General features: G+C 50.5%; 54 protein-coding genes, 1 tRNA gene and 1 other RNA gene (2 of these 56 cut by a window edge). 27 read left to right on the forward strand and 29 right to left on the reverse strand.

Annotated features, from left to right (window positions below):
* The 3 genes from TY09_RS03855 to TY09_RS03865 form a co-directional block, all read right to left on the reverse strand.
* Positions 1-1,567 carry the 5' portion of a type I restriction-modification system subunit M gene (locus TY09_RS03855; protein WP_042431373.1) on the reverse strand. Its footprint begins 2 nt before the window's first position, so 1,567 of the gene's 1,569 nt are visible here — the first part of the coding sequence; the start codon lies at positions 1,565-1,567; its stop codon straddles the left edge of the window (only 1 of its three bases is visible, at position 1).
* Positions 1,568-1,587: 20 nt separating this feature from the next.
* Complete coding sequence (locus TY09_RS03860) at positions 1,588-1,800, reverse strand: helix-turn-helix domain-containing protein (protein ID WP_042431375.1); 213 nt, start codon at positions 1,798-1,800, stop codon at positions 1,588-1,590.
* Positions 1,801-1,889: 89 nt separating this feature from the next.
* Positions 1,890-2,978: a DUF6076 domain-containing protein gene (locus tag TY09_RS03865; RefSeq protein WP_042431377.1), complete on the reverse strand. Its 1,089-nt coding sequence runs from the start codon at positions 2,976-2,978 to the stop codon at positions 1,890-1,892.
* Positions 2,979-3,243: 265 nt separating this feature from the next.
* Between TY09_RS03865 and TY09_RS03870 the strand changes: the two genes are divergently transcribed.
* From TY09_RS03870 to TY09_RS03885, 4 genes are all read left to right on the forward strand, one after another.
* Positions 3,244-3,555 (forward strand): plasmid mobilization protein, encoded by a 312-nt coding sequence (locus tag TY09_RS03870; RefSeq protein ID WP_042431378.1) that lies wholly within the window; start codon positions 3,244-3,246, stop codon positions 3,553-3,555.
* Positions 3,555-4,571 (forward strand): relaxase/mobilization nuclease domain-containing protein, encoded by a 1,017-nt coding sequence (locus tag TY09_RS03875; RefSeq protein WP_052335550.1) that lies wholly within the window; start codon positions 3,555-3,557, stop codon positions 4,569-4,571. Before TY09_RS03870 ends, TY09_RS03875 begins: the two co-directional genes overlap by 1 nt.
* 26 nt (positions 4,572-4,597) lie before the next feature.
* On the forward strand, positions 4,598-4,888 hold the full coding sequence (locus TY09_RS03880; RefSeq protein ID WP_042431379.1) for a hypothetical protein: 291 nt from the start codon (positions 4,598-4,600) through the stop codon (positions 4,886-4,888).
* Positions 4,889-4,972: 84 nt separating this feature from the next.
* Positions 4,973-6,700, forward strand: coding sequence for a recombinase family protein (locus tag TY09_RS03885; RefSeq protein WP_081759593.1), 1,728 nt, complete (start codon positions 4,973-4,975; stop codon positions 6,698-6,700).
* A gap of 159 nt (positions 6,701-6,859) precedes the next feature.
* On the opposite strand, the gene TY09_RS03890 is transcribed toward TY09_RS03885, so the two are convergent.
* Positions 6,860-7,849: an aldo/keto reductase gene (locus tag TY09_RS03890; RefSeq protein ID WP_042431380.1), complete on the reverse strand. Its 990-nt coding sequence runs from the start codon at positions 7,847-7,849 to the stop codon at positions 6,860-6,862.
* 402 nt (positions 7,850-8,251) lie between these two features.
* Here TY09_RS03890 and TY09_RS03895 point away from each other — a divergent pair, with 402 nt between their 5' ends.
* Positions 8,252-8,461 carry a DUF378 domain-containing protein gene (locus tag TY09_RS03895; protein ID WP_009065887.1) on the forward strand — a complete coding sequence of 70 codons (210 nt, stop codon included), beginning with the start codon at positions 8,252-8,254 and terminating at the stop codon, positions 8,459-8,461.
* A 45-nt stretch (positions 8,462-8,506) separates the two neighbouring features.
* Here the strand turns inward: TY09_RS03895 and TY09_RS03900 are convergent, their stop codons facing one another.
* Entirely contained in the window at positions 8,507-9,715 is a 1,209-nt protein-coding gene (locus tag TY09_RS03900) for an acetate/propionate family kinase (protein ID WP_009065869.1), read from the reverse strand.
* 126 nt (positions 9,716-9,841) lie between these two features.
* Between TY09_RS03900 and TY09_RS03905 the strand changes: the two genes are divergently transcribed.
* Entirely contained in the window at positions 9,842-11,071 is a 1,230-nt protein-coding gene (locus TY09_RS03905) for a tRNA(Met) cytidine acetate ligase (RefSeq protein ID WP_042431382.1), read from the forward strand.
* A complete protein-coding gene (locus tag TY09_RS03910) occupies positions 11,055-11,987 on the forward strand; it encodes a hypothetical protein (protein ID WP_042431384.1) in 933 nt (310 codons plus the stop codon). The genes TY09_RS03905 and TY09_RS03910 overlap by 17 nt, the downstream gene beginning before the upstream one ends.
* 82 nt (positions 11,988-12,069) lie before the next feature.
* Here the strand turns inward: TY09_RS03910 and uraA are convergent, their stop codons facing one another.
* The 4 genes from uraA to TY09_RS03930 all read right to left on the reverse strand — a co-directional run bounded on the left by uraA (position 12,070) and on the right by TY09_RS03930 (position 16,962).
* Positions 12,070-13,422: a uracil permease gene (gene uraA / locus TY09_RS03915; RefSeq protein ID WP_009065867.1), complete on the reverse strand. Its 1,353-nt coding sequence runs from the start codon at positions 13,420-13,422 to the stop codon at positions 12,070-12,072.
* Between the two features lie 190 nt (positions 13,423-13,612).
* Positions 13,613-14,272: a flavin reductase gene (locus tag TY09_RS03920; protein ID WP_042431386.1), complete on the reverse strand. Its 660-nt coding sequence runs from the start codon at positions 14,270-14,272 to the stop codon at positions 13,613-13,615.
* Between the two features lie 85 nt (positions 14,273-14,357).
* Positions 14,358-15,626, reverse strand: a complete 1,269-nt coding sequence (locus tag TY09_RS03925) for a replication-associated recombination protein A (RefSeq protein WP_187119576.1) — start codon at positions 15,624-15,626, stop codon at positions 14,358-14,360.
* 82 nt (positions 15,627-15,708) lie between these two features.
* Positions 15,709-16,962, reverse strand: a complete 1,254-nt coding sequence (locus tag TY09_RS03930) for a serine hydroxymethyltransferase (RefSeq protein WP_042431388.1) — start codon at positions 16,960-16,962, stop codon at positions 15,709-15,711.
* Positions 16,963-17,108: 146 nt separating this feature from the next.
* Between TY09_RS03930 and nth the strand changes: the two genes are divergently transcribed.
* From nth to TY09_RS03950, 4 genes are all read left to right on the forward strand, one after another.
* Complete coding sequence (gene nth / locus TY09_RS03935) at positions 17,109-17,765, forward strand: endonuclease III (RefSeq protein WP_042431390.1); 657 nt, start codon at positions 17,109-17,111, stop codon at positions 17,763-17,765.
* 103 nt (positions 17,766-17,868) lie between these two features.
* A tRNA-Ala gene (locus TY09_RS03940) sits at positions 17,869-17,944 on the forward strand.
* A 287-nt stretch (positions 17,945-18,231) separates the two neighbouring features.
* On the forward strand, positions 18,232-18,567 hold the full coding sequence (locus tag TY09_RS03945) for a hypothetical protein (RefSeq protein ID WP_042431391.1): 336 nt from the start codon (positions 18,232-18,234) through the stop codon (positions 18,565-18,567).
* Between the two features lie 579 nt (positions 18,568-19,146).
* Positions 19,147-21,753 carry a cation-translocating P-type ATPase gene (locus TY09_RS03950; RefSeq protein WP_042431392.1) on the forward strand — a complete coding sequence of 869 codons (2,607 nt, stop codon included), beginning with the start codon at positions 19,147-19,149 and terminating at the stop codon, positions 21,751-21,753.
* Between the two features lie 224 nt (positions 21,754-21,977).
* On the opposite strand, the gene TY09_RS03955 is transcribed toward TY09_RS03950, so the two are convergent.
* The 3 genes from TY09_RS03955 to pdxR all read right to left on the reverse strand — a co-directional run bounded on the left by TY09_RS03955 (position 21,978) and on the right by pdxR (position 25,463).
* Positions 21,978-22,943, reverse strand: coding sequence for a DMT family transporter (locus TY09_RS03955; RefSeq protein WP_042431393.1), 966 nt, complete (start codon positions 22,941-22,943; stop codon positions 21,978-21,980).
* Positions 22,944-22,979: 36 nt separating this feature from the next.
* A complete protein-coding gene (locus TY09_RS03960) occupies positions 22,980-23,789 on the reverse strand; it encodes a helix-turn-helix domain-containing protein (protein WP_035317230.1) in 810 nt (269 codons plus the stop codon).
* Positions 23,790-24,044: 255 nt separating this feature from the next.
* Entirely contained in the window at positions 24,045-25,463 is a 1,419-nt protein-coding gene (pdxR, locus tag TY09_RS03965) for a MocR-like pyridoxine biosynthesis transcription factor PdxR (RefSeq protein WP_042431395.1), read from the reverse strand.
* A gap of 176 nt (positions 25,464-25,639) precedes the next feature.
* Between pdxR and pdxS the strand changes: the two genes are divergently transcribed.
* From pdxS to TY09_RS03980, 3 genes are all read left to right on the forward strand, one after another.
* Positions 25,640-26,512 carry a pyridoxal 5'-phosphate synthase lyase subunit PdxS gene (gene pdxS, locus TY09_RS03970; RefSeq protein WP_042431396.1) on the forward strand — a complete coding sequence of 291 codons (873 nt, stop codon included), beginning with the start codon at positions 25,640-25,642 and terminating at the stop codon, positions 26,510-26,512.
* Positions 26,509-27,096: a pyridoxal 5'-phosphate synthase glutaminase subunit PdxT gene (gene pdxT / locus TY09_RS03975; RefSeq protein ID WP_042431397.1), complete on the forward strand. Its 588-nt coding sequence runs from the start codon at positions 26,509-26,511 to the stop codon at positions 27,094-27,096. The genes pdxS and pdxT overlap by 4 nt, the downstream gene beginning before the upstream one ends.
* Before the next feature lie 114 nt (positions 27,097-27,210).
* Positions 27,211-27,507: a hypothetical protein gene (locus tag TY09_RS03980; protein ID WP_042431398.1), complete on the forward strand. Its 297-nt coding sequence runs from the start codon at positions 27,211-27,213 to the stop codon at positions 27,505-27,507.
* A gap of 108 nt (positions 27,508-27,615) precedes the next feature.
* Here the strand turns inward: TY09_RS03980 and rbsD are convergent, their stop codons facing one another.
* The 12 genes from rbsD to ilvD form a co-directional block, all read right to left on the reverse strand.
* On the reverse strand, positions 27,616-28,059 hold the full coding sequence (gene rbsD, locus TY09_RS03985) for a D-ribose pyranase (protein ID WP_042431399.1): 444 nt from the start codon (positions 28,057-28,059) through the stop codon (positions 27,616-27,618).
* Positions 28,060-28,091: 32 nt separating this feature from the next.
* Positions 28,092-28,928 carry a DegV family protein gene (locus TY09_RS03990; protein ID WP_009065810.1) on the reverse strand — a complete coding sequence of 279 codons (837 nt, stop codon included), beginning with the start codon at positions 28,926-28,928 and terminating at the stop codon, positions 28,092-28,094.
* 178 nt (positions 28,929-29,106) lie between these two features.
* Entirely contained in the window at positions 29,107-29,556 is a 450-nt protein-coding gene (locus TY09_RS03995) for a pyridoxamine 5'-phosphate oxidase family protein (RefSeq protein ID WP_306568743.1), read from the reverse strand.
* A gap of 135 nt (positions 29,557-29,691) precedes the next feature.
* The gene (locus tag TY09_RS04000; protein ID WP_042431400.1) at positions 29,692-29,997 is read right to left on the reverse strand and encodes an MGMT family protein; all 306 of its coding nucleotides are present in this window, start codon (positions 29,995-29,997) and stop codon (positions 29,692-29,694) included.
* Between the two features lie 196 nt (positions 29,998-30,193).
* Positions 30,194-31,438: a mechanosensitive ion channel family protein gene (locus tag TY09_RS04005; protein WP_042431402.1), complete on the reverse strand. Its 1,245-nt coding sequence runs from the start codon at positions 31,436-31,438 to the stop codon at positions 30,194-30,196.
* 668 nt (positions 31,439-32,106) lie between these two features.
* Positions 32,107-33,138: a uroporphyrinogen decarboxylase family protein gene (locus TY09_RS04015; protein ID WP_042431407.1), complete on the reverse strand. Its 1,032-nt coding sequence runs from the start codon at positions 33,136-33,138 to the stop codon at positions 32,107-32,109.
* A gap of 7 nt (positions 33,139-33,145) precedes the next feature.
* Positions 33,146-33,832 carry an amino acid ABC transporter permease gene (locus TY09_RS04020; RefSeq protein WP_042431408.1) on the reverse strand — a complete coding sequence of 229 codons (687 nt, stop codon included), beginning with the start codon at positions 33,830-33,832 and terminating at the stop codon, positions 33,146-33,148.
* The gene (locus TY09_RS04025) at positions 33,832-34,536 is read right to left on the reverse strand and encodes an amino acid ABC transporter permease (protein ID WP_042431410.1); all 705 of its coding nucleotides are present in this window, start codon (positions 34,534-34,536) and stop codon (positions 33,832-33,834) included. The genes TY09_RS04020 and TY09_RS04025 overlap by 1 nt, the downstream gene beginning before the upstream one ends.
* Before the next feature lie 36 nt (positions 34,537-34,572).
* On the reverse strand, positions 34,573-35,433 hold the full coding sequence (locus tag TY09_RS04030) for a transporter substrate-binding domain-containing protein (RefSeq protein WP_052335551.1): 861 nt from the start codon (positions 35,431-35,433) through the stop codon (positions 34,573-34,575).
* A gap of 60 nt (positions 35,434-35,493) precedes the next feature.
* Positions 35,494-36,246, reverse strand: coding sequence for an amino acid ABC transporter ATP-binding protein (locus tag TY09_RS04035; protein ID WP_042431412.1), 753 nt, complete (start codon positions 36,244-36,246; stop codon positions 35,494-35,496).
* Positions 36,247-36,826: 580 nt separating this feature from the next.
* Positions 36,827-37,711 (reverse strand): alpha/beta hydrolase, encoded by an 885-nt coding sequence (locus tag TY09_RS04040; protein WP_042431414.1) that lies wholly within the window; start codon positions 37,709-37,711, stop codon positions 36,827-36,829.
* A complete protein-coding gene (gene ilvD, locus TY09_RS04045) occupies positions 37,708-39,411 on the reverse strand; it encodes a dihydroxy-acid dehydratase (RefSeq protein WP_042431416.1) in 1,704 nt (567 codons plus the stop codon). The genes TY09_RS04040 and ilvD overlap by 4 nt, the downstream gene beginning before the upstream one ends.
* A 273-nt stretch (positions 39,412-39,684) precedes the next feature.
* On the opposite strand from ilvD, the gene TY09_RS04050 reads away from it, so the two are divergent.
* From TY09_RS04050 to TY09_RS04070, 5 genes are all read left to right on the forward strand, one after another.
* Positions 39,685-40,572, forward strand: a complete 888-nt coding sequence (locus tag TY09_RS04050; RefSeq protein ID WP_009065851.1) for a MurR/RpiR family transcriptional regulator — start codon at positions 39,685-39,687, stop codon at positions 40,570-40,572.
* A gap of 486 nt (positions 40,573-41,058) precedes the next feature.
* A complete protein-coding gene (locus TY09_RS04055) occupies positions 41,059-41,997 on the forward strand; it encodes an alpha/beta hydrolase (RefSeq protein WP_042431419.1) in 939 nt (312 codons plus the stop codon).
* A 401-nt stretch (positions 41,998-42,398) separates the two neighbouring features.
* On the forward strand, positions 42,399-43,808 hold the full coding sequence (locus TY09_RS04060) for a sodium/glutamate symporter (protein ID WP_042431420.1): 1,410 nt from the start codon (positions 42,399-42,401) through the stop codon (positions 43,806-43,808).
* Positions 43,809-44,119: 311 nt separating this feature from the next.
* Positions 44,120-46,201: a nitrilase-related carbon-nitrogen hydrolase gene (locus tag TY09_RS04065; protein WP_242841428.1), complete on the forward strand. Its 2,082-nt coding sequence runs from the start codon at positions 44,120-44,122 to the stop codon at positions 46,199-46,201.
* Positions 46,202-46,379: 178 nt separating this feature from the next.
* Positions 46,380-47,243 (forward strand): DUF6282 family protein, encoded by an 864-nt coding sequence (locus TY09_RS04070; RefSeq protein WP_042431424.1) that lies wholly within the window; start codon positions 46,380-46,382, stop codon positions 47,241-47,243.
* Between the two features lie 203 nt (positions 47,244-47,446).
* On the opposite strand, the gene TY09_RS04075 is transcribed toward TY09_RS04070, so the two are convergent.
* From TY09_RS04075 to TY09_RS04085, 3 genes are all read right to left on the reverse strand, one after another.
* Positions 47,447-47,938, reverse strand: a complete 492-nt coding sequence (locus tag TY09_RS04075; protein WP_009062120.1) for a DUF6773 family protein — start codon at positions 47,936-47,938, stop codon at positions 47,447-47,449.
* The gene (locus TY09_RS04080) at positions 47,935-48,135 is read right to left on the reverse strand and encodes a helix-turn-helix transcriptional regulator (RefSeq protein WP_009062118.1); all 201 of its coding nucleotides are present in this window, start codon (positions 48,133-48,135) and stop codon (positions 47,935-47,937) included. Before TY09_RS04080 ends, TY09_RS04075 begins: the two co-directional genes overlap by 4 nt.
* 608 nt (positions 48,136-48,743) lie before the next feature.
* Positions 48,744-48,992, reverse strand: coding sequence for a helix-turn-helix domain-containing protein (locus tag TY09_RS04085; protein WP_020073148.1), 249 nt, complete (start codon positions 48,990-48,992; stop codon positions 48,744-48,746).
* A gap of 463 nt (positions 48,993-49,455) precedes the next feature.
* Between TY09_RS04085 and TY09_RS04090 the strand changes: the two genes are divergently transcribed.
* The 6 genes from TY09_RS04090 to larE all read left to right on the forward strand — a co-directional run bounded on the left by TY09_RS04090 (position 49,456) and on the right by larE (position 54,535).
* Positions 49,456-50,946 (forward strand): nicotinate phosphoribosyltransferase, encoded by a 1,491-nt coding sequence (locus tag TY09_RS04090; protein ID WP_042431426.1) that lies wholly within the window; start codon positions 49,456-49,458, stop codon positions 50,944-50,946.
* A 96-nt stretch (positions 50,947-51,042) separates the two neighbouring features.
* A complete protein-coding gene (locus TY09_RS04095) occupies positions 51,043-51,495 on the forward strand; it encodes a GNAT family N-acetyltransferase (RefSeq protein ID WP_042431427.1) in 453 nt (150 codons plus the stop codon).
* Between the two features lie 33 nt (positions 51,496-51,528).
* Positions 51,529-51,879: RNase P RNA component class A (gene rnpB, locus TY09_RS17555), an RNA gene on the forward strand.
* A 140-nt stretch (positions 51,880-52,019) separates the two neighbouring features.
* Positions 52,020-52,148, forward strand: a complete 129-nt coding sequence (locus tag TY09_RS18915) for a hypothetical protein (RefSeq protein WP_275051682.1) — start codon at positions 52,020-52,022, stop codon at positions 52,146-52,148.
* 15 nt (positions 52,149-52,163) lie between these two features.
* A complete protein-coding gene (larC, locus tag TY09_RS04100; protein WP_042431428.1) occupies positions 52,164-53,696 on the forward strand; it encodes a nickel pincer cofactor biosynthesis protein LarC in 1,533 nt (510 codons plus the stop codon).
* A 14-nt stretch (positions 53,697-53,710) separates the two neighbouring features.
* Complete coding sequence (gene larE / locus TY09_RS04105) at positions 53,711-54,535, forward strand: ATP-dependent sacrificial sulfur transferase LarE (RefSeq protein ID WP_042431430.1); 825 nt, start codon at positions 53,711-53,713, stop codon at positions 54,533-54,535.
* 204 nt (positions 54,536-54,739) lie between these two features.
* On the opposite strand, the gene TY09_RS04110 is transcribed toward larE, so the two are convergent.
* Entirely contained in the window at positions 54,740-55,030 is a 291-nt protein-coding gene (locus tag TY09_RS04110) for a zinc-ribbon domain containing protein (RefSeq protein ID WP_035316641.1), read from the reverse strand.
* A 60-nt stretch (positions 55,031-55,090) separates the two neighbouring features.
* A complete protein-coding gene (locus TY09_RS04115) occupies positions 55,091-56,035 on the reverse strand; it encodes a metal ABC transporter substrate-binding protein (RefSeq protein WP_042431432.1) in 945 nt (314 codons plus the stop codon).
* A gap of 177 nt (positions 56,036-56,212) precedes the next feature.
* Here TY09_RS04115 and TY09_RS04120 point away from each other — a divergent pair, with 177 nt between their 5' ends.
* Entirely contained in the window at positions 56,213-56,896 is a 684-nt protein-coding gene (locus TY09_RS04120; protein ID WP_042431460.1) for a metal ABC transporter ATP-binding protein, read from the forward strand.
* Positions 56,883-57,671, forward strand: partial view of a metal ABC transporter permease gene (locus tag TY09_RS04125; protein ID WP_042431434.1) — the 5' portion only. The gene runs 36 nt beyond the window's last position; 789 of the gene's 825 nt are visible here — the first part of the coding sequence; the start codon lies at positions 56,883-56,885; the stop codon falls past the right edge of the window. The genes TY09_RS04120 and TY09_RS04125 overlap by 14 nt, the downstream gene beginning before the upstream one ends.

The following is a 57,671-nucleotide window of genomic DNA, read 5'->3' on the forward strand; positions in this document are numbered from 1 at the left end:
ACCGGGCACCCTCAATCTCTGCGATAATGGCATCAATTTCACGTCGAAGCACATTTTCACGAGCTACGATGTGCTCGATTTCAGCATTCAGAGTGGCTATATCGATAACCTCCCGCTTCTCCTCCTTCTGAACGTAGGTAGAAACCGAAAGGTTATAGTCCTGCTCAGCAATTTGGCTATTCGGTACCAAGCAGCTAAAGTGGTCTTTCTCTTGGCGGGCTTTAAAAACTTCAACTATGTTATCAATGTTTTCCTGTGTAAGCTTGTTATTGTTTGTAATCTTTACGTATTCCTCCGAAGCATCTATAAAGAGCGTCGAGTTTTCGGCTTTGGACTTTTTTAATACCATGACGCAAGTAGCTATGCTGGTTCCGAAAAACAGATTACTTGGTAACTGAATAATGCAATCTATAAAGTTGTTATCAATCAAATACTGACGAATCTTTTTTTCTGCTCCGCCGCGGTACAGAACGCCCGGAAAGCAAACAATTGCCGCAGTGCCATCAGTGGCAAGCCACGAAAGACTATGCATGATAAACGCAAGGTCTGCTTTTGATTTTGGGGCCAGCACTCCCGCAGGAGCAAAACGAGGATCATTGATAAGTAGAGGATTTTCGTCGCCAGCCCATTTGATTGAATAGGGTGGATTTGAAACAATTACCTCAAACGGTTCGTCATCCCAATGAAGCGGATCTGCTAATGTATCGCCATGACCAATACTAAATTTATCATAATCAATATCATGCAAAAACATATTGATTCGGCATAGGTTGTATGTAGTAATATTAATTTCCTGACCAAAAAATCCAAGACGCACATTATCTTTACCAATAATCTGCGTGGATTTTAAAAGTAACGATCCTGAACCGCAAGCTGGGTCGTAGACCTTGTTTACTTGTTTTCTATCTCCCAACGCCAGACGAGTCAGAAGTTCCGAAACTTCTTGAGGCGTAAAATATTCGCCGCCGCTTTTTCCGGCATTAGAGGCATACATTCCCATCAAATATTCATATGCCTCGCCGAATGCATCAATGGTATTGTCCTTATAACTGCCAAGTTTCATATCGGCAATGCCGTTCATAAGCTTCACAAGCCTTGCGTTGCGTTGTGCAACCGTCCCCCCAAGCTTATTGCTGTTTACGTCAATGTCATCAAAAAGCCCTTTGAAGTTCTTTTCGCTGGGTGTGCCCTGCGCAGAGGCTTCTATATTTTTGAATACTTTTTCGAGCGTTTCATTAAGGTTTTCATCCTTATTGGCCTTTTTTCGCACATTTTCAAAAAGCTCACTTGGCAAGATAAAAAAGCCTTTGGTTTTTACCATATCCTCACGAGCTTGCTCGGCCTCTTCGTCAGAAATTTTTGCGTATTCAAAATCAGCATTCCCTGCTTCAATTTCATCTTTATTGATGTAATGTGCCAAATTTTCTGAAATGTAACGATAGAACAGCATCCCTAAGACATACTGCTTAAAGTCCCAGCCATCTACGCTTCCGCGCAGGTCATTGGCAATATTCCATATGGTACGATGCAGTTCTGCTCTCTCTTGTTCTTTCCTATTGTCAGTCATTGTTTTTATTCCTCCCATTTTTACAAGCGATCCAGCTCTGCAATCATGTCTTTTGACAAATCTTTTTGGATGCAATAATCTTTAACCCGCATATATGCCAACCGGCTCGGTTTGGAGCGGTTATTCTCCCAGCGGTTCAGCGTTGTATAACTTACGTTCAAATCACGAGCCAGCTGTTCCTGGGATATATTCAGTTCTTTTCGTATGGATTTCAGGATTACATCGATGGTCATTGAATTCCACCTCCACTTCCTATATTATAGCGTATGCTATAGCGGATGACAACGGTTGTGGTAAATTTTACTTCCGTTTTTCTCTGACTTTAATCCAACCGGATCCTCGCCAGCATTTCCTCGCCGGAGATTTTGCCCTCCACATACTCCCGCCGGGCCTGGCTGGCGGCAGAAGACCAAGCCTTAAACTGTTCTTCCGACAAATCCCTACCGCTGTGTTCTCCAGCATATTTTTCCGCCGCCCGGTACCAGCGGGAATAGACCTTGTTGTACTCGGTGAGGTATTGCTGTAAAAACGCATCGGCTTCAATCCCTTTTTCAAAAAACAGCTTGGCTCCAACCTGTTTGCAGGTTCGCTTGCCCTTGTAGGTCCGGTCGCAGAAATCCCTCTTGCGCTTATCCGTCAGCACGAAATACCGCCCGCAAAGCTTGCACCGCTTCACATACTGACCGTTTTTCAGCATCTCGGTAAACTCAAAGAACAGCATCTCGTCCAGATACTCAATCAGGTAATAGGGCATCAAGCTCACGCCTTTAACATCCTGATGCATAATCTCCAGCAGGTCGTCCAGCTCAGTCAGCTTCCAGTCGTGGATATCCCGCAAGGTATCGATATCTACCTTGCCTTTCTTTTTTGGCAGCAGTGCATACTGCATCTTCACCGCGGCACTCCCGAACTCGGGATGCCCAGTCATAAACTCACATAACCGCTCAGACATGATTTTGTCCGGGCGGTTTTCTTTGTCCAGGCACATATCGACCGCTTCACGGAAAATCTCCTGCAGTTCGATGACGCGCCCCAACTCATCTAAACAAACGGCAAGCTGCTTGAGCTGCTCGGCTTCAATGTCGTCTTTGTAATAGATGGGCGTATTCAGAATGTTGTTGAGCAGCCCCACAAGAAAGAAAAACGCATAGCTGTGTTTATGCTTGAGCGTTTCCGCGACATCGAAAACAGCGTCCCGGACTTCCTGATAGTGCTCCATCGTAAGCGGGATGTTTTTTGCCGCCGCCAGCCACAGCCGGTACTTGCTCAAATCCAGCTCGACAAAATCAATGAGTCCCTGCCCGATGTGTTTCTCCGCGTACTGTCCGTTATGCTCCGCGTTGGTAAACGTCATGAAATGGACCAGTCCGTCGCTGCCGTAAAAGACCCGGATATGTGGATACTGCGCCATATTTGCCTTCCTTTCGCAAAGAATCGATTACTCGTAAAACATATCATCTGCGCTTCCCTGTGTACTTCAGAGTTAGTCTATACGATAATAATATCACAAAGAATTGAATTAATCCACTTTAGATTCTTTAGTGAATAGGAGGTGCGTATTATGCACAATACGGAAGCCCTCCCGTTGGGAGGGGCAAGCAAAGCGTACGGCTATACGCCGGCCGCTGTTCGGCGGGGCATTGCCCCACACCCCGAGTCATGGAAAGGAGCATTGCATGAAAAAACAAAAGGATAAAACCTATGCATTTAGGGTTCGTTCGGCTGACCTGAAAAAGATAAAGACCAAGGCGAAACGAGCGAATTTGACCGTTACTGATTATCTCACTGCGTGTGCCTTAAATAAGGAAATCACCGTTATTGACGGTCTGGATGGTGTGCTATCTGAATTAAAGGCACAAGGCAGAAATCTCAATCAACTCACCATTCTCTCCCATCAAGGCAGGAGCTATCCCAGCCAGATTGAAAAGCTTACCGATGCCTACGGGGATATCTGTGCCTTATTGAAAAAGATTTTGGAGGCGGTGTAATGGCAACCTTTACAAGGATCAAAGTCAAGAAGCAGTCCTGCGGACGTATGCTGGGCGCTCTTGCGTATGTGCTGCAGGGGCATAAGGTTGGCTTTGAGGGCGGCAGAGTGGAAAGCGGCGTCAACTGTCTTCCCTACACCAGCTATCTGGAAATGATGGCAACCAAGGAGAAATTCAAGAAAACCGGCGATGTTTGCTTTTATCATTTCGTCCAGTCCTTTTCCGACAAAGAAGAAATCACTCCTTGGCAGGCCAATGAAGCAGCACGGGAACTGGCCGAAAGGCTGTTCCCCGATTACGAATGTGTGGTAGCGACTCACTGCGATACCGACAATCTGCATTCCCACATTATCGTCAATTCCGTCAACTTCAGGGATGGTAAGAAACTGCATCTATCGCCCACATCCATTCAGGAGATGCGGCAGGTCAACGACCAGATTTGTATGGCACACGGATTTTCCGTGCTGGAACCTTATGATGGCAGAAAGAAAAAGCACAGGCTTACCCCCGGCGAATACCGCGCTGCCGAGCGAGGCGAGAGCTGGAAATTTCAACTTATCAAAGCCATAGAAGAAGCCTTGCTCTACTCACCGGATAAGGAGAGCTTCATTCAGAACATGGAATATGAAGGGTATACCGTTCGCTGGGATCACCACAAATACATCCTGTTTACCACCCCAGAGGGCAAAAGCTGCCGTGACCGCAGCCTGCATGATGAAACCTATCTCAAGGAGAACCTTGAAAGACTGTTCGTTTACCGTGCCCAGAATGGATTTACCCCGTTAACTCCGGAGCCGCCAGAGGGTTGGCTGGGGCAGTTGGAGCAGGCCGGACACCTCTCTGAGAATTTGATTTTTCTCGGCAAAAACTTGGAGAGCACGGCGAATGTTCCGCCGCCTATTCCGCTACAAACTTGGACAGACAGCAAGCAGCGCCAGCGAGAAGCACTGAAAAAGCTAGCCCAGGGGCACAAGCTCCAAAGCGAGCAGGAGCAGGAAATCAATTTTACCATGTAGCCCCCCACGGGGAGAAAGGAATTTGTATGGACAGAAAAGAAAGCTTTGCAAGGCACTATTTGGAAACCGGTGTTCTCGGCGCTTATGAAACCGCCGAGGTGGCATGGGACGAAGTTGTGAACGGGAAATGTGCCCCCTGTTTTGAAGATGCGATGGTTGTCTTTGGCACAGAGCAAACCCATATCGACCGCAGGATGGATATCGGCGGCAGAAGCTTCCGCATCCGTTCGGTGTTTCCCGCAGCAGGGCATACCCCCACGGACAAGCTCCTCGCCCTGATTGACGCGGAGCTTGAAAAAAGCACACATTCCGCCTGAAATCAGTAGACTTGCGGCAGCCGGTACGGTATGATATGTGGTACCGTATTCGGTTTGCCGCAGGAAAAGGAGGATTTTTTAAAAATGGCAAACCAGGAACAATATACGATTTTATACGGCAGGCTCAGCCAGGAGGACGAGCGCGAGGGCGAGTCCAACAGCATCCAGAACCAGCGGCTGATGCTGGAAAAATACGCGGAGGACAACGGCTTTCCCAACACCAAATTCCTGTACGATGACGGCTATTCGGGTACCAATTTCAACCGTCCGGCGTGGAACGAGGTCATGCGGCTGGCGGAAAACGGCGAGGTTGCGACCATCATTGTTAAGGATATGTCCCGGTTGGGACGAGATTATCTGCAGGTGGGGCAATATACCGAGCTGATTTTTCCCAGCATGGGCATCCGCTTCATTGCGGTCAACGACGGTGTGGACAGTCTCTACGGCGACAACGATTTTGCTCCGTTCAAAAATTTGTTCAATGATTTCTACGCCAAGGACACCAGCCGGAAAATCCGAGCGGTGAAAAAGGCACAGGCGGAGCGCGGGGAAAGGCTCGGCACAAGGCCGCCCTATGGCTACAGGAAAAGCGAGGACAACCCCAAGCAGATTGTCCCCGATGAGCAAACAGCGGACGTTGTGCGTCATATTTTCCGGCTTTGTGCCGAGGGTAGGGGCCCCAGTCAGATTGCCAAGCAGTTGAAAGCGGAGCAGATTTTGACCCCCACCAATTACTACTACCAGCAGACTGGTGTGGCTCTGGTGAATCTTGACACCACGAGACCCTACGCATGGAAAGACACAACCATAGCCAATATTCTCAGCGATGTTTCCTACCTTGGACACACCATCAGCATGCGCTATACCACCGTATCCTACAAAAACAAAAAGCAAATTGAGCGTCCCGAATCCGAATGGCTGAAGTTTGAGAACACCCATGAACCGCTCATATCGCAGGAATTATGGGACATTGTGCAGGACATCCGCAAACACAAAAAGCGCCCGCCCAAAAAGATGGATACCCCCAACCTGTTTTCCGGTCTGGTGTTCTGCGCCGACTGCGGCGGCACGCTGGTGCTCCACCGGGCGCATACCATGAAGGAAACACAGAACAACTTTATGTGCTCCACTTACAAGAAACGCGGCAAAGAGGAATGCAGCGCCCACTACATCCGGGAAACGCAGCTCAAAACCATTGTGCTGGATGATCTGAAACGGGTGACCCATTATGCCCGGCAGAAGGAAATGCTGTTTGTCGAGCATATCACCCGCAAGAACACCGCCGAAACCCGGCAGGAAATTACCCGCATCCAGCGGGAAATCGACGCCGCCAAACGGCGGGATGGCGAGCTCACGGCCCTGTTCAAGCGGCTCTATGAGGACAATGTACTGGGACGCATTCCCAACGAACACTTCCGGCTGCTCTCCTCCGAGTATACCACGGAACAGGCGGAGCTACGGGGAAAACTCCCAAAGCTGGAGGAACGGCTGGAACAGCTTCGGAACTCGCTGACCAACGTGGCGCAGTTTATTGACAAGGCCAAGCGGTACAGCGATATTACGGAGCTCACGCCGGAAATTCTGCGGCTGTTCATTGAGAAGATCGTGGTGGGAGAAAAGTCTCAGAAATATTCCCGCACCGCCGAGCAGGACATCTGGATTTACTACCGGGACATCGGCCTGATGGACACGCCTGTGGAGCCAGAAACAGTGCGGGAGGCCGGGTCGGGCGATGGGGAGGCATACTTAACGGACGAGGCCCCTGCCGCCGCCAGTGCCGCTCCATCGGCCAGTACCGGCCCCGCCGCGTGAGAAAAAAGCAGGGCGGACAGCCGAAACTGTCCGCCCCATCACAGGGATTTATACCCGATTCACTTTTTGTCCCTATGATACCCCGCCTAATAGTCGGCGGCTGTTTCGTAAATTGGCTGATATAAAAGCTTTTTTCCTGTTGATATCAAATTGCTGTGTTTATTTCGCGTTTGCGATCGCCGCGTTTGCGTCGCGCGTCATTCTTTCAAAATCCGCCTGTTCCAGAACGAGCTCACCCGCCTTGGCATTTTCCTCCACCTGCTCAATCTTTCTCGCGCCGCCCAGCACATTTAGGTATTTGCTGCGGGCCGCCATCCAGGCAATCACAAGATTCCCCAGCGTGCAGCCGTATTTTTCCGTAAGGTCGGACCAGCCGTTCAGCATTTGCAGTGCGAACTGGCGATGCTCCGGCATCCACCAGAATTTATTTTCATGCACAGAGCCTTCTGGAATCACGTAATCCATTGTGATTTTGCCGGTCAGCAGGCCCTGCTCCAGCGGCGAATACGCCTGGAGGGTAATTCTATGCTCCTCGCAGTAAGGCAGCAGCGAAGCCTCTACACGGCGGTCTAACAGGCTGAATTTCTCCTGAACAACATCTACCTTGCCGTATTTCAGGTATTCGTCCAGATGCGCCGTCGTCACGTTGGAAGCACCGATCACACGGATTTTGCCCTCCTGCTTCATTTTCAGCAGCTCTGTCATCGTTTCGGCAATCGTCGTGCCGCCTTCCGGGGCCTGCCAATGGGTATAATAAATATCGATGTAATCCGTCTGCAGGCGGCGCAGGCTGTCCTCTAAATCCTGCCGGATGGAACGCGCGGAAAGATTGCGGTACACCTCATGGCCGTCCCGTTCAAAACGGTCGGTACCGTTGGCATCGCGCCACTGCAAGCCACATTTGGTCGAAAGAACCGCACTTTCTCTGCGCCCTTTCAGTGCGCGGCCCACCACCTCTTCACTGTGCCCAAAGCCGTAGACCGGCGCGGTGTCGATCCAGTTCAGTCCCTGATCCAGCGCGCAGTGGATGGCGCGCACGGAAAGAGAATCATCGTTCTCGCCCCACCAGCTTCCGCCGCCGATGGCCCACGCCCCCAAAGACAATACTCCGGTGATCAGGCCGGATTCCCCTATTTCTCTTGTCCTCATATTTTTTCCTCCGCCTTATCTTTTCATTTTATTTTTCTATTGTACAATAAACGGCAGCGGTTATTCAACCTTATGCGGCACACTTCCACATATCGCATATTTTTCTCTTTGGGAATTGCATCAATTTACTAAAATCATTGTCCTTTTCTTCCTGTGATGAGAGAGAACAACACGAATGATATATGCTTGTACAATGGACCACAGCGGTTATTCGGGCATCTGCGTCAACCTTGGCACACCGCATCGTTTCCGCTTTGAGAATCGTTTAAATTCACTGAAAACTGGGTCATGAAACAGCAGCAGTTATTCAGTCCTCTGCGGCGCAGCCCGGCATATCGCATATTTTTCCCTTTTTGGATTACACTAAAACAGACAAAATTTTTAATGAAAGGTGGAAACACAATGTTGGACATGATTGCTCTCATTCTTCTGATTATCGGAGGAATCAACTGGGGCTCGATCGGTGTGTTCCAATTTGACATTGTTGCCTGGGCGTTTCAGGGACAGACTGAGATCATCAGCCGAATCATCTATACGCTTGTGGGCCTTGCCGGAGTATGGTGCATCTCTCTGCTGTTCCGTGACAATGAAATTACAGGCAGAAGAAAATAAAAGCGGCGGAGAAAGCATTCTCCGCCGCAGGCATTTGATGGAATATTACAGCTTGCTGATGATCTCTTTGGTATCGCGCGCAATGACCAGCTCTTCGTTGGTGGGGATGACAAATACCTGCACCTTCGAATCGGGAGCCGAGATTTTGCCGCCCTTGCCGCGGATCATCTGCTCGTTGAGCTCTTTCGATACCTTCACGCCCAGATAGGTCAGGCCGTCGCAGACATTCTGGCGGTGATCGGTCTGGTTCTCGCCGAGGCCGGCGGTGAACACAATGGCATCGCAGCCGTTCATGGCCGCAGCATAGCTGCCGATGAACTTCTTGATCTGATATACCAGCATCTTGTGGGCCAGAACCGCTCTCGGCACGCCCTCTTCCGCAGCTTTGGTAACGTCGCGGTCGTCGCTGGAAATACCGGAAATGCCCAGCAGGCCGGATTTCTTGTTCAGGATGTCGCTCATCTGCTCGGCAGAGAGGTTTTCTTTCTCCTGAATAAAGGTAACAACGGAGGGATCCAGGCTGCCGCAGCGGGTACCCATCATGAAGCCGTCCAGAGGAGTCAGGCCCATGCTGGTATCAATGACCTTGCCCTGATCCACAGCGGTAATGGAGGAACCATTGCCCAGGTGGCAGGTGATGATCTTCAGCTCAGACATCGGCTTGCCCATCAGTTCTGCGCAGCGCTCGCTGACGAAACGATGAGAGGTGCCGTGGAAGCCATAGCGGCGAATCTGATATTTTTCAAAATACTCGTAAGGAATCGGGTAAATATAAGCCTCAGGCGGCATGGTGGAATGGAAGGCTGTATCGAATACCGCAATCTGCGGAACCTTCTCGCCAAAAACCTCCTGGCAGGCGCGGATACCCTGCAGGTTTACGCTGTTGTGCAGCGGAGCCAGCGGGATCAGTTCCTCGATGGTATCGATAACCTCCTGGTTGATCAGAACGGAGTTCATGAACTTCATGCCGCCCTGCACCACACGGTGGCCTACCGCGGTGACCTCGGACAGATCTTTGATCACACCAACCTCGGCGTCTACCAAAGCGTTCTTGACCTGCATGAATGCCGCAATGTGATCGGGCATGTCCACCGTCAGCTTCTTCTCGCGGCCGTCGGCGGTCTTATGACCGAAAATACCATCTCCAAGGCCAATTCTCTCGCAGTTTCCTTTTGCGAGTACTTCCTCATTGGTCATATCAATCAACTGATATTTCAGGGATGAGCTCCCCGCATTAATGACCAGAATCTTCATCGGATTCCCTCCTAAACTTTCTAAATATTGTAAAAACAGCTTGAAAGTGCCTTTACAATACTGTACTATAGAACCGTACACTATCATAGTACATTTTCACAAATATTTCAAGGAGTTTTTTACCCAATGACAGAGAAACCCTTGATTTCCGGCATAGTTGCCGAATTTAATCCTCTGCACCTGGGGCATCGTTATCTGATCGAGCAGGCGAAACAGTCCTCCCCCGGTGGACTGGCCATTGTAATGAGCGGAAATTTCGTGCAGCGGGGCGAGCCCGCCGCCTTTTACAAATGGCCCCGTGCCCTGGCAGCCCTGCGCTGCGGCGCCGATTTGGTGCTGGAGCTGCCGGTCAGCTTTTCTGTGGCCGGCGCCGAACGGTTCGCCTTTGGAGCCGTTTCTGTGCTGAACGCTCTGGGCTGTGTCGATCGCCTCGTCTTCGGCAGCGAAAGCGGCGATGTAAAAACACTGTTTTTAATTGCCGAAACCCTGTTGAGCCCAGAATTCAAAACCGCCGTTAAAAACCGCCTGGCCTTTGGCGTACCGTTCGCCGCAGCGCGGCAGGCAGCGGCACAAGAGCTTCTCGGCGCCCCGGCCGCTCTTCTGGAAGAGCCCAACAATATTTTAGGGATTGAATACTGCAAGGCGCTGCTTCGCACCCATTCCTCCATGCGCCCGCAAACGGTAAGGCGCATCGGCTCCCCGCACGACGCACAGTCTTTGGCTCCGCAGACCCGCATCGCCTCCGCTTCGCAGATTCGGCAGCGTATGCTGCAAAACGAATCCTTTGCTTCTTATGTTCCGGAAGAGGCCCTCCCCATTTTTCAGCGGGAGCTTTTGGCCGGGCGTGCGCCAGCGTCCCTCTCCTCCCTGGAAACCGCCATCTTGGCGCGGCTTCGTTCCATGAGCCGGGAAGAGCTCTCTCAATTGCCGGACATCAGCGAGGGGCTGGAGAACCGCATTTACAGCAGCATCCGCACTTCTGCTTCCCTGGGGCAACTCTTTTTTTCGATCAAATCAAAGCGATATTCCCATGCACGAATCCGCAGAATCTTGTTATCCGCTTTTTTAGGCCTGAATCAGCGGGAGCTTCCAGAGACCCCTGCGTACCTTAGGATATTGGCTTTTAATGAAACCGGGCGGGAAATGCTGCGTGTGATGAGACACACTGCCTGCCTGCCGATTGTGACAAACGCGGGCGATTTTGCCCAGCTTGGCAGCGACGCCAGGGCGATGTTTGAAACAGAATGCAGGACAACGGACCTTTATTCCCTCTGCACCCCGGAAAAGGGCCCCTGCGGGCTGGAAATGACCTGCGCATATTGGGAAAGGAAGGATTTTTTTGGCAATTCAAATTAAAGAAACAGAATACCTGAACTATGGCCGGTGCGTACATATCAGCAACGGCATCATCGAAGTCATGGTCACAATTGATGTGGGCCCCCGGATCATTCACTTTTCTCTGGTGAACGGAGAAAACATGCTCTTCACCGATCAGGACCGCAAATACCGTGCGTTCGGGGAGGAATTCGACCAGCTGTACGGAGAGGGCTCCGTTTTTTACAATTACGGCGGCCACCGGCTTTGGCTCAGCCCCGAAAGCACCCCCGATACCTACTACCCGGACAATGAGCCGGTGGTGTACGGCATTCTCTCGGAAGGCGTAAGCTTTTTGCCGGCCCGGCAGAAGCACAACGACATACAGCTTGGTTTTGAGGTGATGATGAACGAGAATACCTCGGACATCATGGTGGTGCACAGCGCCAAAAACTGCTCTAAAGAACCGAAAACCCTTGCGCTGTGGTCCATTACGATGATGGCTCCTGGCGGGTTCGAGATCATCCCGCAAAATCAGGGCGAAGACCCGCTGCAGCCGGACCGCTCACTGATTCTATGGCCTTATGCCGATCTGCGCGATCCCCGCGCATTCTTAGGAAACCGTTTCATTACCCTGCGCCAGGATTCCTCCGCTACCTCCGCCTTCAAGCTCGGTGTGATCAACCGGGCCGGCTGGGCCGCGTATGTGCGGAAGAATGTGGCCTTGATGAAACGGTATGTCCACAATATTCATGCCGCGTATCCCGATCTGGGCGCGTCCTTTGAAACGTATACCAACGGCGATTTTCTGGAGATGGAATCGCTGAGCCCGCTCTACCATATTGAACCGGGCAACACGGTGCGCCACGTGGAAAATCTGACCCTGCAGCGGATCGACCAGCCGCCGAAGCTGGACGATGAAGCGGCGCTGGACGCATTTGTCGCCGAGCTGGGATAAACCATAAATGAAAAACAGCCCCCTTTCTGATCCGGTACAGTCCGGTCAGAAAAGGGGGCTTTTCCGTTGAAAAAAGATTTCTTTATTCTGCCGCGGCCTCTGCCCCGTCGTCCTCGCTGTCGTTGGTCAGGTGCAGGCGATCGAGAATATAGAAGATCAGCCCCATGGCCATACCGACCACGCAGGCCAGCACCATGCCCTTGAGCTCAACGCTGCCCAGATGCACCGATACGCCCGACAGGCCCGTGACAAAAATGACGGAGGTCATGATGATGTTGCGGTTCTTGCCGAAATCCACGCGGGAATCCACGAGGATGCGCAGGCCGGAAGCGCCGATCATGCCGTACAGCAAAAACGAAATGCCGCCGATAACCGGGCCGGGGATCGTTGCGATCAGCTCAGAAAATTTACCAATAAAGGAGCTGATGATCGAAAGCACCGCCGCGCCACCGATCACCCATACGCTGTACACGCGGGTCATCGCCATAACGCCGATGTTTTCGCCGTAAGTAGTGGTGGGAACCGCACCCACCATGCCGGAAGCCATTGTGGAGAAGCCGTCGCCCATCAGCGAGCGATGCAGGCCGGGGTCTTTGAGCAGATCTTTGCCAATCACCTTACCGGTAACGATCTGGTGGCCGATATGCTCCGAGATCAACACCAGCGCAACCGGCAGCATGGTAACGATCGCGTCCAGACGGAACTGTACGAGCTGAAAATGCGGCAGAGAGAACAGGCTGGCCTGTTCCACCGGCGCAAAATCCACCACACCCAGAATAGCCGCCGTGATATAGCCGCCGATGATGGCGATCAGAATGGGAATAACGGAAAGGAAGTTGCGGAACAAAATGGAGCCAAATACCGCAATCCCCAGTGTAACGAGAAAAACGATGGCATTTTTGGGGTCCACCGCTGTAACCACCTGCTGAAACATGCCTTCGGAGCCTTTCACTGCCACATAATTCGTCTGCGTCAGAATTCCGGCGGTGGAAGCCGCCGTACCGGAAAGCTCCAGACCAATCAGCGCGACAACCGGGCCCATTGCGGCCGGCGGAAGAAGCTTGTCGATCCAGTCGGAACCGAACCGTTTGATGACCAGTGCCAAAATCACCACCAGGCAGCCAACCGCGACAAAGCCGCCCTGTGCATAGGCAAACCCGCCGCCAGGCGCATCCTTATACCGTTTGATGATGATGAGGGCCGGGCCGATAAACGCGAAGCTGGAACCGAGGTACGCCGGGCACTTTCCCTGCGTAATCCAAAAGAAAAACAGTGTGCCGACACCGTTCATCAGAAGCACGACTGCGGGGTTGATTCCAAACAGTGTGGGAACCAGAACAGACGCACCGAACATTGCAAACATGTGCTGTATGCTCAGCGGGATCGCCTGCCCCAGCGGCGGCTTTTCATGGGTTTGAATGATGTGTTTTGACATAGCTTGAATCATCCTTTTCTTTCATCTGAAATCTTTTTTTGAAAAACGGCTCCAAAAAAGTAGGCCTTTGATGAAACGGGATGTCAAAAGCCTACCAAAGCAGCCGTAAACAGCAATGAGTGTTGAAAACGGGCCAAAAGAAAAGCCCACCCGGTATGCAAAGCATATCAGATTGAGCTTATCTGGTCTTCTATTTTCTGATAAATGCGGATTTTGGGGCCGCACAAATGGGGCAAAGCCAATCCTCCGGCAAATCTTCGAACGGAACATCGGGATCGTTGTAAATATAACCGCAAATCTTGCAAATGAACTTTCCGCCGTCCGAACCGGTGTTGCTTTCTGCAACGGAACGGTAGGTCGGCGCGTTTTTGGGAGCGGAGCCCTTGAGTGCCTGATGGTAATACGTGTAGGTCATCGGCGTACCGACCACCTTTTCACTGCCGGCAATCACTTCAGCCAGAAACACCGTATGTGTCGAGGTTTCTACCCGGCTGACTACCTTACACAAAAACCAGCAGCAGGCATTTTCTTTGATCACGGGGACACCTTCCGCCAAAACACGGTGACGGATGTTTTTCAGCTTGTTGGAATTTCTTCCGGAATTGAAGCCCAGCGCACCGATTACAGTACCGGGGGTATCCTCCGACAAAACGGAAACAGAAAAAATTCCGGTCTCCCGGATACATTCGTGACTGTAATTATCGTGATGCATACTGACAGCGATAACGGGAGGATTCGTATTCGTAACCTGAATCACCGTATTCACAATACATGCCGACGGTTCGTTCTCACCCTTTACACCAATGGCATACATCCCGTATGACAAGGTGGTCAAAATAGTACTATCCAATCAGTATCCCTCCCCACGGATCATACCTGAGTCCAAAATTATATATATCATAGCACTGAGCGGACAAAGATACAAGAGCTTATTTCTATTTTTTCTCCATGATTTTTTTCCAGTACTGCAGAAACGCCTGCTCGTTTTTATTCAGGCCCGGGGTGTAGTACTCCGCCCCGCTCAAAAGATCGGGCAAATATTGCTGCGCTACCCAGTGATCCGGGTAATCGTGGGGGTACAGATAAAACTGCCCTTTCTTCGCCTGATCGGCTCCATCGAAGTGTTTATTTTGCAGACGGCGTGGAATCGACCCGGATTTGCCCGCGCGAATATCGGTGAGCGCCGCATCGACCGCCAAATAAGCGGAGTTGGATTTCGGCGCCATACAAACCAGAATCACCGCGTTCGCAAGCGGAATCCGCGCTTCCGGCAGGCCCACCTGCAGAGCGGTATCCACCGCGGCCTTTGTAATGGGAATGATCTGCGGCCAGGCAAGACCGACGTCCTCATTAGCGCAGACAAGCAGCCTGCGGCACACGGACGGCAGGTCGCCGGCCTCGAGCAGCCTTGCCAGGTAATGCACCGCGGCGTTGGGGTCGGAACCGCGCATGGACTTTTGGAATGCCGAAAGCAGATCGTAATGCTCGTCGCCGTCTTTATCATAGCGCACGGCGCTTTTCTGCGTCAGCTCGCGCGCAGCTTCCAGCTCCACCAGGAGGCCGTCTGCCTCGCGTCTGGCCGAAAGCGTGCACAGCTCCACCGCGTTCATCGCCTTGCGCACATCGCCCCCGCACGATTGGGCAATATGCAGGTCTACCCCCTCGACGCGCGTGATCGTTTCCCCGCGCTCCTGCTCCAGCAGGGCAAACGCTCTTTCCACCGCGTGCAGAATGTCTTCGGTATCCACCGCTTTGAACTCAAACACGGTGCTGCGGCTTAAAATCGCGTTATACACATAAAAATACGGATTTTCCGTCGTGGAGGCAATCAGCGTGATCTGCCCGTTCTCGATGAATTCCAGCAGCGTCTGCTGCTGCTTTTTATTAAAGTACTGAATTTCATCCAGATACAGCAGCACTCCGTTAAGTGTTTCCAGTGTGCCGAGCGACTCCACCACGGCGCGGATATCCGCCGTGGACGCGGTTGTGCCGTTCATCTTCACCAGCTTCCGCTGCGTCCTGCGGGCGATGATCGAAGCGACGGTGGTCTTCCCTACACCGGACGGCCCATAGAAGATCATATTCGGGATCTCGCCGGAATCGATGATGCGGCGCAGGGCTCTGTCCGGGTCCAGCAAATGGCGCTGCCCCACCACCTCATCGAGCGTCTGCGGACGCAGGCGCTCCGCCAAAGGCACTGACAATTGGAATCCATCCTTTCAAAAAAGCGGCGCAGCATTCGGGCTGCGCCGCACATTCATGCAAATATAACAGTTAAAAGCAGGATCAGCGGTACAGCGGATAACGGCTGCAAATGCTCTCTACCTTCGCGCGGATCGCATCCTGATTGCCTTCAAAGCTCTGCGCAGCCATTGCGATGCACTCGGCAACCTCATCCATATCCTGCGTGTTCAGGCCGCGGGTGGTAACCGCAGGCGTGCCAAGACGCAGGCCGCTCGTCACAAAGGGGCTTCTCTGCTCGTTCGGAACCGTATTCTTATTCGCGGTGATATACACCTCGTCCAAACGGTGCTCGAGCTCCTTGCCGGTCAGCTCTTCGCCGCTCAGGTCCACGAGCATCAGGTGATTGTCCGTTCCGCCGGAAACCAGCTTGATGCCGCGCTTTGTCAGGCCGTTGGCCAGCGCCTGCGCGTTGTCGATGATCTGCTGCTGGTATCCTTTGAACTCGGGCTGGAGCGCTTCCCCAAAGCAAACCGCCTTTGCCGCGATGATATGCATCAGCGGGCCGCCCTGTGTTCCCGGGAAGATCGCCTTATCGATCGCCTTGGCATATTTCTCTTTGCACAGGATCATGCCGCCGCGCGGGCCGCGCAGGGTTTTATGCGTGGTGGTAGTGACAACGTCGGCCCACTCGACCGGGCTTGCGTGCAGCCCAGCCGCGACCAGACCGGCAATATGAGCCATATCGACCATCAGGTAAGCGCCGCACGCGTCGCAGATTTCGCGGAAGCGTTTAAAATCGAGCGCGCGGGGATATGCCGAAGCGCCCGCCACGATCATTTTCGGCTTGACTTCCATCGCCTGCTCATACAGCTTGTCATAATCAATGCGATGGGTCTCGGCATCTACGCCGTAGGCAACAAAATGGTAGTAGCTGCCGGACATATTCACGGGAGAGCCATGCGTCAGGTGCCCGCCCTCAGCCAGATTCATGCCCATTACGGTATCGCCGGGCTGAAGCAGCGCAAAATACACTGCCAGGTTCGCCTGCGCGCCGGAGTGGGGCTGCACATTCGCGTGCTCTGCGCCGAACAGACGGCACGCACGCTCCCGCGCGATCTCTTCCACTACGTCCACATACTGGCATCCGCCGTAGTAACGCTTGCCCGGGTAACCCTCGGCATATTTATTGGTCAGGATGCTCCCCATTGCGGCCAGAACCGCAGGGGAAACCATGTTTTCAGAAGCAATCAGTTCCAGATTCCTTTGCTGGCGTCCCAGCTCCTGCTCCATAGCAGCCCCAACCTCACTGTCGAAGCGGGAAACAAATCCGATGGTATCCATCATTTCACTGAACATTGGCAACCCTCTCTCGTGTTTTCTTACTGTTTATTATACACGCGATTTCAGCAAAAGGCAATCCGGTCATTTCCATAAAATGACCTTTCCTTTTGTCGGGTTTTGTATTAGAATGAAGAAAACTGCCGCAAAAAGGATGAGCCAAAATGACAAAAAAACAGCTGGCCAAACTGGCCGTAGAAGCGCTGAAAAAAGAATATCCGGAAGCCATCTGTTCGCTGGAATACCGCGATCCGCTCCAGCTTCTGATCTCGACCCGCCTTTCGGCCCAGTGTACCGACGCGCGGGTGAACCTGGTAACGCCGGCCCTGTTTGCCCGTTTCCCCACACTGGAGGCTTTTACACAGGCCAAGGTGGAGGAAATCGAAGAGCTGATTCGTTCCTGCGGATTGTATAAAACAAAGGCGCGCGACATTCTTGCCATGTGCAAAAAGCTTGCGGAGGAGTACGACGGCGTGATTCCCGACACGGTCGAGGAGCTGACAAAGCTGCCGGGCGTAGGGAGAAAAACCGCAAACCTGGTGGTTGGGGATATTTATCACAAGCCCGCCGTTGTAACCGACACGCACTGCATCCGCATCGCGGGGCGGCTGGGCCTGACAAAAAGCAAGGTTCCCCTGCAGGTGGAAAAAGATCTGCGCGCGGTGCTGCCGCCGGAGGAATCCAACGACTTCTGCCACCGGCTGGTGCTGCACGGCCGGGCTGTATGCCAGGCGAGAACGGCCCACTGCGAGATTTGCTGTATGAATGGTTTTTGCAAAACAGGGGTATCGGAGCTGGCGGAACCCAAGGTAAAAAAATAATTAACACTTTTTGAAAAATCTTCTTGAAAAAACGGAAACCCCATGATATAATAAACAGCGTTGAAATTCACCGGCGTTTTTCGCCGTGATTTTACAACGTTATGGGCTCGTAGCTCAGCTGGGAGAGCGCCGCGTTCGCAACGCGGAGGTCGAGAGTTCGATCCTCTTCGGGTCCACCAAATTTAAGCAGCCCCCTTTCGAGGGGGCTGCTTAAATTTGGTGGGTCACAAGGGGCGAACTTCAGCGCAAGTCGGGAGAGACGTGAGTCTGTCTGAGTTGCAGGTAAAACGGAGGGCCTCGCGGCACGCGGGTAAAAATTGCACCACCCGATCCTCTTCGGGTCCACCAGTGGAACAGATCAGTTTCGACAGGAAATTTATCTGTTCTTTTTTATTTTGTGATAAGCTATAAGTATTATATTTTTATAGAATAAGCAAATGAATAGGAGTTTGGAGGTACAACGATAATGGCAAAGCACGAGTTTGGGATTATGCAAAAGGAACCGTCGCCTGAAGAACGGTTCGATACTTATGAACCTCAAAAATACAATTGCATCACGGTTCATGATGATTTTATTCAACCCAATATGACTGATTTACAAGATTTAGATTGCTACTGGCATACTCTGCAAAGACCGGAGAAAGGCCTTGCCTATTACGGAATTACGCTTATTCCGCCTCAATCAATGGATGTATTGATAAGGATTTTAACGTCCCAGAATAGAAAGGAACTCATCCCTCTCATTACTTTGATAAACAAGGCAAAAGAAAATAGAAAGTATATCATTCATTTTGGCATCTAATTTCCAATTTATCTTATAAAATGATGAGTGGTTTGATGTATCTCTTTGATTCTCTAACTTCTCATGCAGTTCAAAATCCGAACCCTTTCACCGGGTTCGGATTTTGTTTTATGAACTCCATCCGCTTTTTGTTTTTAGGCAATATCGTCTGCTGGACAGAAGCAGGAAATGAATTAACATAAAACGACTATTGACAATTTCCCAATTGGAATGATATGATATTTCTAATATCATAATTTAGAGGGAGTAGCTTCCCGTATTTTACGGGGCTCAAAGTCGTCATTTCGGAGAAATCCCGGCTTTGACAGCGTTTCGTTTAGTGAGACTCTATTGTTAGATTTGTGTCTAACAGTAGGGTCTTTTTTATTTCTATTTTTGAGGAAAGAAGGCAGAGATACGATGTGATATAACAGCGTTCGATTCAGAAATATTGTGATGTTCTCACCACTTCCCCGGAAAAGAACACCTCCTGTACGCTCTCGCTGTACGATTCCATTCCTTCCATACAGCCTGTAAACAACGAGATTGGATTCGGTGCCTTCTCGGTTACCGAAAATGATGATACGAGGAGAATGATGAATGAACGATTTTCATAGAAAAAGCCCGCAGCAGATCATGGATCTGCTAAAAGTGGATGACAGAGGCCTGCATGATGTAAAAATAAAAATTCAAAGAGAAAAATTCGGCTATAATGAACTGGAAGAAGCAGTCTCCAAGAGCGCTGTGCTGGTTTTTTTTGAACAATTTAAGGATTTTCTCGTTCTCATATTACTGGCGGCCGCGACAATATCCGCTTTCCTGGGGAAACTGGAAAGCACACTGGTCATCCTGGTGGTAGTAATCATCAACGCGATACTGGGTACCGTGCAGCATATTAAGGCGGAGCAGTCCTTAAAAAGTCTGAAGGCTCTTTCCTCCCCTACCGCCAAAGTGTTAAGAAGCGAAAAAAAGATGGAGATTCCATCCCGAGAGCTTCTGGTGGGAGATATCTGCTACCTTGATGCGGGTGATTACGTGAGTGCGGACGGCAGAATTCTGGAATCTTACAACCTGCAGGTCAATGAAAGCTCCCTTACCGGCGAATCGGAAAGCGTCGTTAAAACAACGGAAGTGATAGACAAAGCGGATGTTGCCATTGGCGACAGAAAGAATATGGTCTTTTCCGGCAGCTTTGTTACCTATGGCCGCGCTGTTGTACTTGTTACCAACATCGGAATGAAAACCGAAATAGGAAAGATCGCTCATTTGCTGGAAAGCGCCAAAGAAAAGAAAACGCCGCTTCAGGAAAGCCTGGATCATTTCGGGAAAAAGCTCGCTTTCCTGATCCTTGTCGTATCAGCTTTTGTGTTTTTGCTGGATCTATTCAGAGGCCGCGAGTTCATAGATTCCTTTATGTTTGCGGTTTCCCTTGCGGTTGCGGCGATCCCGGAGGCACTGAGTTCCATCGTGACGATCGTGCTTGCGCTCGGAACGCAGAAGATGGCAAAGGCCAACGCGATCATCCGAAAGCTGCAGGCAGTGGAAAGCCTTGGGAGCATCTCGGTGATCTGCTCGGATAAAACCGGAACCCTGACACAGAACAAAATGACCGTGCAAAAGGTGTTCGTGGATGATAAGGTGGTGGAGCATGATAAGCTGGACCCCGATCAGGACCTGGAAAAGAAGCTGGTATTGATGGCCCTGCTGTGCAATGACGCGGTGACGGTTGAGAAAAAAGAAATTGGTGACCCGACTGAAATCGCTCTTGTGAATTTAGGCGAACTCTATCATCTGGATGAATTGCTGATCCGAAAAGCATACCCCAGATTCGCCGAGCTGCCCTTTGATTCTGAGCGGAAACTGATGAGCACCGTAAACACACTGGAAGGCAAAACCCTCATGATCACAAAAGGGGCTTTGGATGTACTGCTTTCAAGGTCGGCAAGGCTGGAAACCTCTGACGGGATACAGGAGCTTACAGCGGAACATAAGCAGGAGATCGAGAAAATCAACAGGGATTTTTCGGGAAACGGCCTGAGGGTGCTTGCCTTTGCCTACAAGGAGCTTCCGGAAGAGCGGGAACTCTGGATGGAAGATGAAAAAGACTTGACATTTGTTGGGCTCATCGCAATGATGGACCCGCCAAGAGCAGAATCCGCACAGGCCGTGGCAGACTGCATCAGTGCGGGAATCAAGCCCGTAATGATCACCGGGGACCACAAGATAACGGCCTCGGCCATCGCGAAACAGATTGGAATATTAAACGACGAATCGGAAGCGATCGAAGGATTTGAACTGGAAAGCATGACGGACGAAGTGCTGAAAAAGAGAGTGGAAGACATCTCCGTTTACGCGAGAGTATCGCCTGAGCATAAAATCCGGATCGTGAGAGCATGGCAGGAGAAGGGAAAAGTCGTTGCGATGACCGGCGACGGAGTGAACGACGCACCGGCTTTAAAGCAGGCGGATATCGGAATTGCGATGGGAATTACAGGCACCGAGGTTGCAAAAGACGCAGCCGCGATGGTGCTGACGGACGATAATTTCTCCACCATCGTCAGAGCGATTTCCAACGGAAGAAGCATCTACGGAAATATCAAGAATTCCATCAAATTTCTGTTATCTGGAAACACGGCGGGTATTCTTTCGGTGCTTTATGCTTCGCTGTGCGCGCTGCCGAATCCATTTGCGCCGGTACACCTGCTTTTTATTAACTTGGTCACAGACAGTCTTCCCGCTATCGCCATCGGGCTTGAACCGCATAATGAAACCATCATTAAGGAAACGCCGAGAGACCGAAACACGCCGATACTGGACAAAAGCTTTGCGGTTGAAGTCGTGCTTGAGGGACTCCTCATAGCGATCGGAACCATGCTTGCATACTACGTTGGCCTCTCTGCCGGCGGCGCGGAAACAGCGCGCACCATGGCGTTTGCCACCCTATGTCTTTCAAGGCTTCTCCACGGGTTCAACTCCAGGGGAAAAGAATCTCTGTTTCGGCTGGGAATTCTGACAAACAAATTCATCTGGATTGCCGTGGCCATCGGTTCCCTGATGCTGCTTGCTGTTTTGACGTTCCAGCCGCTCATGGTTCTTTTTGAAATTGCGCCGTTGACTGGAAATCAATACGGAATCATCTTCGGACTATCGCTTATGCCTTTGATTTTGATTCAAATTTATAAGACATTTTTTATCCGAAGAAAATAACGGCAGATTTTTTCCGCTCCGTTCGGCTTTACCAAAAGCAAGGGATACCCATGACGGGTATCCCTTGCCCTGTTTTTGATCACTCATTTTATTTATAGAAAACTGGACTCACGCTTTGCAGCTTGTTGCCTATTCCATTCCCGCACAAGAAGAATGGAGCACCATGTTTTGGGATTTGATATTCTGTGCCTGCCGCCGCACCTGATACCGGGACTTATTCCCCATCATTTAGCAATGCGTTGCTCTTTTTTCGTTTCGAGCGGGATCAAATCGATCGATTCTTCTTTGCCCGTCGATTTATTTTTAGGGGAAAACTTGTTTTCCGAAAGGAACAGCCCAATCAAGGTAAGTACAATTCCCAGCCCGGCAATCCCTGTTATTTTTTCCTTCAGTACAATCATAGAGGCAACAACGGTAATAACCGGAACCATATAAATATAAACACTTGTTTTGACCGCACCCAATTTTTTCACAGCCGAGTTCCATGTTACAAAGCACATAGCCGATGCGCCAACACTTAAAAAGAGAATGTTACACAAATAGACCGGTTCAAGGAGCCGATTTATTTCAGGCTGAAAACCAAACAGAAAGAGTGCGGGCAGCATAAATACCAGCCCATACAAAAAGATTCTGCGCGTTGTTGGAATCATGGGATAGCCAAATTTGCTGATTTGTTTGGTTAGGACAGAATACGCAGACCACACAATGGCGGCTAAAACAGCCAGCAGATCCCCCAATGGGTTCAACTGTAAAACAGAGTTGCCATTCAAGCTGATCAAAACAATTCCGACCAGCGCAATGAGAAAACCGATGAAAAACTGCAATTTACATCTTTTGCCGCGCAAAAATAAATGCGAAAAAATAGCTGTGAAGAAGGGAGAGATGGAAATGACTACTCCCACATTGGAGGCAAGCGTATAAGTAAGGGCAATATTCTCCAAAAGATAATATAATGTAACGCCACACAACCCCGCAGCCGCAAAGTACAGCTCCTGCCTGCGCTCTCTGACTCTCAGTCGATGCGGAAAAACAGCAAAAAGAAGGATCGTTGCTATGGTAAACCTCAAAAAGAGGATTTCGACCGGCGTAATTACGTTGAGCAAAATCTTGGTTGATATGAAGGTCATTCCCCATATGAAAATGGTGATAACGGCCAGAATATGTCCGTTGATATTTTTTTCCTGATCCATGAAAAATCCTTTCCGTACAACATTTCGATACGAAAGCTAAAAAATACTGCGATACTGCTTCGGTGTAAGACCAATATACTTTTTAAAGAAATTAGAAAAGTGGCTCTGGTCTGCAAATCCAGTTTGCAAGGCGACCTCAATGAGCGGCAAGCCCTGCTCCAAAAGCTGTTTTGCCTTATGAATACGAATGGTTTCCAAATAGCTGTACGGGGTAATCCCTTTCTGCTTGGTAAAGGAACGCAGCAGATAATATTTACTCAAGCCCGTCAAATCGCTCAAATCATTCAGCGTAATGTTATTCATATAGTTCTTCTCCAGAAACTCACAAATGGCTTTTGTTTCTGCACTTTGCTCGATTTTGGGGAAGGGTACGTCCTGCTCTGTATACTCTGTAAGAAGCTGTTCTAAAAGGAAAAAGAAGATTTCTTCCTTTCTGAAATCCTGTTCTTCCTGCATGATCATCAAATGAAGCTCTTTGAGCAAAGAAACCAGCTCACTTTGAAAAATCACCTGCGAGGTAAAATATGGCTGCTCCTCTTTCCCTGTGATCTCTAATACGGCCCTGCCCATCGTTTCCGTCTGAATATTCAGGCAACGATAGTCCAGAGCTTTTCCATCTATTTGCGCGCAGGTATGATTGTCCCGCGGATTAAACAACAGCAAATCGCCCGGCTCTATGGTATACTCCCTGTTTTTACAGGACAGATATCGCTGGCCGCTTTCGATTAATCCAAGCACATAATACTCATGAAAATGGTTGGGGAATTTCTGCATAATCCCCTGAAAGCAGTAAGCCTCTATCTTTAAATCCGGATCAAATTTTACCGTCCTGATTTCTTTTTTCAAAAAATCACCACCCAGAATGTGATCGCATCCTTCCACTGAAAACCGGCAGCTCATTTCCTCCCCGGGCTTTGGTGGGGAAGAAATTACTATTCCAAACAAGGTCTTTTAAGCGAACCGGTAATCAACAGTGTAGTACAAAACGCCGCGGAATTCTTGTATGATATTGCCCTTATGACCTGCATCAAGTTATAAGGTGATCTTCCTTCCTGTGCACTTCGTCTGCGAAGATTTTTCAGGTGTATTTCGCTGCTGCAATTACTTTACAATCTGCTCTGTACCCTGCCACGCCTGTTTTAATAATGCCACCGCAGCCGGAATTTCTTCGATTTTCAGGCAGGCGAACCCCAACAGGAGCATGCTCTCGTACCCGTTTTGCGGTGGGGCAAAATAGTATTGCGATACCCCGTACACCTTCACTCCCTGCTGAAAAGCCGCCTGAATCAGCTTTTGCTCATCCCAGCCGTTGTTGACACGCAGAAGAAAATGCAGCCCGGCGGAATCCCCCCTGATTTCGGCTTCCGGCAGCAGGCGGCGCACCGCGGAAACGATCGTTTCTCTTTTTTGTCGGTACAGATTGCGCATTCGGTTCAGGTGGCGCTCAAAATGTCCCTCGTCAATAAAGCGGCACAGGGTTTTCTGGTCCATTTTCGGTACCGGACAGATGTAAAAACTGAGCTTTTTCTGGTATGCATCCAGCAGATGACGCGGCAGCACCATGTAGCTGACCCGCAGCGCGGGCGAAAGCGATTTGGAGAAGGCGCCCATATAAATCACCCGGCCGGTTTCGTCCATCCCCTGCAAAGACGGGATCGGCTTGCCGGAATAGCGGAACTCACTGTCGTAATCGTCCTCGATCAGGTAGCGGCCCGGCTTTTCATTTGCCCAGTTCAACAGCTGAATCCGGCGGCTGACCGGCATAATGGTGCCGGTCGGGAACTGATGTGACGGCGTAATGCAGGCCACATTCGCCTGGCTCTCGCTCAGCGCATCCGGCCGCATTCCGCTTTCATCCAGAGGGATCGGGCGGCAAAGCGCGCGGCTGCTTTTAAAGATCATATTGAGCTTTTCATAGCCCGGGTTTTCAATGGCGTACGCAGAATCCGCATCGAACAGCTGAATCAGGAGCAGGAGCAGAAATTCTGTTCCCGAGCTGATGACGATTTGATCCGCACAGCAGTTCACGCCGCGTGAATAATGCAGATAGTGAGCAATGCTCTCGCGCAGGCCGGGATCGCCCTTGGGGTCGCCCGCCGTTAACAGATCGCGGTCGTACTCGTTGATCACCTCTTTGGTGAGTCTGCGCCAGATCGAAAACGGAAAGCTGTCGTGATCGACTCCCTGATGGGAAAAGTCATACCGGAAGCTGACACTCTCACGCAGCGGGGCGATCTCTTTTTTCGGTTCCTGATTCATACGCAGAATCCCGCCCAAATCCGCGACATAATATCCGCTTTTCTCCCGCGCAACAAGGTATCCTTCGGCCACCAGCTGATTATAGGCCGCCTGAACGGTATTCTGGCTGCAATGCAGGTAAGCGGAAAGCTGCCGTTTCGACGGCATCTTTTCATCTTTCAGATAATTTCCACCGGTGATCTCATGCTTAAAAAAATCATACAGCTGCTGAAACAGCGGAACATCCGCCCGTTTTTCCAGCCGCAGAGAAATTTCATTCAAATCGCTCGCCCCCATCTGATACCATCAAAATTTCCATATCTGGCACTTTTTATATGATCAATTCTCTTCTATAATAAAACAAACCTTAAAAACATGCAAGTATTATCGGTGCGCTTTCCGTCGGCGGTTTGCTTTGGAAAGCGGCATTACTGGAATCGAAACGGGAGGCTGATTCAATGAGTAACAGATATGAACTGAACAAAAACCTGGCCCAAATGCTCAAGGGCGGCGTTATTATGGACGTAACCACACCGGAGCAGGCGAAAATTGCCGAGGAAGCCGGAGCCTGCGCCGTTATGGCGCTGGAACGAATCCCCGCGGATATTCGTGCGGCGGGCGGTGTTTCCAGAATGAGCGATCCTAAGATGATCAGGGGCATCCAGCAGGCTGTCAGCATTCCGGTTATGGCCAAGGTAAGAATCGGGCATTTTGCAGAAGCGCAGATTTTGCAGGCGATCGAGATCGACTACATCGATGAAAGCGAAGTGCTGTCCCCTGCGGATGATCTTTACCATATTGACAAAACCAAGTTCGACGTTCCGTTTGTGTGCGGCGCCAAGAATCTGGGAGAAGCGCTGCGCAGAATCGCCGAAGGGGCCTCTATGATCCGCACAAAGGGCGAGCCCGGCACCGGGGACGTTGTGCAGGCGGTACGCCACATGCGCTTGATCAACCGGCAGATTCGCGAGATTCAGAACACCCGGGAGGATGAGTTGTTCCACACCGCAAAAGAGCTGCAGGTACCCTATGAGCTGGTGCGCAGCGTCTTTGAAACCGGCCGTCTGCCCGTCGTCAACTTTGCGGCCGGCGGCATCGCAACGCCCGCGGACGCGGCGCTGATGATGCAGCTTGGCGCCGAGGGCGTGTTTGTGGGCTCCGGTATTTTCAAGTCCGGCAATCCGGCCAAAAGAGCCCGTGCCATCGTGCAGGCGGTGACGAACTACAATGACCCCGTGCTTCTGGCAGAGCTTTCGGAAGACCTGGGAGAAGCGATGGTGGGAATCAACGAGCAGGAAATCGAGCTGCTCATGGCGGAGCGCGGCATATGAAAATCGGAGTTTTGGCATTGCAGGGCGGCTTCGCGGAGCATATTGCCGCACTGAACAAGCTCGGTATCCCCTGTGTGGAAATCCGGAAAAAAGCAGATTTTGATGATTCGCTGGACGCGCTGATTCTCCCTGGCGGGGAAAGCACGGTCGTGGGAAAGCTGCTGCATCAGACAGAGCTGTTTGACCCCATTCAAGAACGGATTCAGAAGGAGATGCCCGTATGGGGCACGTGCGCCGGGCTGATTCTTTTGGCCGACACGATTGTAAACGAACCCAATTCGTATCTAAGGGGTATTGATCTGACCGTGAGAAGAAACGCCTACGGCCGGCAGCTTGGGAGCTTTTACACACAGGAGGAATTCCGCGGCATTGGGAAAATCCCGATGACCTTTATCCGCGCGCCTCTGATCGAATCCGTGGGCAAAGGCGTTACTCCACTTTCTTTCTATGACGGAAAAATAACCGCAGCAGAAAATGATACAATTCTGGTAACGACCTTTCATCCTGAACTGACGGATGATACGCGGGTTCTCGAGTATTTTCTCCGCAAGGTGAAGCAGCAGGCCATTCGTCCATCCGCATAAACGGGCCTTATGTATCCGGCAGTTCTATTTTATTTCAGAAATGGGTAGTGATCCTGATTGAATCATGAAAATAATTCTTGCAGCCATCGTTATGATGTAGGGTATAGCTTCCGAATGCCCGGTGTGTTTTTCCGCAGCGTTCCCTGCGACCTGTGCGGCCACAGTATCTGCCTGACTCTGCCCTGGCGGATTTTATATCTCGCAATCAATCTCGCGGGGGTATTCCTTTCTTATTTCGCGGCAGAGTCTGTCTCGATTCTGTTCTTCGGGAATACACTCTCAGTAACTCTTTTCCTCTTCGTGCTTCTCATGTACGTCGTTGAGCTGATCTGCCGGGTAATTCTGAGATTTGCGAAGTGGAAAGAAACCGATGAGGCAAATCAGAAAAAGCCGGAACAATCCCTTGATTAAACGCATCATTCCAATCGAACTGACACCATAAAAAGACTCCGCTTTTCAAAGCGGAGTCTTTTTGAATGTCTTATTATCAATGTAGAATACCGCGATTTCACGCATAAATCAATCCGCTACTCTTGAAAATTCAACATGAAACTTTTCTACATAGCGACTGATTCCGGATGCCGAATAAAGAACCAGATTACAGCAGCTTCCAAACTCACCGGTGCGGATAACAGCTTTGGCCGCCGGCATCAGTTCCTTGATCTTCTGCTCACTGGCGGTCCCTCCCGGAATATTAGGCAGCAGCTCCTGTATCGTTTTGTACATATCGGGGTTATACTGTGGCATTAAATCAAATACTTCATACTGCTCCGCCACAAGATCATTCAGAACAGCACGCAGCACTTCCAGAAAAGATGGTATGCCGCGTACCAGCCCGAGATCAATGTAATTGCAGCCAGGCGGCACCGCCATTCCTGCATCAAGAATAATGATCGTATCTCCATGCCTGGCTTCGGCAATTGCCTGAGAAAGCTGTGCATTCAGAATTCCGTTTTTCTTCATATCACTGTTCTCTTTTCATTTTATCATAAAAATTAAAACGAAAGCACAATCCCACCGTCGTCGGCATACACCGTACTCAGGCCGCTGGCCTGAAAAATGATGACCTCTCGGAACGAAAACAGGCTTTTGATTTTCTCGCACAGCTCTTCCGCTTTTGCTCTGGCGTCCACGTGGGTGATCGCGAGAACCGATTCCGTCATATTGACCGCATCACGCCGAATGATATTCAGGAGCTTCTCCATCGCCTGCTTTTCCCCGCGGGCCTTCTCCTTAAGCTCCAGAACGCCGTCTCCGTTGGAACCGAGAATCGGGATGATATGAAGCACCTTGCTTACAATCACCTGAATCCCTTTGATTCGGCCGTTCTTTTCCAGGTTATTCAAAGACACCGGTACAAACAGCGTCTGCAAATGGGTAATGTAGTGGCTGAGCCTGAGAAGAATCTGGCTGTTCTCCATCCGCTGTTCCAGCATCCGTTTGAGCTGCAGCACCACAAGGGTTTGCCCTGCAGAAGCGGATTTGCTGTCGATCACATATACCTTGCTGGTGCTGCCGGATTCCTCCAGCATCTGCTTTGCAGCCATGGCGCTTTGAAAGGAACCGCTCAGCCGGGAAGAAATCGTAACCACATAATTGACTGCGCAGGACTTATAAGCCTCCAGATAATCATGCAGAGACGGACAGGCCGTGGTGATTTTACGCTTGCTGGCTTTCATTTTCCGGATCAGTTCGTCGGAATCCAATCCTTCATCCGTTAACGCCTCGTCGTCTATCAAGAGCTGGAACGGAATCCGCTTGATCTCATTGGGATCGCCAAACACCTCTTCGTTAAAATCGACACAGCTGTCTACGATGATTTGATACTCCACTGGGCTTTCCTACCTTTCATTACCCACGGCATTGGGTATGATCTTTTTCAATATGAATCAGTTTACCACTTTTTTACAGCAACTTCAAGATGTAATTTTCAAAATCAAATCAAAAGATTTTTAAAACTAAATAGAAGAAGCATGGGCCCGATCGCTTTTTGACCGCGGGCCAGTCTAATTATTTTCTGCTCTTCCCTGTCAGATGATCCGCCGTAATTTTGATGACCTTTACCCTGCTGTCGGCATTTTTGATGTAATCGAGCCCTTTTTGCATGAATTCGGGGGAATATTTCTGCACCAGCAGCTCCATCGCCCGCTGTTTTTCCTCCGCAAAGACCTCTTCCGCCTTTCCAAACAAAACCGCACTCTCGTAGTTCGTGGTAAAATCCCCCGGCAGAACCTGTGTTGCACCAACAACACAGAAAGAAACCTTTGGATTTCTGATGATATTCTCCAGCTTGCTGCCGACGATGGCACAGTGAATATAAACCGCCCCGTTCTCATACACGTAGCTGACCGGAACGCCGTAAGGGTATTCCTCCCCCATGGTGGACAGCACACCGTATTCGCCCTTTTGAAGCAGCAGCTCTGTGTTTTCAGGGGAAAGGATACGATCTTTTCTTCTCATCTCCGGAAACATCTTTTCACATCCTGTTCTTTTATGAGTTTTCTTTTCAATTGAAATCGTCTGATACAAGTACATTGATTTTTTGCTGCCTACGGCGGGGAAAGAAATCATCAGCTTTTGAAAGCGGCATGATGATCATGCCTCCGGCCTCCAAAGGCTGCGCGCAAGATCTACCATGCCGTTTTCCCGAAAAGAAACGCCTTCGCTTTCCAGCAGGCGGCGCTGCTCCGTCCACCCCGGCACCGTACGGCCCAAACGGTTTACCACCCGGTGGCAGGGCAAAGACAAAAAGGAAGGGGTATGGCTCAAAGCATTCCCAACCTGCCTTGCGCTGCGCGGCGCTCCAATGAAAAAAGCGATTTGCCCATAGGTGGCTACCCGCCCATAGGGAATTCTTGCGACAACCTGATATACCTGATCTGTGAAAGTCCCTTGCTCCATGGTGTCTTTCCTTCTGTAATGATATTACTTTTGATTATATCGAACGCACCCGCAGAATACAAGAATTTTATCCTATGACACACCGGTGTGTGGCGGCCGCCGCCAAAGCCGGTGCGTTCAACACCTGTCTCCCCTTCTTCATCACCAGTTCGTGAAGGCCGGGCGCAACACCCCCGGCGTACAGGCGTCGCCGATCTCATTGTTCCGGTTTTGACTGGACAAGCGCTTTGAGGTCATTCCCCCCTGGATTCTGCTTTATCCTCAGATCAAATGCTGAAACGATTGCAAAAACATGGTCAAAAATATCCGCCTGTATGGATTCATATTTGTCCCATACGGTTGTGCCGGTGAAAGCGTAAAGCTCGATCGGCACTCCATTCTCTGTGGGGGCCAGCTGCCGAACCATGATTGCCATGTCCTGGCGCAGATCCGGATGATTCTTCAGATAGGCTTGCAGGTATGCCCGGAATATTCCCAAATTGGTCAGACTGTCTGCACGGAGCACGCCGGGCAAATCCGCAATATCGGATTCGTCGTGCGGGGGCGGCGCGCTGGCTTTCCATTCCATATAGTCCCGGACATACGGGATTTGCCGGTAACGCTGCAGCATCTCATCGTCGCAAAAGCGCACACTGGTAATATCAATATTGACGGCCCGTTTCAGTCTTCTGCCGCCGGATTCCTGCATGTAGCGCCAGTTTTTGAACGGCTCGTTGACCATTGAATAAGTAGGGAGCGTTGTGACGGTATTATCCCAATTCTTCACCTTCACCGTATGCAGTGAAATCTCGATAATCTGCCCGTCCGCCTGCCCCGGCTTTTCAATCCAATCCCCCAGGCGCACCATATCGTTCTCTGTCAGCTGAATACTGGACACAAAGCCAAGAATCGTATTTTGAAACACCAACAGAAGAACCGCACTTGCAGCACCGATGCCGCCAAGCAATAAAAGAGGCGAACGGTTCATCAGCACGCTGATGATGATAATCAGCCCTACCATATAAGCGAGAATTTTGAGCACTTGAAAGTAGCCCTTCAACGGCCGGGTTTGCGCGGTCTCTCTTTTTTGGTAAATGTCGTCGAACGAGTTTAACAACTGATTTGCGGTATTTACAACCCCGATCACAATCAGACACGACGCCCCACGTTGAAGCCACTCTTGTCCATCCCGAAAGAAGGGCGCCATCACATAGACAACAAGCGCAGGAACAACCAGTGTCAGCTGTTCAAACACTCTGTGGGCGAACAGGATATCGCCCCACTTCATTTTCGATTTGGAAATAACCGCCCGCAGAACTCGCAGAACAATATTCTTCGCGATGAAATACGAAACCAAAGCACTGCAAAAAATGATCAGCACCAAGACAATAACGGAGGCGATTTGTGCGGTTGTCTCGCCGGCGCCATAACTCATTATCGTATCGTTCAGCCATTTCAACATGATATCTGCGCTCCTTATATCAAATCGATATGATTCATCATTCCCATTCATACTGCCGGTAATGTGCAGACAAACTCAATCGATCCCCGCAATGCTTACGAAAGCAGGAATTTTTCACGGGGAAAGTCCATTCCGTATTGCGATATTTATTCGAAAAACAAAACTGCATCCTCAAAACTGCCCGAATGGCGAAAAACAGGCCGGTACCATTACGCCGTGCTCTCTTTTGCTCTTTTCATCCGCCTGTTGATAAGACGGATAATTTCTGATCGATTGCTTTTCAGTATACCATAAAAAATCCCGGCAAATCAAATACAAACCGCATTGATTTGCCGGGATTTCCGGACTGCATTCGAAAAGGCCGCGCAAGTCATAATCACCAGCTAAACCGGCAGCTTAATCAGTCCCTATAAGGGCCTTCTTCTGACTAACATCTTAAGACGCATGAGAAACTACTTTCCTTTTGCATTACTTGCCCCACCGCCCGCAAACAGGCCACTCCCTTCGATTGCTGCACTTTTACGCCCTTACCACCCTGTTTTGGCTGGGCGCGCTTCGCTCGATGCTGGAAGCGAAAGCTTACGGGGAACCTCCACCGGCATAGCCGGTAATTTCCACATCAACAAAAAAATGTTCCGCGTTGATTCACGCGGAACATTTTTTCTAAATTATCCTGCCAGCGCGGCTACCCGGTAGACCGCCCGGCAGAGCGCATACAGATTTTTTTCCGGCAGATCCTGGTTTGCAACGCAGCCCGGCCCGATGATCAGGCCCCTGTCCCCGGCGGCGGCGATTGCCTCCTGCACATGCTGCTCTACATCGGCCACAGAACCGGAGACCAGAATGCTTTCCCGGATTTTTTCTCCGTTTTCATCATAATAGGGGGTTTCGCGGATTCCGCCCAACAGGCACTTATCTGTTATCTTCCGTGCCTCCGCCAGAGTCGGACTGCTCCACCGGTCGTGCCAGTTGATGCAGTTGACGGGATAATCCGCGATCAGCTGGAACATCCCGTTGTCGCCATGCAGGTGCGCCACATTGAAAAAGGTTTCATCCTGATATGCGGCGATTACCTGACGGTCGTAGAATTCCCCGAATTCGCGGTATTGCTCCTCGGTCAGAAAATCAAAATTGGCGCATTGGGTGGCGAAGAAAAAGCCGTCTACACCCGCTTCAATGTTGGCTTTTACAAAGTTAATGGTGGTTTCCGTCAGAGCCTGCAGCGCCTGCTTGAACAAACGCGGATTCTCTTTCATATCCAGCAGAATCCGGTCCCCGGCCAGCTTTCTGGCCGTAGTCAGGGGGCTGAAAATCGTCTGGATCACCGGGAATTGTTTTTTCGCCAGAAGGATCGTGTGCCGGGCCGCCTGAAGCTGCTTGCCGTAAGAGCCATAAATGGCCGGCAGCGGCTCGATCCCCTCCCAGTCGCTGATTTGGTGAATGCCGTAGTCATCCACAATCGGCGGAAGGTTCACACGGTTAAAGATTTTCACCTTTACGCCGTAATCCTGAACGCCGTACAGCCCGAAGGGCATCAGCTTAATGAAATCAAAGTCATACTTCTGCGCAAAGGCGACCTGGGTTTCCGCCAGACTTCTGGGGTCCTGATCCACAGCGGAAAAATGCATCCAGACATTCAGCGGAATCTTATCCACCTCCTGCCCTTTCAGCGCTGCCTGAATTCGCTCAAACTTATCCATAATACACCTACCATTTCTTAAATGCCAGCTCAATTCGGCTGAATACCACATCCAGCAAACCGCACAGCGCCCAATAGATCAGCGCCGCCGCGATATAAGCCTCCAGGTAATGCGCGTTTTGAGCTGAGGCCAGCTTCGCTTGGGACAGAATATCTGCCACACCAATGGTAAAAGCAAGGGAAAGTCCCTTGATGACGCCCAAAAAAGTATTAAAAAATACCGGTACCACCACCGTGACTCCCTGCGGCACGATGATCCGAAACAGCGCCTGTAACCCAGTCATGCCGCTGGCATAGGCAGCGTCCCATTGTCCGGGGTCGATGGAGTAAAACGCGCCGCGGATATTCTCCGACTGCCCCACCGAAATATACAGGGCATAGGCCACGACCAGCACGGCCAGAGGCGAAACCTTGACGTCCTGCCCCATTCCGAGCATACGGCAGATACTGTCTATCGCCATAGGCAAAATAAAATACGCCAGATATAAATGAATGACCAGCGGGATTCCCCTGGTATAATCGATAAAGACCCGGGCGATCTGTTTCGCCACCGGAATCTGGCGGATTCGAACTGCCGCCACCACAAAGCCCAGCAGGATGCCGAAAATCAAAACGATCAGCGCTGTCCCCAAGGTAAAGGGAACCACGGTGAGGATAAACCGCATATCTTCCAGAATGACTGTTCCGCTCAGCATTACCCCACCCGCTTTTCCGTTTGATTGCCAATGGTGATCTTCTTTTCGAACAACTGGCAGAGCTTGCTTACCGCAAATGTGATGCACCAGTAAATGACGGCCGCAGCCAGGTACACCTCCAGCTTTTTCACGCCGTAATCGTTGGAAATAATCTTCTTTGCCATTCCCATGATATCTGTCAGTCCGATCACGAACAGCACAGAGGTATCCTTGACCAGCTCTACGAAAGCGTTCTCCAGATTGGGCCACGCAATGGGCAGCATCTGGGGCAGAATAATCCTGCGTAGCTTAGTAAAGCCGGTCATTCCGATACTGTCTGCTGCGTCGTGCTGCCCCCGCTCCACCGCCAGATAGGCCGGACGCAGATATTCCGACATGTAGGCACCGTTGAACAGGATGAGGGCCAGAGAGACGTAAAGGGTCTTGCTCCAGTCGTCGGCATTGATGCCGAATTCCCGCAGGATCAGCGGCAGCCCGTAATAGACCAGAAAAATGTGGATCAGGGGAGGTGTGCTGCGAAAGAAGGATACATAAATATTGGCCAGCGGAGAAAGCACCTTCCATTTTTTGATACGAACCGCAGCGATACCCGCCGCCAGCAAAATCCCAAAGCTGCCCGAAATCACAATAATGAACAGAGTATAAGGGATTGCTCCGCTGATTCGGTCAATGATTTTCAGAACATAAGAAAAATCAATTCCCATGGCTGCAGGTGTCACTCCTTTCCGGTTTGAACTTTGTTATTCGGTAAAGTATTTGATGGTATCTTCTCCATACCAGGTTTCGGACAGCTTTGACAGAGTGCCGTTTTCACGCAGGGTCTTCAGCGCCTGCTCCACCTTTGCGGACAGATCGGTCTGATCCTTGGCCAGGGCGAAATAAGTACCGTTGATCTTTACGGGAGGGGTAACGGCCTTGACCTTCAGGCCCAGCTCTTCCTTGATCTCTGCAAAGCCCAGATTGTTGGGCAGCACCAGAGCGTCATATTCCTTGTCGCTGACAGACTTGAAACGGTCTGCAACAGAAATGCCGTCGCCGGTGGTAATCGTGATCTGCTTGTCGGGGTGCTCTTGGTTATAAGCGGTCAGCAGGTTGAAAATGCCGCCGTTGGGAGTGGAAGGAACCAGCTTTTTGCCTACCAGATCATCAAGGCTCTTGATGGAATCGTCGTCTTCATTGACATAAATGTTGATCAGGCTGACTCCGTTGATCGCGTTGGGGATCAGGTATTTCTGCTCTCTTTCGGGGGTCTTATACAGGCCGCCGCCGATCAGCGCGTATTTGCCGGTCTCCAGACCGATCTGGGTAGCGTCGCTCTCGACCAGTTCGATATTGAAATCATAGTCGGTGATCAGCTCATCCACTGCTTTGAGCACATCGACCTCATAGCCGACCTTCTCGCCCTTATCATTTTCAAAGCTCAGAGGCTTGGAGCCGGATTCCAGCGCTACATTTACGGTTTTCACCTGTGCCGCGGAAGACTCCGCGCCGCTTTGGGCAGCAGACGCGTTGGCGCCTGTGTTTTGATTGGATGCGCAGCCTGACAGAACCCCTGCAAACAGCGCAGCCGCTAATACAGAACTAAATAGTTTCGTTTTCATAAAATCTCCTCCTGATTTGTGTGGAAACCACATGTTTTTTGTTCCTGAAAGAACGGATCATTATATTTGATAAACAAAAGGCTGATAGATACAATCTAAGAACCGTTTTGTTGCCGCTTCCTTAGGCGAAAGGAAAACTTCCCGGGGAGGCCCCTGCTCCACGATATTTCCGCCGTCCATGAAGATCACTTTGTTGGCGATGGTCTGGGCAAAGCTCATCTCGTGAGTGACGACCACCATCGTGATCCCCCTGCTTGCCACCTGCTTCATCACCGAAAGGACTTCTCCCACCAGCTCGGGGTCGAGCGAAGACGTTGGTTCATCGAAAAGGATGACGGAGGGATTCAAGGCGAGGGCTCTGGCGATCCCGACCCGCTGCTGCTGGCCGCCGGAAAGCTGGTTGGGATACGAATCTTCCTTTCCCTCCAGCCCAACGCTTTTCAGCTGCTGCTTCGCCGTTAAAATCGCATCCGCTTTGGGAATCTTCTGTACGGTGATCAAACCCTCCGTGATGTTTTCCAAAGCTGTTTTGTTTTTAAACAGATTGTAGTGCTGAAACACCATGGCTGTTTTTCTGCGCAGCGCCAGAAGCTGTTTCTTCGAGGATTTTTTATAATCATACTCGACTTGATCGATCGTAATATTTCCTTCATCGGCCTTTTCCAGACCGTTCATACAGCGCAGCAGCGTGGTCTTTCCCGTTCCGCTTGGCCCAATGATCACCGCTACATCGCCCTGCTCCACCGTCAGGTTAATGCCTTTTAAAATCTCTTTGGCAGCAAAGGATTTGCGGATATTTTCTATGACAATCATGGCTGCTCCTCCTTCCACAACTCCAGATTTTTTACTTTAGCACCGCATTAAAACATACTAATCTTATATGGTTAAGATGCTTTGTTTAATAAAGAATACGTTGCACACCGCAATAAGTCAACACTTTTTTAATGAAAAAAAACTTTTTTATTCATGTTTGGTTAAAATACATGTATGTTTAATAATATTTTGGTCACATTAATAGGCTGCACCTATATCAAAAAGGAACAGAATCCCAGCCCATGGCGGCATAGGGACAATTTCAGAAAAGCAAACTGAATAGAAGCAAGCACGCCCTGAGCCAATTGGCTCAGGGCGTGCTTCGTTTCAATAAAGCAACTGATTTGTCGTCAGATAGCCTCTTATGATTGGCAGGCTGAATCGATGATTTTAGTGCCATGTTTGACAGGGTAATCCCCAGAACTTCACCCAAATCCTGCGGTTACTGCAATGTTCTGTGACAATGGCATACTATGGAAAACCTACCTCACCGCTGCCAGGCGTCCATAAAAATGGACGATTTTCTTCAATTAAAAGAAAGCGATTCCCTTACAAAGCATCTGCTTTTTCGCTTCTATTTTCAGGACATTGCTTCACCGAAGAAATTGGCAAGGGCATCGCCGAGCTTTTCAAACACCGGGTGTTTGTCGAACATAAAGTCATTGTGCTTGCCGTCCAGAACCAGCAGCTCCTTTTTTCCGCTGATCCGATTGTAAAATTGCAGCGACTCTTCCAGCGGATGCAGCTGGTTATCCTTACCGTGACCCACCAGTACCGGGACATTCAGGGTGTCCAGATAGTCCTCCGCATTGAACTCCAGAAGAGACTGCCCCAGCTCCAGCGAGATTTCCTGCCCATAGCCTTTTACCGTATACAGGTTATCCTTCACAACGCCGTCGGTATCCGGGTCCAGCGGATAGTAGCGGAACGGATTGTCAAAGCGCCGTGTTCCCTCTTTCACAAAGCGAATCCGCTCCTGTGCTACCTCTTGCCGCAGCTTGTTGAAGTCCACATAGGAATAGACCGATCTCAGCCAGCGTTCGCCGCAATAAAAGCCATTCAGGCCCGCGACCGCCCTGACACAGGATTCCTTGGACGCCGCGGCAATCACCAAAGCGGCCGCCATCCCCCATCCAAGCAGGCCGATCCGCCCGGTATCGACCTCCGGCAGCGTCTGCGCGTAAACCAAAGCGTTGCGGATATCCTCCACCTGCTCTTCCAGCTTACATACGCCGGCAGGACCGCCGTTATCCAGAAAACCGCGGTAGTCAAAGCCGAACGCAGCATAGCCCCGCGCCGTCATCGCTCTGGCAAACAGGGCGGGATAGATCGCATTCAGACCCATATATCCGGAATTCGGGACGATGCAGGGGCGCTTCTCTCCCTCTTGATAATCGTCGGGAAGATACAAAATCGCTTTCAGCGGATAGCCATTGCTGTAGAACACATGGTTTTGTGTAATCATTTCTTTTCCTCCTCAGATTGTGACTCTTTCGTGACAAGAACAGCCCCCTTGTCGGCGGATGTTACCAGCTCTGCATACTTTGCCAGCACACCGCTTCGCGGTTTCTTCAAAAGCTGTACGCTGGATAGCCGCCTGCGGATCGTTTCGTCGTCCACCAGCAGCTCCAATCTGCGATTTGGGATATCGATCAGAATTCCGTCGCCGTCCTCCACAATGGCAATCGGCCCTCCCGCCGCTGCTTCCGGAGAGATATGCCCGATACAGGGGCCTCGGGTAGAACCGGAGAACCGGCCGTCGGTAATCAGGGCGCATTTTTCGTCCATCCCCCTGCCCACCAGCAGAGAGGTCGTCATGTGCATTTCCCGCATGCCGGGGCCTCCCCGGGGGCCTTCGTAACGGATGACAATGACATCGCCCTCGGCGATCTTGTCGTTTGAGACTGCCTCGCTCGCGTCCTCCATCGAGTGAAATACTCTGGCGCGGCCCTGAAACACATACATGCTGGGCTTGACTCCCGCCTGCTTGACCACGGCGCCGTCCGGCGCAAGATTCCCACGAAGGATGGCGATTCCGCCCTCGGCGCGTTTGGGTCTTTCCAAGGGGAAGATGATGTCGTTTTCAGGCAGAACAATATCCGCGTTGTTTTCTATCAAGGTTCGCCCGGTAACGGTCAGATGATCCTTCTGCAGATGGGGTTCGATGGTTTTCAGTACCGCTGGAATACCGCCCGCCTCGTCCAGATCGGCAAGAGCATATCTGCCGGAGGGCTTGATGTTGCATATGTAGGGAACCTGCCGGCTGATGCGGTCGAAATCTTCGAGCTGCAGCTTCACACCCGCTTCGTGGGCAATGGCCATCAGGTGCAGTACGCTGTTGGTGGAACCGCCCAGGGCCATGCTGGCAGAGATCGCGTTTTCCAGGGCCGATCGGGTGACAATATCTCTGGGGGTAATGCCTGCTTCCAGCAGACCGATGATGCGGTTTCCCGTCAGGCGGGCCATCCGTTTTTTCTTGGACCCCACCGCCAGAGCCGTGGCGCAGCCCGGCAGTGTAAGCCCCAGCACCTCCGCCAGACAGCTCATGGTGTTGGCGGTTCCCATCATGGCGCAGGTACCGGCGCTGGGGATAGCTGCTTCTTCCATCCGCTGCAGCTCCTCCATGGTGATTTCACCCTTTTGCGCCCTCCCGGCAAACTCACGGATATCCGTTGTGGTGATCACATCGATCTCCCCGTATTTACCGGTCAGGCTTGGGCCTGCTGTCAGGACAATGGCGGGGATATTGACGCGCAGAGCCGCCATGATCATCCCAGGGACAATTTTATCGCAGCCCGGAATCAGTACCATTGCGTCAAAGCGGTGTGACTGTACCATAATTTCAATCGAATCCGCAATCACATCCCGGCTGGGCAGGGGGTATTGCATTCCCAAATGTCCCTGACACATACCGTCGCATACGGCGATTGTGTGAAATTCCTTTGGTACTCCCCCGGCCTCGGTGACGCCGAGTTTGACCTGCTCTGCGATCTCTCTCAGATGGATATGGCCCGGTACAATCTCATTCCAGGAATTGACTACAGCGACCAAGGGCTTATCAAAGTCGCTACGGGTCATACCGGTGCTGTAAAGCAATGCCCGGTGGGCGGATCGCTCTATTCCAACGGTAAGCTCATCGCTGCGTTTCCGCATGGGTTCCTCCATGTTGAAAGCCTCCTTTTCAAAATTGACGTATTCTCCAGAATATCATTTGTGCACTTCGATATTCTGGGCACCTTGCTGCTGGTTGTATTATATAAAGCAAAAAGGAATAAGTCAACCGTTTTATTAAAAAAGGAATAAATATATCGTTTATAACAACATGGATATCCCATTTACGGTCACAATCCATAAGAAACGTTTCATTTGAGCTCTTATATTCTTTTTTGACTGGTTTTGTGATACAATAACGGCAATCACAAAAAGGGCGGTGTGTATATGCCTGAGCAATCCGGTTTTTCAGCAGAGGCACCCAATATTCTCGATACCATCAGCAGTATCAAGGATGTCCTTCCCAAAAAGCAGCGCCATCTTTGCAATTATCTGCTGCAGCACTATGAGTCTGTGGGCCTGACAACAGTGGCGGAGCTGGCGGAACGCGCCAATGTGGGCACTACGACAGTGATGCGCCTGGTAAAATCACTGAAATACGATACCTTCAACGCCTTTAAAAAAGATTTGCTGAGCGTAGTGATATTGCGGGAAAATTCCTCTTACCGCAGTATGAAACAGGCATTCGGCAAAACAGATGTGGAGCATACCCGGGATAACCTGACCCTACTTTGCGAAGAGGCAGCGGATTCCATCCGCAATATTCCTACCCCTCGAAATGCGGAACAATTTGAGCGCGCTGTTGATTTTCTGCTGGAGGCAAGACACATCTACATTTTGGCGCAGCGCTCATCCAAAGCCGCCTCTCTTTGCCTGGAGTATTCCCTTTCCCCGTTTTTGCCGGACAAGGTTCGCCAGATGAGCACCGAGCTGGATTATGTGTATGACAAGGTGCTGACCATGCAGAAAGAGGACGTCCTGTTTATTGTTTCCAACTGGCCCTGCGGCAGTACCGTAATTGAGGTTGCGCGCTCTTGCCGCGAGCGGGGGATTCCCATCATTCTGCTCACCAATACCAATGTGAACCCCATCAGCAAGCTGTGCGATATTCTGCTCGACACCAATTCCGTGAACGGATCCTACCTGTTACTCCCGGCCATTGCCGTTATTGAGGCGCTGAGCGCTGAGCTGGGGCACAGAACATTGCCCGAATCCACGGAAAACCTGGAACGGCTGGAGGATATTCTTCGTGAGAAAAAGATGATGGTCTGGTAGCTCAAACCGCTCCATCCTTCAGACACTAAAAGAAGCCTGTCAACACATGTGTTGACAGGCTTCTTTTATTTTGAGAGCGGGAAACAGAACCCGAACACGCGGTCTGCCGTTGTTCGTTTCCGGCTGCCTACGATTAAAAGTTCGATATGCGGGCATGCCCTGCACATTTATCTATTTCCGGCAGACGCCGCACAAAATAAAAAGGATTTTTATCGGATCAAGCTCTGCTCTTTCCATTTCTTCGTTTCAAAAGACGATCATCATTCATGAAAAAAACAGACGTTACAAACCCAAAAAGTAAAAGGAATATTTATTCCGTTGAAAAGCACAAACATTCCTTTTTCCGTTTGTGCATTTGGCAGAATTGTTTCTTTTATTTATTTTTTGGTTGATTTATTCTTTTTTCAAGCTTATACTGATGCTATCCCAAAAAGAAAAACGCGATAAATGTCGAATTTGGAATGAACGAAAGGAGCAAGCGAAAAAATGAAACAGCGCGAAATTACTTTTTACAGTGAAGGAACAAAGATGGTGGGTAACATCTATCTTCCCGATGATTACAAAGAGGGCGAAAAACGACCTGGTATCGTTGCCAATTCCGGTTGGACGGGAGTCAATAAGGTGTATCCCGCCATGTTCGCCCGCCAGATGACCGCCCGCGGCTTTGTCTGCATGGGTTTTGATTATCGTGGCTTCAAGCCCTCCGGCGGTATCAGCGGTATGGATAAATACACCACCTTGGAAATGGAAATTGACGACATCAATAACGCCGTTACTTTCTTTAAGCATCAGCCCGAGGTGGATGCGGACCATATTGCTTTGATCGGCTGGGGCGTAGGCGGCGCGGTTTGTATCGCTGCAGCGCATCGCGACAAAACGGTGAAGGCCGTGGCTACCTTGAATTCCTTTACGGACGGCCGCCGCTGGATGCGCATGGGCATGGGCAATGACAAATTCAATAAGATGCTCCGCACACTGGAGGAAGACAAATACAAGCGCGTCACCACCGGCGACCCCGTACTCCGTCATCCCTATGAGTTTTATCCCAACATCGATGAATCCGGCGATTTCTATGTGGAGAAAACGTTAAAGAACCTTAACGGCGGCGTAAAGGGTGACATTGAGGTAGAATGCGGCGAGTCGTTCCCCACTCCCATGTCCAGCGTCATTGCAGAAAGCTTTGTTCGCTTCAACGTGCAGGACATTCTGCCGAAGCTCGCGCCGGACTGCGCCGTATTCGTAGGCCATGGAAAGTACAACGAGCTGCATGACAAAGAAGAGGCCGAGGACGCTTACCGTCTGGCGAATGAGCCGAAGCAGCTGTACTATGTGGACGGCAAACATAACGAGTGGATGTTTGATGAGGACCCGAAGCTGGGCGGCCTGTGCGACGCAATGGCGGAGTTCTTCAGGGACCATATCTGAACATAATTTTGGCTTCACTTCTTTGTCGGTTTAGACGGAAAGCGAAGTGATTTCTGTTTCGTGTGTTGCATGATCCGGATATTTTCCTTTTGATACAGCACCGCCGGATCAGTCGGAGAATCTTTTGAGGGGTCTTGATCCCAAAAAGCATCTGGCAAACTGCGGATAATAACAAAAGAAACGGTAAAACCAGAGCATATCTTGCAATTTTAAAAAGGGCTGCCAGAGCAGACAATATGTCACCTGTTCTTTGCAGAGGCAACAGGAGCTTCCCTTTTTAAAAGCCTTTCGCCAGCGTTAGGTATTGGGCATATCCTCAATGCATTGATGTGCTCTGGTTTTTTGCCCAAAAATCCTTTGTATATTGTTTCGCAAAATACATATAAGAGAGGAGAATTTGTGTGGCATTTTTCAAAGATTTCAGCGCATGGGCACTTTTAATCGACTTTTTTTGGGCTTCCCTTTTTCTTTGGATCGCTCAGGTCATCCGCCTGAAGGTGAAAATTTTTCAAAAGCTATTTATTCCGGCCTCTGTTTTAGCAGGTTTTGTCGCGATGATTCTAGGTCCTGGGTTTCTTAAGGTGATTGGATTTTCGGGTCAGGCGACTTCTTACCCCGGCGTTCTGGTCGCCATGCTGTTTGCCACTTTGATGCTGGGCCACGAAGAAAAAACCCAGTCATTCGGCAAGAGCGTATGGAAGGTACGCGACCAGTTTTTGAACATAGCACTGAATTCCTTTTTCCAATTCGGCACCAGTATCCTGCTGGGTCTCTTACTCGTTAAGGTATTCTTCCCGCACATCAACGAAGCGGTCGGAATTCTGATGCCCGCCGGCTGGTATGGCGGATACGGCTTTGCCGGTGCGATCGGTTCTGTTTTGGGGAACTACGGCTTTGAAGACGCTACCGGCATCGGTATGACGCTGGCCACCACAGGTCTGCTTTCGGGCATTATCGCCGGAATGGTCTACGTCAATATTGCCTGCCGCAGAGGCAACACCAAGTATACCGCAAAGCTGAGCGAAATCCCCGAGGATATTCGTTCCGGACTGCTCAAGGGTGAAAACCAGTTCAGCTCCGGTACAGCCACCGTCAGCCCCAGCACCATTGACCCCGTCGGCTACCACTGGTGCCTGGTATTTGCGGCAACCGGCTTCGGCTGGATTATCAACTACTACATTAAACAGGCCTCTGGTGTCGATGTGCCGGTCCTGTGCCTGGCGATGCTCTGCGGTCTTGCCATTCAGGGCATCATGAAGCTGATCGGACTTGGAGAGAGCGTAGACAAAAAGACCATTAACCGCATTGGCGGTACCTGCACGGATTATCTCGTTTTCTTCGGATTTGTCTCCATCAGAGGCGCCGTCATCGCCGATTACTGGAGCATCATCCTGATTCTGTCAGTCTTCGGCTTTATCTTCTGCAGTTTGTCGCTGTGGCTGGTCTCTCCCAAGGTTTTCCTGAGCAGCTGGTTCGAAAAGGGGATTTTCCAGTGGGGTATGTTCACAGGCAACGTGGCGTCCGGTGTGACACTGCTGCGCGTCATTGATCCCCAGGGCGAAAGCAGAACGCTGGAGGATTACGGAATTGCCAATATCCCCTTCTCCTGGATCGATATGGTGCAGATTTCTCTCTACCCGATCTTACTGGGGTTGGGCTACACCTGGCAGGTAGGGCTTGGCCTGGTGCTCCTCGGGTTTGTCACGATCGGCATTTTGAGAGCCGTCGGCTGCTGGCATAAAGCATACATGGGCGGCGGTGAATACGAAAAGATTCTGGCCGCCAAAGAGGCGTCAGCGCAAAATACTTAATCAAGAGCTGTAATCATCCATTTTCTGTAAGTGTGATATGGGATTGGGCCTTCGGTTTTGCGTTGCCGAAGGCTCATTCTCCAACTATGTTGATTTTGAACAGGAGGCTGAGTTTCGGGACGGTATCAGCCGCTCCATCAGGCGCCGATCCTTTGAATTTTTTCACAAGTGAAGGGAATTCCCGCGTGAACAACAAAGGCGATATATAACAGCGTGCCTCTTCTATTGCAAATAACTCCCAACACATTTATGAAAGGGGGATATCGGACGCAATGATCCAGAAAAAGCAAAAAATATGGGGTGCTATATTCGTGACGGCAATACTCGTGGCGGCAATCGTGCTGCTGCAAGCAAACAAGCCTTCTGTTGCGGACAGCGCTGTTACCACTTCGGAATTTACCAAATCTGTGCGGCAGGCGACCAATGAAGCCGGTATTTCGGTATCTTTGACAAACCATTCCGATGCGAAGCTTACCAGAGAAGAAGCGGCACTGATTTTGCAGAACGCTTTGCATCTGCCCGACAAAAGCGAATCCTTTGAGGATGTCGCGGATGAATGCGGATATGCGGGCGCAATCGGCGCCGCTGCCGACACAGGCATCCTCGCCGGTGTCAGCAGTCAGAAATTCGGATATGGAGAGTATTTAACGCCGGCACAGCAAAGTGAAATGATTACCCGGCTGAAAACGTATTACACCGACCGGCAGAAATCCTATGGCCAATTCAAGGCTGCGGCGCTGCAATTTAACCCGGTCATGCACGACCGCGATGGAAATGTCAAAAATCTGTGCGCAGAGATCGAAACGCTCTTGGAGCAAGGCGTCAAGCTCGTGGTCGCGCCTGAAATGAGTACGACCGGGTATGGGTACCAGTCGCGCGAGGATATTGCGCCTTATGTAGATACGCTTCCCGGGCACGCAACCGATGCAATCAGCGCGTTGACTAAGAAATATCACGTGTACGTTGTCTTTGGCATGGCCGAAAAGGACGCAAAAACTGATATCTACTATAATTCCGCGGCGCTGGTGGGGCCCGAAGGGTATATTGGAAGCTATCGCAAAACACACCAGTGGGAAACCGAAGAGCACTGGGCCGCCTGGGGAGACAAGGGCGTCCCCGTTTTTGCTACCGAACTGGGCAATATCGCCATCAACGTGTGTATGGACGCCGCTTATTTTGAGAGTGCGCGCTTGGCCGGGGTGAACGGTGCGGACATTCTGGCGTTCCCAACCAACTCCTCGGCACAGGCGGTCAGCGCGCTCCCGGCGCGCGCGATACAGAACGGGATGTATATCGTCAGCGCAAACCGCTCCAATACGGAGCTGGGGTTTCATATGATCGGCTCCAGCGCTATTTGGAGTCCAACTGGGAAAAAATTAGTGGAAGCTCCGCTGATTGCCAGTGAGAAAGAGGATGTCGATGCGGCAGCGGCGTACATCGCGACGATCGATCCGGCGCAATATCAAAACGCAAACAAAGCACTGTTCATGCAGCGGCGTCCTGAACTTTATCAGAATTTGATGCTGCGCGTCGGCCCATGGGATTATACGAAATCTGCTGAGAGCAAACATGTCAATGCGGTTGCGCTGCAATATACGCCACAGGGCAGCGAAGAACAAAACAAGGCTTCGATCCAAAAGCTCATGGAGAATGTTTCGGATGTCGATCTGGTTGTTTTACCCGAATTATCCCTGATCGGAACAGTCAGCGAAACGCCGAAGGCCGATGCAAAACAGGCAGCGGAATTCGCATCCTCCCTTGCGGTAAAATATAGCACGGCAGTGGTCATTGGCGCGGTCGAGGAGAAGGATGGAAAGCTCTACAATACATCTGTTTTGGTGGACGCAGCCGGTAAGGTTGCCGGTACTTATTACAAAACACATTTGAGCGAATCTGACCGCAAATGGGCAACGGCAGGCGACGATATCCCTGTATTCAGCGTAGATGGGATCGGGAAAATCGGCATGCTGATAGGCGACGATGTGTGTTTCCCTGAAACAGCGGGGGTTCTTGCAACAAAACGTGCCGATGTGATCGCGATTCCGTCCGCCTGGTACGGCCAATATGGCGGCTTCTTCGAAATTAACAACAAGCTGTCGGCAAATCCATTTCCTGCAAACGCCATGGTCTTATGGGACGCTGTTTCGGAAGGAGCGCAAGCCTATACGATTACGGCAAATTTTGTAGGCGGGGAAAAAGGATATCTTGGCAGCAGTGCGCTCAACACACTGGACCCGCTTTATGGATTGGATCAGCCCCTTGCGGCTTCAAAGACGGAAGAGCAGGCGCTTTCCATGTCGTTTGACACCCTTCAGAGCAGCTGGTGGTACAACCAGGAAATGCTGATCAATTCCAGACGCTGCGATTATTACAAGCCCTTGGTGGCGGATTGACCGCTGAAAAGGCAATTCTCAAGCGGCATTCCCTATTGGCTATTGCTTTTGTCACAGCAAGACTTTTCTCAAAGGCTTCACCAAGGACGGTGCTGATTTTACTTACTTTCTTTACTTTCATGGATGAGGGCCTTCGGCTCTAAGCCGCCGAAGGCTCATTCATTAGGAGCGTGTTTTTATGAAACAAGATGAAGTGCTGCGTATTTTAGAGGGCAGCTACGATCTGCACGTCCACCCTATCCCCTCGCATGTGCCGCGCTGCCTGGACGATTTTGAACTGGTTGAACAGGCCGCCTCTTATCAAATGGCCGGCGTCATGATAAAGAATCATTATGAATCCACTGCTGCCCGTGCTGCTCTTGTGAACCGACGCATGAGCCACCTGTGCACGCGTGCTTATGGCGGCGTGGTATTGAATTGGCCGGCGGGTGGCCTGAACCCCTATGCGGCAGAGAGTGCGTTAAAGCTCGGAGCCTCCTTTGTATGGATGCCCACAAGAGATTCGGCTCACTGCCTGAAAAGCGGGGATATGCCGGGCGATTTTTTTACCAGACCCGGAATTTCCGTTATTGACGAAGCAGGAAAGCTTCTCCCTGTGGTCTGCGATATTTTTGATGTAATAAAAAAATACGACGCGGTTCTTGCCACAGGGCACCTTTCCCCTGCCGAATCGATGATGCTTTGCAAAGCCGGACGAAAAGCGGGAATCCGTATGGTTTTGACTCATCCCGAATGGGAACGCACACAGATTGATGCGGCATCCCAAAAAGAGATGGCGGATTTGGGTGTATGGATTGAAAAGAATTGGTACAACATTGCAGAGGGAAACTGCTCTGCGGAGCAGATGGCTGCCAACATCAAAGCCGTGGGCGCGCACAGAATTTTTCTTGCAACCGACCGCGGGCAGGCAGGAAAAGAAACACCCGTTGAGGGCTATATTCGGTTTGTCAAGGTTTTGCACGACCAAGGTATCTCGACAGAGGATTTGATTACGATGGCGCAAAAGGTCCCTGCGGAACTGTTAAACAGATCCATTCCATAATCAAAAGTACGTCTTTCTTAGAAGGATATGGACGCTGAAACGATCCGTTTGAGAACAGGGATTCTGGAGCAAAAGGAATTCTGTTCCGCAATACAAAAGACTCACGAAACTTCTGTTTCGTGAGTCTTTTGTATTATGGGTAAATATAGATGCTGATGCTGCAAACAACGTCATATTATACTTACGAATCGAAAAAAAACCAGCTATTCGTCCAGTTCTTTTTCGTCTAACTGTTTTTGAATTTTTGCCTGTCTTTTGGCATTCAGATACTTAAGGAAAGACAGTACAGCATAAGTCAAAACGGTTGAGCTGATAAAAGTCACTGCCAACACGGCAATAAAATAACCGATACCATCTTTCCTATATTGTTCTGCGTACTGTGTATAGTTCAAAACGCCGTTAATCGCGGTTACTACAATTCCCGTTACTATACTGTTTATGAAAGGAAAGGCCTTCGCTCGTTTTTCTTCGCCGTATATGTCAAGCCCCAAGGTCAGGTATCGTATTATCATGTAAAGGGACATTCCGAAGAAGCATATAAGCTCAACAGCATACTGCTCAAACGGAGCGTTCAGCAGTCTTTGCTGAACGAGCACTGAACAGAGAAGTATCATCATCAAAATACCGTATGCCTCACTATTTATTTTACGGCGCTGCGCCAAAACTCTTTCATCTTGCAAATTTTGCTTTCTCATTCTGATTCCTCCCAAAATAAATCATTCAATGTTTTGCCGAGTGCCTTACTAATCGCTATGCAAAGATTTAGCGTGGGATTATAATCCCCTGATTCTATCAGCCCGATAGTTTGCCGGGTAACACCTACGGCTTTTGCCAAGTCCGCCTGGTTCATATCAACTTCCATTCGAGCGATTTTCATTCGCTTATTTTTCATGTAATGCCACCTTCCATAGGTATAATATACACTATATATAACACGATGTCAATTATATATTGCATTCATGTTGATTAAGATTTATGGCAAGCACATTCCATGCTAAAAATTCCACGGGACCCGTTTAAAGCTCTTGTATGATTTATGTCCCTTTCAGAAAATAGAAGTATTAGGATTTCAGCGGTGAGTTCATGGATTTTACTGTGCTGCGGTTTAAATCTCACCGGTAGTCCCAGTATGTTTTAATGAAAGAGCAGAATTGAAAAAGAATTTCAGATTATTTTATAATAATGGACGGGAGCCAATCGCATAGTAACGACTGATTGGGTGCGGGCCGGAGAGCATAGCGAAAAATAACCGCGCTCTGTCATGCAGGGAATTCATGTCTGCTACCAGGACATCGGCCTTTTGGAAAATATAATTCAGCAGCAAAAGCAGAATGCTCGGACTGCATCCGCAAAAATCGCATAAAAGAGTATTGGCAGACAGTGAACAAATCACTGTCTGCCAATACATACTGCCCAAATTTCACCACAATTTATAAAAACGCCCCTATGACGCCGTGGAGAAATGCGGGATGCGATTCTCTTGTAAAGATGCCACCGGAATCAGTCTTCACGACCGAGCAGCCAGTCAACAGAAACGTTCAGAATATTCGATAAAGCCACCAGTTCAAAATCCGTTACGTAGCGGATCTGCCCCTCTAGTTTAGAAAGGCCTGATGCATTCATGTCAATTCCGTTCACCTGCAGCTGAGCCAAAAGTTCCTTTTGCTTCATGCCCAGGTTCTTCCTAGCCAGTTCCACATGGGCACCTACCAAATTACGATTACCCAGGGCTTGCTTGCGTAATCTCATTCTTTCATCTCCCCGTTGCTCAGGCCGTATTTTACCGGCCAGAAAATAATAATAAGTTTTCCCCTCTTCAACAAAAAAGGTACAAAATTGCTGTCGCTTTTTTGAAAGCAAAGTATCATTATAAGAAATAAAAATACCACTATCCGGAATACATTCCATTATAGTAGATAAAATCGAAAAACGCAACAAAAATCATACAAAATTTTTAGAATTAATCCGTTTAATTTGCTGGTTTCCCGTGGAATGGCTCCAGCCTTGTCGAATGTCAAAAAAACATTGTTATTTAAAGGGTTTCTTGTTATAATACTATTCAACAAAGCGTCCGGCATATTTTTGGGGCTTGCCCCGATTTCGGGCAAAAAGCTTGAATCCCGCGCAGCGTTTCCTTCTTTGCTTTCTGATTTATAATATGCACAAACACCGCAAAGAGATTATGCTGTAATAATTGCTACTAACGAGGTGTATGGATTTGGAGGAGACAGCACAAACTCCATTCGGTAAGAATCTGACAATGCTCACCGATTTTTATGAAATAACCATGGCAAACGGCTATTTCACGAACGGTTTTGAGGACAAAATCGTTTATTTCGATATGTTTTTCAGAAAAATTCCGGATGGCGGCGGCTTTGCGATTATGGCTGGCGTACAGCAGCTTGTGGAATATCTGCAAAACCTCTCTTTTACCCCGCAGGATCTTGACTACCTGCGATCCACCGGAAAGTTCAACCAGGCATTTATCAATTATCTGGCGAATTTTCATTTTGAGTGCGATGTGTGGGCGGTTCCGGAGGGTACCCCCATCTTCCCCGGTGAGCCCATTGTTACGGTACGCGGCCCTGTGATTCAGGCGCAGTTTATCGAAACCATGGTGCTTTTGTGCGTCAACCACCAGACCTTGATCGCGACAAAAGCGAACCGGATTGTGCGGGCCGCCAGCGGCCGTTCCGTGATGGAATTCGGCTCCCGCCGCGCACAGGGCTTCGACGGCGCGGTATACGGCGCCAGAGCAGCGTACATTGGCGGCTGTACCGGTACCGCCTGCACCATCTGCGAACGCGATTTCGGTATCCCCGCAATGGGCACTATGGCACACAGCTGGGTGCAGCTGTTTGACACTGAGCTCGACGCGTTCCGCGCGTATGCCCGTGAATACCCCAACCAGTGCGTTCTGCTGGTAGACACTTATAATGTATTGCAGTCCGGCATTCCGAATGCAATCCGCATCTTTAATGAAGAGTTGGTTCCGCAGGGCTTCCGCCCCGCGGGAATCCGCATCGATAGCGGCGACATCACATATCTCTCCCGCAAAGCACGCGAGATGCTGGACGCCGCCGGGTTTGAGGATTGCGGCATCTGCGCCTCCAACTCGCTGGATGAATACATCATACGTGATATGCTGATGCAGGGTGCGCAGGTAGACAGCTTCGGCGTCGGCGAGCGCATGATCACCTCGGCTTCGGAGCCGGTGTTCGGCGGGGTGTACAAGCTGGTTGCCGTAGAACGGGAAGACGGCAGCATTGAGCCCAAAATCAAAATCAGCGAAAACGTAGCGAAAATTACGACGCCCGGCTTTAAGCGCCTGTGGCGCCTGTTTGACCGTTACAGCGGCAAGGCGATCGCCGATGTGATCACCCTGCACGACGAGCTGATCGACGACGAAATGCCCTATGTCATCTTTGACCCGGAATATATCTGGAAGCGCAAGCGAGTGGAGAACTTCCGCGCGGTACCGCTGATGACCCAGATTTTCAAGGCCGGACAGTGCATCATGCAACCGCGCGATCTGCACGAAATCCGTGAATACTGCACCGCGCAGGTAGACACGCTGTGGGAGGAAGTCACCCGCTTTGAAAACCCCCACCGCTACTATGTCGACCTTTCGCAGCAGCTGTGGCAGATCAAAGACAGACTGATCACAAACCACAACTTCGACAAGCCCGCCGATCCGGTATGATATGAGCCACCCATTAAAAAAGAAAGAACAACTGTTTCTCCCCCGCCAAAGCAGGGGAGAATTCATTTTCTGCACGATTGGAAAGGATGGGATAAAATGGAGCTTGTCGTAAAAAGATTTGAAGAGCTGACGACCAATGAGCTATATGAGATTTTAAAACTCAGGGTCTCTGTATTTGTAGTGGAACAAAACTGCCCTTATCAGGAGATAGACGATAAAGACAGGCAGGCACTGCATGTATACCTGAAAGATGAGGATGGAATTCAGGCGTACCTCAGGGTGATTGAAAAAGGGGTCGCTTTTGATGAAGTCTCCATTGGCAGAGTGATTGCCATAAAAAGACGGTGCGGCATGGGCAGCAGAATTCTGGCAGAAGGAATACGGGTTGCCAAAAATCAACTCAAGGCAGACGCGATCAAAATAGAAGCACAAACGTATGCAAGAGAGCTGTATGAAAAGCAAGGTTTCCGGCAGATTTCAGACGAATTTTTGGAGGACGGAATCCCCCATGTGCCGATGAGATTGGATTGCAGACAGACAACAGCTTGACAACAAAATAAAAAAACGTTAAAATAAGCGATGCGAGCAGGCTGAACAGTCGCGGGTAACGTCCGAAAGGGCCTATCCGAGGAAAGTCCGAGCTCCACAGGGCAAGAATAACGGCTAACGGCCGCCGGGGGTGACCCCAGGGAAAGTGCAACAGAGAGATACCGCCTGCGCTTTGCGCAGGTAAGGCTGGAAAGGCGGGGTAAGAGCCCACCAGCGCGCGGGAGACCGCGCGGCTATGTAAACCCTATTCGGAGCAACACCGGAATGGGACAAATGCGTCGGCCCGGCGCGTCCCGAACAGGTGGCATTGAGCTGCGGCGGCAACGCCCGGCCAAGATAGATGGCTGTTCACGACAGAACTCGGCTTACAGGCCTGGTCGCACCAACAAACGAAAACTTCCTTGAAAACACCTTTTTCCTGACAATGATGATCCGGAAATCATCGCACTGGGAACGAATTCTCTGGCCGCCTGAAGCACGCTGAAAGCAGCGTAAGAGCGGCACCGGGAAAAGGGAATTGGAAGATGAATCAAACCATGAAGGTTTTAGCTGCCGCATGCAGCTGTTCCTTTATGGTTTTTTCTTATCTCTGTTTTCTTGGTTTTGGCAATGGCTTTAGCGCCGGAGATCCGGCAGGCATGATGAAGAAATGAAACGGAGGAAAGTAAATGAAAACTCTGTATATGGACTGTTTTTCGGGCATCAGCGGCAATATGGCGATCGGCGCGTTCCTGGATTTGGGCGTAGACAAAGATATGCTGCTGAGCGAGCTGAACAAGCTGCATATAGACGGCTACCGGATCGAAATCAGCAAAAAACAGAAAAACGGGATCACAGGCACTTATTTCGATGTCATTCTGCAGGAAGCCCCCTCCTCTCACCAGGAAGAAGTATCAGGAGCAGATCAGGAACCGAATGCAGAACAGAAGGCTCTGCCCAGATGTACCTGTAAGCATCACCGTGCCTACTGTATCTGTGGAAAAAACAAGCTGCCGGATGAGTATGGCAGAAAAAAGAAGAAGCACAAGGAAAAACATAAGTACCACCTGAGTCATGACGGCAAACGCTCCCACACAGAGGAAGTGTACTCTTCTCTTGGGCACGGGGAAGCGCACCATGACCATGACCATGCTTATGATGATCATCATGAGCACCATGAACACGACATGTACGAGCATGAACACGGGCACAAGCACGGACACGGACACGCACATGAACATACACACGCGCCGCACCGCAATCTGCAGGATATTACCGAAATCATCGACGGCAGCGAGCTGTCTGATCGGGTCAAGCAGCTTTCGAAAAAAATGTTCTCCTTTGTGGCGGAAGCGGAGGCAAAGGTTCACGGCAAACCGATTGAGGAAGTCCATTTTCACGAGGTGGGCGCCATCGATTCCATTATCGATATTGTCGGCACCGCCATCTGTGTGGACAGCCTGAACCCCGACCGTATTGTCGCTTCGCACCTGCCGGTCGGCTCCGGCTTTGTGCGCTGCCAGCACGGCCTGATCCCCGTGCCCGCTCCGGCCACGCTGGAGATTATCCGAAAGGGCGGCATTCCGGTTTATTCAAACGGAATCAAGAAGGAGCTGGCCACCCCCACCGGCGCGGCAATCCTTGCTGCCCTGGCCGAAGAATACGGCCCGCAGCCGGAAATGGAGATTCATGCCGTCGGCTACGGCGCCGGGCTGTATGATCTGGAAATTCCCAATACCCTGCGGCTGATTCTGGGAGAAACGCTTCCGGCCAAAGAGAACCCGAAGCCCCAAAGCGGAATGATTCTGGCCGAAACCAATATTGACGACACCACGGCAGAGGTGCTCGGTTACGTGATGGGCCGCCTGCTGGATGCCGGCGCGCTGGATGTATTCTTCACCCCCATCTATATGAAAAAATGCCGCCCCGCCGTAACGCTCTCTTTCTTATGTGAAGCGTCTTTGGTGCAGGCATTGGAGCGGATCGTATTTGAAGAAACCTCGACGATCGGCATCCGCAAAATTCCGGTGCAGAGAACCGTCATGGACAGAGCCTATGAAACCGTGGAAACTCCCTATGGGAAAATCCAGGTGAAAAAAGTGACTTATGGCGGGCTCACAAAGAGGTATGGAGAATTCGAGGACGTCAAGGCCGCCGCGGAGCGGCATGGGGTACCAATTCAAAAAATATATGACGCACTAAAAATCAACGAAGCCAATTAGCGGGAGGAATACACATGGACGAACTGCATTTAAAATATGAGAAGCTCGAACAATACCTGCGTTCTTTGGAAAGCGTCGCCGTGGCATTTTCCGGCGGCGTGGACTCCACCTTTCTGCTGACCGCCGCGCACAAGGCTCTGGGGGATAAAGCCGTGGCTGTTACGGCACGCTCCTGCAGCTTTCCGCAGCGGGAGCTGAACGAAGCCAAACGCTTTTGTGACCTCAACGGGATTCAGCACATCATTGTAGATTCGGAAGAGCTGCACATTTCCGGATTTTCCGAAAACCCGGTGAACCGGTGCTATCTGTGTAAAACAGAGCTGTTCCAGAAAATCCGGGAGGTAGCAGACCGGCTGGGCCTGAAGGAAATTGTGGAGGGCTCTAATCTGGACGACAACGGCGATTACCGTCCCGGGCTGATCGCCGTGGCGGAGCAGAATGTAAAAAGCCCCCTGCGGCACTGTGATCTGTCTAAAGCGGAAATCCGCATTCTGTCGAAGGAATTGTGTCTTCCCACCTGGAGCAAGCCCTCCTTTGCCTGTCTTTCCTCCCGCTTTCCTTACGGTGAAAGGATCACGGAAGAAAAGCTTTCTCAGATCGACAAAGCCGAACAGATTCTGCTGGACTTGGGATTCCGTCAGGTACGTGTGCGGCATCACGGCAATCTGGCCCGCATTGAGGTGGAGGAGGAGCAATACCCGAAGCTGCTGGATCAAGAGGTTCGGCATGCCATCTCCGACCAAATCAGAGCCCTTGGATTCGTTTACGTATCGATCGATATAACGGGTTACCGTACCGGCAGCATGAACGAAACACTGGCCGTGAAAGGAATTCTCTAAGAAATCTATTTTAAATTAAAAAGCGCCGGGGCCACGATCTTTCGTGGTCCCGGCGCTTTCTGCTATTACAGCCTTTACGGCCGGCTGTTATGTTTCAGATTGATGAGGGAGCTTTGCAAAGAGCGCAAAACGGCAATCCCGGCCCAGCTTTTCTCCGATTCCGCAATCGAAATTGGAGAAAAAGGCTGTACCCATTGGCAGGGGTTACACCGCCGCCCCCGCTTTCATCTTCGCAAAGCACTCGCTGCAATAAACGGGCCGCTCCCCGCTCGGCTGAAAGGGAACCTTGCACGGCTTGCCGCAGGCCGCACAAACGGCATCATACATTTGACGCGGGGGACGCTGTTCCCCTGTGTTCTTGCGGGCCGATCGGCATTCTTTGCACCGTTTGGGCTCATTCGTGAACCCCTTTTCCGCATAAAACTCCTGCTCCCCAGCGGTCCAAATGAATTCTTTTCCGCAGTCCGCGCAGACAAGTACTTTATCCTCATACATCATTGACAACTCCTTATTTCTCCGCCAAGGCATCGCGTTTGGACGGCTGACTGTTAACGGTTATTTGGCAAGGCTGTTATAAATCTTGGAAAGGTTATCTTCCATGCGCTCCAGATAGGATTTATCGTCTTCGCCGCCTTCGATCGTATAGATCGTTTCCACCTTGGCGCCGACTTCGTCTGCCAAAGTCTTAGAAACCTCCGGGCTGGCCATTTCTTCTGCAAAAATGGTAGTTACCTGATTCTCTTTGCAGTATTTCAGAAGCTCCGTCATCTGCTGCGCACTGGGTTCGCCCTCGGCGAATACATCCTCTACGCTATTCTGCTCCAACCCGAAATCCCGGCAAAGATAGCCGAAAGCGGCATGCCCGGTGACAAAGCTCTTCTTTTTCACGGACTGGAATTTTCCCTGATACTCCGTGTAGAGCTTCTCCAGCTGGGCGACATAGTCGTTGCAGTTTGTCTCATAGAACTCTTTATTGGAAGGATCCGCGCTGACCAGCGCTTCTTTGATATTCTTTACTTCCAATTCCGCGCCCTTGAGGCTAAGCCACAGGTGAGGATCATATTGACCGTGTTCCTCGATTTCTTCCTCTTCCGTATTCTGAATCGGTTCCGCGCCCTTTGAAGCCTCTACCGTGATGAGGCTCGAATTATTCGCGGATTTGATCGCATCGTCCACCCAGGCTTCCATGCCAAACCCGTTATATACAAAAATTTTGGCATTGCTCAGTGCGGCCAGATCCTGCGCCTTCGGTTCAAAATCATGCGGCTCCGTGCCGTCCGGAATAATCGTAGCGACCTCTACCCTGTCTTTTCCGACGGCCTCTACAAATTCCTTCATCGCGTTAAAGGTAACGGAAACCGGGATTTTTTCCGCTTCCGCTGAGCTTGTGCTTTCGGCACTGCTGCTCCCCTGCTGCTCTGTCGGACTCCCATTGCTGCAAGCCGTGGCGCCCATCAGGATCGTCAGACTTAACAGCAAAGCTGCTGCTTTTTGAAACATTCTTAACAACCTCCTATATTACACTTGCAAATGGAGTGCATTTGCGTTTATAATCTATATCATAAGCGCGTAAAATTGATTTGTCAAGCGCAAACGAAACGCATTTGCAAAGTGCTTTCTGCTTTGCAGGGCGCTCGGCGCAAAGCACACACCATTTTGAAAGAGGTGACCATGTTCATGATCCAGGCAAGCAATCTGTTTTTTTCCTATACGGGTTCTCCCCCGTATGTATTAAACGATATCTCACTGGAAATATCCGACGGCGACTATGTGTCTGTGGTCGGTGAAAACGGCTGCGGCAAAAGCACGTTGATGCGGCTGATCCTGAAATTCATAAAACCGACCGGCGGTGCCATCGAATCGAAGGCAAAGAGAATCGGGTATGTCCCGCAAAAAAACGATTTTTCAAACGCAAATTTCCCGATCACTGTTTCTGAGATGCTCCATTCGTACCGCAAGCTTTTGAAAATCAAAGACAAAAGCGTCGTTGCGTCCGGCATTGCGCAGGTAGGTATGAACGGCTTTGAAAACGCACTGGTGGGCACGCTCTCCGGCGGACAGGGACAGAAGATTCTGATCGCACGGGCCCTGCTGGGAAATCCCGATCTGCTGATATTGGATGAACCGTCCACGGGGGTGGATATGGAAAGCCAGAAAGAGATTTACGGTTTTCTCAAAAAATTGAACCGGGAAAAAGGGATCACGATTGTTTCCGTCGAACACAACCTGAACGCCGCCATTGCCAACTCGACGTTTTTGTATCATCTGGCGGCGGGGCGCGGACATCTCTGTACCCCCGAGCAGTATACAAAGGAATATCTTCACGGAGAAAAGAAAGGTGAATCGAATGCTCAGCTATAATTTCATGCAGAACGCGTTGTTCGTATCTGTTTTTATTTCCATACTGTGCCCTTGTATCGGTATTTTTCTGGTCCTGCGCCGTTATTCCATGATTGGCGATACTCTCTCCCACGCCTCTTTGGCGGGGGTCACGATCGGCCTGATGTGCGGGCAGAATCCCGTTCTGGGGGCGTTCCTCTTCACCTCTTTCTGCGGTGCGCTCATTGAGTTTCTGCGCAGCTATTTCAAAAAGTACACCGACCTGATCCTCACGGTCGTTCTCTCCCTGAGCGTCGGTACCGCCATTACGATCATCAGCTCCGGTAAGCTCCACGCGAACGCCGACTCTTTCCTGTTCGGCAGCATTCTTACCGTTACAAAATTCGATATGGCTATGGTTCTGATTCTCAGCCTGATCTCCGTTTTGACGCTGATTGTTTTATACCACCAAATGATTTACATTGCTTATGATGAGGAAGCGGCCAAGGTGGCCGGCGTGAGAGTCCGGCTGATCAATTATATATTTTCCATTCTGGTCGCCTCTGCCATTTCCATTTCCATTCGGATCGTCGGCGTTCTGGTTCTCAGCTCCATGATTGCCCTCCCTGTCGCGACGGCGCTGCAGCTGGAAAAGGGCTTTCGGCATACGTTCCTGTTTTCCATCGTTTTCAGCTTCCTCGATATCATGCTCGGACTTTTTCTCTCTTATTACCTGAATGTGGCTCCCGGCGGCTTTACCGCGCTGGTTTCTGTTGCAATGCTCGTATTGGTACTGGCCGGAAAGCAAATCGCGAAA

Source organism: Faecalispora jeddahensis (genome assembly GCF_000577335.1).
In the GTDB taxonomy this organism is placed as follows: Bacteria; Bacillota; Clostridia; order Oscillospirales; family Acutalibacteraceae; genus Faecalispora; species Faecalispora jeddahensis.

Coding starts and splice junctions, on each gene's coding strand:
- uraA (WP_009065867.1), bottom strand. CDS start 13,422: ATGTCAAAACACATCATTCAAACCCATGAAAAGCCGCCGCTGGGGCAG.
- TY09_RS03945 (WP_042431391.1), top strand. CDS start 18,232: ATGGCAAAGCACGAGTTTGGGATTATGCAAAAGGAACCGTCGCCTGAA.
- TY09_RS04005 (WP_042431402.1), bottom strand. CDS start 31,438: ATGTTGAAATGGCTGAACGATACGATAATGAGTTATGGCGCCGGCGAG.
- larC (WP_042431428.1), top strand. CDS start 52,164: ATGAAAACTCTGTATATGGACTGTTTTTCGGGCATCAGCGGCAATATG.
- TY09_RS03875 (WP_052335550.1), top strand. CDS start 3,555: ATGGCAACCTTTACAAGGATCAAAGTCAAGAAGCAGTCCTGCGGACGT.
- TY09_RS04090 (WP_042431426.1), top strand. CDS start 49,456: ATGGATTTGGAGGAGACAGCACAAACTCCATTCGGTAAGAATCTGACA.
- TY09_RS03995 (WP_306568743.1), bottom strand. CDS start 29,556: ATGAGAAGAAAAGATCGTATCCTTTCCCCTGAAAACACAGAGCTGCTG.
- TY09_RS04035 (WP_042431412.1), bottom strand. CDS start 36,246: ATGATTGTCATAGAAAATATCCGCAAATCCTTTGCTGCCAAAGAGATT.
- pdxT (WP_042431397.1), top strand. CDS start 26,509: ATGAAAATCGGAGTTTTGGCATTGCAGGGCGGCTTCGCGGAGCATATT.
- TY09_RS04025 (WP_042431410.1), bottom strand. CDS start 34,536: ATGGGAATTGATTTTTCTTATGTTCTGAAAATCATTGACCGAATCAGC.
- TY09_RS03955 (WP_042431393.1), bottom strand. CDS start 22,943: ATGGATCAGGAAAAAAATATCAACGGACATATTCTGGCCGTTATCACC.
- TY09_RS03860 (WP_042431375.1), bottom strand. CDS start 1,800: ATGACCATCGATGTAATCCTGAAATCCATACGAAAAGAACTGAATATA.
- TY09_RS03880 (WP_042431379.1), top strand. CDS start 4,598: ATGGACAGAAAAGAAAGCTTTGCAAGGCACTATTTGGAAACCGGTGTT.
- TY09_RS04070 (WP_042431424.1), top strand. CDS start 46,380: ATGAAACAAGATGAAGTGCTGCGTATTTTAGAGGGCAGCTACGATCTG.
- TY09_RS18915 (WP_275051682.1), top strand. CDS start 52,020: ATGAATCAAACCATGAAGGTTTTAGCTGCCGCATGCAGCTGTTCCTTT.
- TY09_RS04085 (WP_020073148.1), bottom strand. CDS start 48,992: ATGAGATTACGCAAGCAAGCCCTGGGTAATCGTAATTTGGTAGGTGCC.
- TY09_RS03890 (WP_042431380.1), bottom strand. CDS start 7,849: ATGAGGACAAGAGAAATAGGGGAATCCGGCCTGATCACCGGAGTATTG.
- TY09_RS04020 (WP_042431408.1), bottom strand. CDS start 33,832: ATGCTGAGCGGAACAGTCATTCTGGAAGATATGCGGTTTATCCTCACC.
- TY09_RS04040 (WP_042431414.1), bottom strand. CDS start 37,711: ATGATTACACAAAACCATGTGTTCTACAGCAATGGCTATCCGCTGAAA.
- TY09_RS03870 (WP_042431378.1), top strand. CDS start 3,244: ATGAAAAAACAAAAGGATAAAACCTATGCATTTAGGGTTCGTTCGGCT.
- TY09_RS04095 (WP_042431427.1), top strand. CDS start 51,043: ATGGAGCTTGTCGTAAAAAGATTTGAAGAGCTGACGACCAATGAGCTA.
- TY09_RS04080 (WP_009062118.1), bottom strand. CDS start 48,135: ATGAAAAATAAGCGAATGAAAATCGCTCGAATGGAAGTTGATATGAAC.
- TY09_RS04015 (WP_042431407.1), bottom strand. CDS start 33,138: ATGGATAAGTTTGAGCGAATTCAGGCAGCGCTGAAAGGGCAGGAGGTG.
- ilvD (WP_042431416.1), bottom strand. CDS start 39,411: ATGGAGGAACCCATGCGGAAACGCAGCGATGAGCTTACCGTTGGAATA.
- TY09_RS04000 (WP_042431400.1), bottom strand. CDS start 29,997: ATGGAGCAAGGGACTTTCACAGATCAGGTATATCAGGTTGTCGCAAGA.
- TY09_RS03895 (WP_009065887.1), top strand. CDS start 8,252: ATGTTGGACATGATTGCTCTCATTCTTCTGATTATCGGAGGAATCAAC.
- rbsD (WP_042431399.1), bottom strand. CDS start 28,059: ATGAAGAAAAACGGAATTCTGAATGCACAGCTTTCTCAGGCAATTGCC.
- TY09_RS04050 (WP_009065851.1), top strand. CDS start 39,685: ATGCCTGAGCAATCCGGTTTTTCAGCAGAGGCACCCAATATTCTCGAT.
- TY09_RS03885 (WP_081759593.1), top strand. CDS start 4,973: ATGGCAAACCAGGAACAATATACGATTTTATACGGCAGGCTCAGCCAG.
- larE (WP_042431430.1), top strand. CDS start 53,711: ATGGACGAACTGCATTTAAAATATGAGAAGCTCGAACAATACCTGCGT.
- TY09_RS04115 (WP_042431432.1), bottom strand. CDS start 56,035: ATGTTTCAAAAAGCAGCAGCTTTGCTGTTAAGTCTGACGATCCTGATG.
- TY09_RS03900 (WP_009065869.1), bottom strand. CDS start 9,715: ATGAAGATTCTGGTCATTAATGCGGGGAGCTCATCCCTGAAATATCAG.
- TY09_RS04110 (WP_035316641.1), bottom strand. CDS start 55,030: ATGTATGAGGATAAAGTACTTGTCTGCGCGGACTGCGGAAAAGAATTC.
- pdxS (WP_042431396.1), top strand. CDS start 25,640: ATGAGTAACAGATATGAACTGAACAAAAACCTGGCCCAAATGCTCAAG.
- TY09_RS03930 (WP_042431388.1), bottom strand. CDS start 16,962: ATGTTCAGTGAAATGATGGATACCATCGGATTTGTTTCCCGCTTCGAC.
- TY09_RS04030 (WP_052335551.1), bottom strand. CDS start 35,433: ATGAAAACGAAACTATTTAGTTCTGTATTAGCGGCTGCGCTGTTTGCA.
- TY09_RS03905 (WP_042431382.1), top strand. CDS start 9,842: ATGACAGAGAAACCCTTGATTTCCGGCATAGTTGCCGAATTTAATCCT.
- TY09_RS04075 (WP_009062120.1), bottom strand. CDS start 47,938: ATGAGAAAGCAAAATTTGCAAGATGAAAGAGTTTTGGCGCAGCGCCGT.
- TY09_RS03950 (WP_042431392.1), top strand. CDS start 19,147: ATGAACGATTTTCATAGAAAAAGCCCGCAGCAGATCATGGATCTGCTA.
- TY09_RS03980 (WP_042431398.1), top strand. CDS start 27,211: ATGCCCGGTGTGTTTTTCCGCAGCGTTCCCTGCGACCTGTGCGGCCAC.
- TY09_RS04120 (WP_042431460.1), top strand. CDS start 56,213: ATGATCCAGGCAAGCAATCTGTTTTTTTCCTATACGGGTTCTCCCCCG.
- nth (WP_042431390.1), top strand. CDS start 17,109: ATGACAAAAAAACAGCTGGCCAAACTGGCCGTAGAAGCGCTGAAAAAA.
- TY09_RS03865 (WP_042431377.1), bottom strand. CDS start 2,978: ATGGCGCAGTATCCACATATCCGGGTCTTTTACGGCAGCGACGGACTG.
- TY09_RS04055 (WP_042431419.1), top strand. CDS start 41,059: ATGAAACAGCGCGAAATTACTTTTTACAGTGAAGGAACAAAGATGGTG.